Below are 57,671 nucleotides of genomic sequence, written 5' to 3'. Positions count from 1 at the left end.
TGCGCAATATCTACTAAAGCCTTCACACGATTCTTTATAGTTTTTCCATATAAATTAGCCACACCATATTCAGTAACCACATAATGTACATGAGCTCTTGTGGTTACCACTCCAGCGCCAGTTTTTAACGAAGCTACAATTCTACTGATTCCTTTTTTAGTGACAGATGGTAAGGCTATGATCGCTTTACCTCCTTGACTTAGAGAGGCTCCTCTAATAAAGTCCATTTGTCCACCAACACCAGAATACATACTAGACCCTATTGAATCTGCACACACCTGACCAGTTAAATCGACTTCAATTGCAGAATTTATAGCTACCATTTTTGGATTTTGCTTAATATAAGCGGCATTGTTAGTATAGTTTGATGCACGCATTTCCACAAAAGGATTGTCATCCACATAATCATACAAACGTTTAGATCCCATTAGAAAAGTAGTGAGTGCACGTCCGCGATTAATCTTTTTATAATTCCCATTAATCACATCACTTAAAATTAAATCAATAACACCATCTGAAAACATTTCTGTATGCAAACCCAAATCCTTATGATTGGTCAATTTTGCTAAAACAGCATTTGGAATAGAACCAATCCCCATTTGCAACGTACTGCGATCTTCAATTAATTCAGCGACATACCGACCGATTTTATTTTCAATAGCATTAGGCTCTGCCATATGGTGCGTAGGGAGCGCTTCATCAGATTCTACAAAGTAATCGATTTCAGAATTATGAATAATGCCTGCACCATGCGTTCTTGGCATTTGTGGATTTACCTGAGCAATTACAATCTTCGCATTGTCAATAGCCGCCAAAGTTGCCTCAATAGAAACTCCTAATGAGCAATAGCCATGCTTGTCTGGCACAGAAACATGAATTAACACCACATCTAAATTAACGATACCTTGTTGAAATAGCCTTGGCACTTCACTCAAAAATACAGGTGTGTAAGAGCCGTTTCCTGCTTTTAAGGTATGTCTTACATTATTTCCAATAAAGAAGGAATTCACATGAAAACTATCTCTTAAATCCGGATTAGCATACGGAGCTTCACCTTCGGTATGGAGCTGACATATTTCTACATTTCGTAATTCTTCATGTCTTGCCGACAATGCTTTTATAAGCGTTTGTGGTGCAGCTGCAGCTGCTTGAATATAGATACGATCATTAGATTTTACAACTTTTAAGGCTTCTTCTGCGGTGACGGTTCTGTACATGGTTGATTCACATTTAGATTACAAATTTATAACAGATACTTAGCTTAGAAACTGTTATTTATCATGTTTTCAAGAATTATTAAATTATTATTTATACCTATCTTTGACGCTCAACAATTTTAAGACATGATTATAGTAAAAACGGCAGAAGAAATTGAGTTAATGCGTCAAAGTGCGCTTATTGTATCCAAAACTTTAGGCATGCTCGCTAAGGAAATAAAAGAAGGTGTTACCACCAATCATTTAGATGCCATTGCCGAAGAATTTATTAGAGATCATGGTGCGTTGCCTGGCTTTAAAGGACTTTACGATTGTCCGTCTACCTTATTATGTAGTGTTAACGAAGCTGTTGTCCATGGTTTACCTACTGATATTCCATTAAAAGATGGTGATATTGTTTCTGTAGATTGTGGCTCTTTTATGAATGGCTTTTATGGCGATCATGCCTATACTTTTGAAATAGGTAACGTTGCTGAAGAAACTAAGAAATTAATTAGAATTACCAAAGCATCTCTTTATGTTGGTATTGCTGAATTAAAACGTGGTAATCGTGTTGGTGACGTTGGTTTTGCGATTCAGCAATTTTGTGAAGCCGAAGGTTATGGTGTGGTGAGAGAATTGGTTGGTCATGGATTAGGCAGAAAAATGCATGAAGATCCTGAAATGCCCAACTACGGAAAACGCGGTCGCGGCAAAAAGTTTATTGAAGGTATGGTGGTTGCTATTGAACCTATGATCAATTTAGGAACACATAAAGTAAAACAACTAAGCGATGGTTGGACCATTGTAACCCAAGACGGCAAACCAAGTGTACATTTTGAGCATGATATTGCTATTGTAGATGGGAAGCCTGAGATACTTTCTACTTTTGGGTATGTGCATGAGGCTCTTGGGATTCTTTCTGATGAGGAAGATGCTTATAGACAGAAGCCTTTGGTGTTGTAATTTTTTTTTGACACGAATTACACGAATTTTCACTAATCGGAGTGATGAAAAATTACTTAGATTTGAATAAGGAGTTTAAAACTATCTAAATCAAATAGTTCGATAAAAATTTAATGATTTTGTTCGTTTCTTTAACAAATAAATCGAAAGAATTAATGACTCAAAATTTAATTTATAAAGAGGAAGCTTATAAAATAATTGGAATATGTATGGAAGTACATAACCAATTAGGAAAAGGGTTTAATGAAGTTGTATACGCAGATGCCTTAGAAATTGAATTTATTGATAACGATATAAAGTATTCCAGAGAGACAAAATTCGCTATTAGCTATAAAGGAAATATTTTACCGCATAAATACAAAGCAGATTTTATTGTTGAGGATAAAATTGTACTAGAAATTAAGGCGATTGATTGCTTAGTTTCAGCACATCTTAAACAAACATTAAATTATTTAGCCGTTTCAAAATTAAAATTAGGACTTCTCATTAACTTTGGAGAAGATAGTTTAAAATATAAAAGAATCGTTCTTTAGCGATTTGTGAAAATTCGTGTAATTCGTGTCAAAAAAACTCTTTAAATTAATCCTAAACACCATCCCAAGACCTCTACTCATAAGGCTAAGCTACCTAGCACGTCCTATTTTAACATTCGTCTTAAAAGGAAATACCTATACAGACCCAATAGATGGCAAGCGGTTTAAAACCTTTTTACCTTATGGTTACGGCAAACAACGACCAAATGTGCTTTCACCCTCTACATTAAGCCTTGAGCGTCATCGCTTATTATGGCTATATCTTAAAAACGAAACTGATTTTTTTACAAGAGATCCTGAATCAAGTTCAGCACTTCGGGTACTTCATTTTGCGCCAGAGCAATGTTTTTTAAAACGCTTTAGAAAACTTAAAAATATCGATTATACTACGACAGATCTGCTCTCGCCTATTGCAGATGTTAAAGCAGATATTTGCGATCTTCCTTTTGACGATAATAGCTATGATGTGATTTTATGCAATCATGTTTTAGAACATATACCTGACGACACTAAAGCGATGCAAGAATTATACAGAGTTATGAAACCTGGTAGTTATGGTGTTTTTCAAATTCCACAAGATTTAAATCGTGCTGAAACGTTTGAAGATGATTCAATCACTGATAAAGCTGAACGTGCTAAAATTTTCGGACAATACGATCATGTTCGTATTTATGGTCGTGATTATTTTGATAAGCTGCGTTCTATTGGTTTTAGGGTTGAAGAAGTAGATTATACGGCTCAACTTTCAGAAGATGCTATTGATAAATACAGACTGGCTAAAGGGGAAATTATTCCTGTAGTCTATAAATAAAAATAGCTTTTAACACCCATAACCAATGACACAACAAATTATAATTATTACTGCTGCTTTATTTGGAATGCTATCCGTAATATTTGGTGCTTTTGGCGCACATGCTTTAAAGAAAATATTGTCTAAAGACCAACTACATAGTTTTGAAGTTGGTGTAAAATATCAGATGTATCACGCTATTGTTTTACTCGTTTTAGGCTTTAACTCTGATTTCGTTAGCACTGCCACTTATTGGTGTTTTACTATTGGGATTATACTATTTTCGTTTAGTATTTACGGATTGGTACTCTCTGACGCTAAGGGTAGAAAGTTGGGATTTTTAGGCCCTGTTACTCCACTTGGAGGATTGCTTTTGGTGGTAGGTTGGTTATTATTACTCTTACAGAATCTTTAATTAGACACTGTAGTTAAATGCGGTTGCTAGTTTCATAAAACTATCATTTCGTAGCTTCATCAACAAAATGTTTTTGATTTAACAATGCCGCATCGCCAAGCACCAAAAAATCTTTACCATTTCTATTTTGAATTATAGCGTAAGTACCATCCGTGTTTTTCACAAATCTTGAAGCACCATTATAAATCCCATTTTCGTTTACATTAGTTTCGCGTCTTAAACCTTCTTCATCTGCCCAAAAACGTTTTCCATCCTCAATTAATTCAAAATTACCATTATAAAAACCGCCTAAAAAATTATACGTATTAACATCCCAAACCCTTCCGTTTGCTGTATTTAAGTATCCAAACCGTTGCGAATCTAAATCATAAAGCTCATAAATTTGAGCTCCGAGATGACTTCCTAATGTAAGCCAAGTTTTATTAATGCGTACTTGCTCATCTTTATATTTTTCGATAATGTCGTTTTTCTTCAATGTTTTTAAAAATTCTTTTAGATCTTCAATATCTGAAAATAATTTTTCTTCTATATTGTAAACAAAAGCTTTGCTTGTAGTATTTGGGTAGGTCACTATTAGACCATTTGCTCTAGGTAACATCACTTTACCATAATTTGTTGCATTTGAATCTAAAATAGACACCTGTGGAAGTAATCTCCCTTTTCTATTGACACAATTGTAGACAAAAATTTTTGTTGGATTCGTTTCTTTATCTAAAAAAAGTATGTAGCCATCGTAAGTAATAACATATTTATATGCTTGTGGTTGTTCTACAATATTACCGACATCATCTATGATACCCAACTGCCCATTCTTAGAAAAAACCGCTAAATTGTATTTGTTAAACTGATAAATACTATCAGCAACAACAGCAAATGCCTTAGACTTATCTAACCATAATGTATTTAAAGAATCTAAACGTTGAGCAGCTCTATCCTCAGCCTGACGTTTTAATTCTAAAGCCTTTTGTTCCGCGATGTAAGATTCAATTTCTTCTTGTATATCAACAAATGTGGCCAACATCGTTTGGTAATCCTCGGATGATTTATCTTCTTCCAATTCAAAATAAGATCTAGCATAAGAGCGTGCTTCAAAATATTTTTGATGCTCAAAGTGAAGGAGTGTTCCTAATTTGGCGACACGACTATTAGGTACACTATCCATATACTTTAAAGCCTTATTAAAAATATCTAAGGCCTTGTCAATTTCTAAATCGTAGAAATGCTTTTCTGAACGCTCTATATATACACCTGCAATTTCACTGTTAGTTTGACTTGACATTAGTACAGGAAGACTAACAATAAAACATAGGATTACAAATTTTAGTTTCATGCGTAAACTTTTAATATTTTGACACTTTTGTAAGCGTTAAAAATTATTGAAAATAAAAGAAACATCGAAAGTTTATCGACACTATACTCAATATTAGGGCTATTCTGTAAAATTTTGCTATTCGTAATTACTTTTTTATTCAGGAAAACCATTCAAACTCAACGTTTGTAATGTATTATCATCATCCTCATAAATGAAATACACCTTTAACTCTGGTCGTCTTTCTACGAATTCCGATACTTTTTTAATTCCCATGGCTTGAAATGCAGTGGCATAAGCATCTGCAGTCATACAATCCTCTGCGATGACGGAAACACTTAGAATGTTTGTTTTAGTTGGATAACCTGTTTTGGTATCTATAATGTGTGCGTAACGATTGCCATTCTCGTCAATTTTAAATTTTCTATAAGTACCAGAGGTGGCCATGCTTTGATCTTTTAAATCGATTACTTTGGAATAGGAGTCAGGTCCTTCAAAGTTTGGATCAAAAATACCAACGGTCCAAGCTGATTTTTTTTCAATATTTATGCCTTTGGTACGCATTTCACCACCAATTTCTACTAAATAATCAGTTACATTTTTTTGTTCTAAAAATTGGGCAATCGCATCGACACCATAACCTTTAGCGATGGCATTGAAATCTAAAAACGACTGATTACTTTTAATAACCCTATTCTTCTGTAAACCCATTCTGTTAAAACCAACAGATTTCATTAAACTATCAATTGCTGTGCTATCTATATTTGTAATTTTACCTTCTGGACCAAAATCCCAAGCGTTTACAACGGCACCTATGGTTGGGTCAAAAGCGCCTTGTGTACTTCTATAAATGGTTTTTGCACTATTAAATACACGAAGAAAATGGGCATCCACAGCCACATCTTCACCTCTATTTAATCTTGAAATTATAGAATTTGGAATGTAGGTTGACATAGAGTTATTCACCACATTAAAAAGACTATCAAATTGCTGCTGATAATTAGTTTCTTCTGTAGAAGCAAATTGAATATTGTAGGCTGTTCCAAAAACAGGACCCGATGTTTTAATGATTTTTAGCTCTTTTTCGCAAGATACTAGTAAGACAATGCATAATAAGTAAAGTATGTGTTTCATATATTTTTTATTAGCTTCAATTTTCCTCATGCCTACATTTTCATTCACAAATAAAGCGATTAAAACTATCGAAGCAAAAATTGTTTTTTTCCGAATATCAATTTAAATTCATTTCAATGACTTGGATGCCATTGTATTCTATAAGGTACTCTTCGTTTAAATGAATAGGTAAGCCTTCACCTTTAGGATTTCCTATTCCTACTCCTGCGTACAATACTTTCGCATCTTTATCGTAAGCATGCTTTTTGAAGGTTTCCATCCAAACGATATCATAGTTATTTGGATTCTCAGGAAGTATCACAGCTCTTACTACCACAAAAAAGTATTGACTGTTTTTATCGATACACACAAATTGCGGATGTCGTTTTAACTTACTATTAATGGCGATAAATTCAAAACCTCGCGCTTCGAGATCCTTACCAACATGGTTCATGGCAAGATTATGAATTTGTTGAGGTGTTAGTTTTTTACTCATACTGCAAAGATACAAACTTGCTTAGAAATGGTAATAAAAATTGCTTCAAAGAAAAATGAATGATGACATTTTAAAAAAACTTCGATATAGACATAACAACACGTTAAACATTCCTTTTTTATGAAACCTTGCCATCTTTTAAAAATTAGTTTACTGTTTATTTGTTTTAATTCTTGCAGTAAAAATTCTACCTCTGATCCTAATAATCTTAGAAATTTCAATTCAGAATTATGTTTAAATATTTCTGGACCCACGGCTGCCTATTGGGATAATGCACACGGTTTACCTTTACCATTAACAAGCATACCAACCTTGTCTAATCCTGGGCAACAATTTATCCACAGTCAATATCCTGCATTAGGTTTTATTATGCCTCAAGGTTATAGTGCATCTGAAGCTCAGACAGGATTAGGAGTTAATGTTTTTAGAAATGACAACCAAGTGGTTTGGCGTTACGTTCCTGGACTCACGGCATTTAACCAAATAAATATATTAGACATCGTTGCAGCGGAAGTCAACCAATTATTTGCGTTTTACGGACATACAGGAAACTTCACTGTGGATTGCGAGCAAAATACAACTCAACCATTAGGCAATTTTATTAGTAGTACAAGTACACGTTTAATACGCTTTGGGAATTTCACTGCTTTAGTCGCTATTAATTCATTTTTTGATACTTCTTTAGGTTCAACATTTGCTTCAGTTTCTGTGGCGTCTGGGCCTACAGCAGAATATGACAATTTAGTTATGAACGATTTTTTACCAATTCATTGGCAACTTTTAATTATTGACAATAGTGTAAGAGATTCAGATTTAGATGGAACTCCTGATAACCAAGACAATTTTCCTTTTGATCCAAACAGACAATAATTTATTAAAAACAAACTTCTAATATTATGAAATATTCACTCACACTATCAGTTATATTCATCTTTAGCATCTTTTTTACATCTTGCCAAAATCAACCACACGCAAATAATTCTGTTCAATTTTATAATAATGTTTCAGAATTTAAAGGCGCAATTAACGCAAACACAACTAGCAGAACATCTGCAATTCCCGCAAAATCTATTCAATTTAAAACCTTTAGAGATGACCAACTTAATATGGATATGTTTCAGATGCCAGTGCCATCAGATTGGAAAATGACTCCAAAAAGCCCAAATGCTCAAACACAAATGACTGGTAATAATGGGTTTAAGTTTTTTGGCGAGCAAGGTGCAATGTACACTTACTCAAGCGATCCGTTTATAAACCAAACCGCTGCACAAACTGGTAATGCAGTTTTGCCTGTAAAAACACCAGAGCAAGTCATTAAGGAAATGATTGCTCCAACTTTTAAACAAGATGGTGTAGAATTAGTTAAAATGTATAAAGTACCAGAGTTGATTGCTTATGATAAAAATTACGAACAGTTTAAATTTAAATCTGGCTATGAACAAAGTAAAACAATTGATGTTGTTGCTTCAGAATGGAAGAGTAATACAGGAACATCTTCTTTGATTCTAGTGCACTATTCTGCGGCTTATGATAACCAACAACAAGTAGCTTGGGGATTTTATTTACAAGGTATAGACGTAGATACCAAACACTTTGAGCAAACAAAAAAGGATTTTATCTATGCCCAAGCTAACAAAAAATACAATCCACAATATTTGCATTATTTTTATATGAAGGATGCAAACTTTGCCCGACAAAGTGGCAAATTACATCAACAGAGAATGGCGAATTTACGTGCTGAAGGACAGGCTATTATTGAACGCGGAAAACAATATAGCGCTTCGGTGGACCGAAATCATCAGAAATTTATGGATGCACATCTCGAAAGAACTACAGTAACTAGCAATTCTGGACAATCTTATAAAGTCGATGCTGGTAGCAATTATTACTGGATGAATAATGATGGTCAATATATTTCTAGTAACGACCCAAATTATGACCCTAATAAGGATCCAAATTATAACAATAGAGACTGGAATAGTACAACAATTAATAACTAATAACCCAGTTAGCAATTTGAAAATAAACTTCTATGACTATGAATGCTTAAGAATAGTAAAGATTTGTAACAGTAGGAGCACCAGATTATATTTAGTCAAAATTCAGGAATTATAAATCAAGTTTATAACAGTATTAGATAGCCTAAAAACAAATTAAAATGAAAACATTAAAACTATTATTAACAGTTTTGATTCTTGCAAATGGATTAATGATTTTTTCACAATAATCTAATCAGAAGATAGAAATGACTTTAGATGCTATTGGCAATGCTAAAATCAATATTTCAATGACTATGAATGCGGCACAATGGAACGAATGGAACACCAATTATGATAATAATCCTTCAACATTAAAGCGCGATAAAGAACGTGGTATGCAGCATTCATTTTAGATGATTTTAAACTCGATAAAGATGATATGAATAGGTCTTTTAACTTAAGTTTTAACGCTTATGGTGTTTGCAAAATAGATAAACGTGGCAAATGGATTATAGAAACAGATGAAAAGGATGCGCAAGTTACAGCGCTTACAGATCATAAATATATGCTTGTAAGTAGTCCGCCAGAATTTGGCGATAACCTACAACAAACTCATATAATTAATTTTCCAGAGGAAGCCAATACTATTAAAATTGATAAAGACGCATTTGGAAAATCTGTGTTTGAATTTAAGATGAATAATCCATCATCTGGTTTTAATTTAATGCGTTGGTCTGGATTGCTCTTTATTATTGTTGGAACAGGTTGGGCTGGAAAAAACATGATTAAAAAAACTTAAAAATTTCAATTTCAGCAATTATAATATGTAATTAATCGCTCATCGTTTGATAAATCATACGTTTCTCTTATATTTAGTGCTCAATGCAAGAGAAAAGTTCTATCCTAACTAAAAATCAAGGCTTTATAGAAGCTATACAGAACAATAATACGCAAGTATTAAAAAATCTGTACACCTCTAATTACCCAAAAATTGAAATACTGGTTTTAAAAAATAATGGTTCTAAAGACCAAGCAAAAGACATCTATCAAGATGCCTTTTTAGCCGTTTGGCAAAACATTAAGCAAAACAAATTTGTACCAAGAAGTGAGTCGTCCATAAACGGATACCTCTACACTATTGCTAAAAACAAATGGATGGATGTTCTAAGGTCTCAAGGCTATAAAAAAACAATCGTTGCTTCTCAATTAAGCCATTTTGAAATAAAAGATGAAGAAAACAATGGAATGGATGATGACATTTTAAAAGACAAACGATTAGAAGACGTAATGCAAGCCTTTAAAAATTTGGGTGATGCATGCAAAAGCTTACTGCGTAAGTTTTATTTTGAAAAGAAATCAATTAATTTAATTGCCAAAGAATTAGCATTAGATTCGGCTTCTACACGAAATAAAAAATACCGATGTATGCAAAAATTAAAAGAAATAGCCCTAAAAACTGATTAATAACAATGGACTTAAGTGATATATCACAAGACGAATTTGAAAAAATTGAGGCCTATCTCAATAGCAAACTAGAGCCTAAACATTTGTTAGAGTTTGAGGCTAAACTAAAAAATGATGCTGACTTTAAAATTAAAGTAGAAGACATTAAAACTGTTTTATCTGGTATTGAAACGCAAGCACTAAAAGAGCAGTTAAATGTTTTTCATAATGATTTAGAAATAGAACACAGAACACAACCAATTACTGATACCGTTAAAGTCCGTTCTTTAAATTGGAAACGCCTTTTAATTGCAGCAGCTTTAGTGATTGCTGCAGGTAGTTTTTGGTTTTTAAACGGAAACTCTAATGAGCGCCTGTATGCAAAATACTTTACACCAGATCCTGGTTTACCTACAACCATGAGTACCAACAATAACTACGACTTTTATGAAGCTATGGTTAATTACAAACAAGGCGATTACAAAACGGCGATTTCTAAGTGGGAAACATTACAAAAGTCAAAACCAAATAATGATACATTAAATTACTTTATTGGTGTCGCTTATCTTGCAAATAAGAAAGAAGGAGATGCTATTTCCTTTTTAGAAAAGTCTATTAAAAATTCTAATTTCCCTTTAGCTAATGACGCCTATTACTATTTAGGTTTAGCGTATTTAAAAGAAGGAAATATAGAAAAAGCGAAAGCTAATTTACAAAATTCAACTATCGATAACAGTAAAGTCCTCCTATCTAAACTGAACGATTAACTTTCTCACTAACCAATTGATTATGAAACGATTTAATAATTGTATTAGGATAACTATGCTGTTTTTTGTTCTATTGAGCTCTCAACATAGAGCTCATTCTCAGAATGACCAAACTTCTCATTTCAAAAGGATTAATACACTCATTGATCAAGACTCTATAACACAAGCTGAGTTGATACTAGCTAAGCAGATAAAAACTTATAAAACAGAAAAGCAATACGATTCTTTAGTTAAATATTTAGCCATAACTAGTAGCTTAAAACTAGCAAACAATGACCTAAATAAAGCCGTTAAAAGAACAGAAGATTTAGTTGAGTTTATAAAAAAATCGAATCATCCAAAAACAACAAAAAATGCTTTGATAGAATTAGCAAATTTATATGCAACAGCTAGATTATTTGAAAAAAATTATAAATTAAACCAAGAAGCATTAAGTTATGCAAACAGAATACTTCCTTTAGCTCAAAAGGACATTGCACAAATAGAATACAATTTAGGAACCTGTGCAATTAATTTGAGTGATTTAGAACTCGCTAAAAAACATTTATACAAATCAAAAAGTATACTTGAGGCCAACCCAAATATTGAAGCTGAACAATTTTACCTTACTTATAATTCTATTGGACGAATCAAAGCGAGTTTGTTAGAACTAGACAGTTCAAACTATTACTACAACAAATCACTTAAAGCTCTGCAAAAAATGGAAGATTCTCCAATGAATGCATATTACAGAGCAGCCATTGTAAAACAAAACATAGGTCTAAATTCATTTAATTCTGGAAAAATTGAAGAATCTATAACCATCATGAAAAATGCAATCACCGATTATCAAAGCTATGTAAACGTTGCAGAAAATGAATCTAAAAAAACAAGAGCTGCACGATTTCGTTTAGGAACTATAGATAATCTAGCAGGTTTTTATTCAGGTATTGGAGATAACAAAAGTGCTATTGAAGTCGCTACTTACTCCTATGATCAAAAGCGTAAAACCATGAGTAACGAAGATCCAAACGTTATTTTATCAGCCCTAATTTTAGGACACATACATCTTGTTGCCAAAAATTATGAGGAAGCTGGCTACTATATAGATTTAGGGTTAAAATCAATAGAAAATACGCCTTATTATCAAGATTACGCCTTACTATTAAGAGCTTCTATCTACGAAAGCGTAAACGATTTTAAAAATGCAGAGAAAATCTACAAGAAAAGTGAAGCACTTTACAGGGAAAAAGATAAAAATAATTACTCCTTTAATTTTTTAGAAGCTATTGTAAAAATGTCACAATTTTATGCTCAAAATGGCATGAATGAAAAAGCGATACAATTAGCTGAGGAAAGTTATTATCATACAAAACAAGCTACTTTTAAAAATTTAATAAGCAAATTTAAACATACAGAAAACTTAGCGCTTGTTCATTATAAATCAAAAAACTATACTGAAGCACTAAAATACAGTAATGAAGCACTGTCATTTAATTTAAAAATGAATAATGCTTTAGACTCTATTCAAAATGAAATGAACAAACCTAGAGCCTTGCACATCAATGCAAAATCTAGATACCAGTTAAGTACAACTAAAAACGTAGATTCTCTTCAATTCCTATTAAAGCAAATTAAAAAAGGAATAAAAATCTTAGAACAAAGAAAAACTGTAGTAAATGCATCAGAAGATATCTCTGCGCTTATCGAGGACAACAATGATTTATTCAACATAGCAAAGCAACTCTGTTTAGATTTATACGAATTAACCAACGATGAAACCTATCTCAATGATATACTTTCCATGCATGAGTCTGGCATATATAATCGTATTCGTTCTCATTTAAACATACGCAATAACATCGCTTTTTCAGATATTCCTAGCAACATTATTGAAAGAGAAAAAGAATTAAAAACATCTTTGTATGCAGCATTAAACAAGTCAAATGATATTAACACCTTTTTTAATGCACAAGAACTTTGGAAGTCTTTTAAAGATTCCTTAAAACAGAGTTATCCAAAATATTACAAAATGCGTTATGCTACAATTGAAGAACCTTTAACTGATTTACAAAACAATATTCCTAACAACACAACATTAGTTCGATATCTGTTTATTGAAGAAAATCTTTACGCTTTTATTGCCGGTAAAAAAGAAAAAAAATTATTTAAACTAGAGTCTAAAAACTTAAAGAATAACATCAATGCGCTTGGGAAAAATCAATATGATATTACAAAAATGAGCGAGCTATATCATAAGTTATACAAAGCATTATGGCAAGATTTTGAAAGTGACATAAAAACAAAAAATATCATTATTTTCCCAGACGGTGAATTGTTCAATTTAAGTTTTGAAATCTTAACACCTACCAAAATAAATACATTCAAAGGCCTTGCCAAAAATAGCTTATTGGCTAAATACAATATTTCTTATAATTATAGTTTGCTATTACTCGATGAAAGCAAAAAAACGATTGATTATAGTAACGATTTTATAGCCTTCGCCCCAGAGTTTAATAGCGAAATGAAAGCAAACTATATGGTTACAATTACAGATTCTATAAACATCGATAGAACATATTTAAAACTACTACCACAACCATTTACAGCGGACTTAGCTAAGGAATATTCAAAATTATTTAAAGGAACCTCTTTTTTAAACGAAAAGGCATCTAAGCAAATATTTACAGAACGAGCCAAAGAGCATAAAATAATTCATATTGGCACACATGCAGAATCTAATAATGTATCACCAGAATTATCGCGACTTATATTTGCTAAAAACGTTTCAGATGAAGACAATTCACTTTATACTTACGAAATATACAATCAGAATCTATCCTCAAATCTTGCCATTTTAACAGCCTGCGAGACTGGGAAACCAACGCATCAGTCAGGTGAAGGGATGATTTCTCTAGCACATGCTTTTAATTATGCTGGTAGTGAAAGCATACTAACAAGCTTATGGAAAATTGATGAGCAGTCTAGTGCCAAAATAATAGAACATTTTTACAGGTATCTTAAAGAAGGATTACCAAAAAATGAAGCTTTACAAAAAGCAAAATTGGACTATATATCCAATGCTAAAGGCAGAACCATAGCACCTCAATATTGGGCAGGTTTAGTACTTATTGGCGATACTAATGCTATTCACTTAAAAACGAGTTCTCATATGGTGATCTGGTTAGCAATTGCATTAGTACTATTAATTATAGTCGTTATAGTCTTAAGAAAAAAACGTAAAAAATATAATTTACCCTAAAAACATGATGACATAATTGTTTTTGCGCGATGTATTGTTAAATAACCAATAAAACAAAACACATGAAACATTATGCCTATCTATTTGTATTATCATTTTTCTTAGTAAATTGTTCTTCGGAAGATGATGGTAATAACCCAAATGAAACTATACCTGGACCATTTTCAGTCACTATTCTCGAAACCAGAATGGATGGTGCTAATATTGAATGGACAGAAGCTATAGATATTGATGACGACCCAATTACGTATTCTATTTATTTAAATGACCAACTTATTTCTACAGGAGGCACTACCCTGTCTTATAATTTTACAGGATTAGAACCTGAAACGAGCTATGATGGATATATAATTGCAGATGATGGTAGAGGCGGCACATCTGAAGCTGGTTTCTTTTTTGTAACGGAACCAGAAGTAACTATTGAAACAATAAATGCAGTTTATTGGCTTCATGACAGTTATCCTGAGGGTAATGGTACAAGAATGGAATGGCGTATGGGTTTTTTAATACCATTTGAAGAAAATGCGACCTTATATCAATTACAAATTGATGAAATCGTTTATGCTGGCTATTCATATTCTCAAAACAAGGAATCTACTTGGACCAATGAATCTCAGCCTTCCTTTACCTATTTTGATGAAGAAGCAAATGGTTATAGAGTTTGGGAATTACCTGGCGGTATAAACACTACACATCCAGACTATGATATATTCTTAAACGATTTAATGAATGTATCAGGTACCGCACAACTTACAATTACTTTTGGTAGCGATTAGATGATAAGCAATTAAGTTTCTCTTTGTTGAATTAGTCTTTTAGCAAAGAGAAACTTATTTAAAACGCACAAACTTAGCACTACTAAACGTATAATTAGAAACAGGAATTGTAGCATCATCTTCTAAATGATACCAAGGAGAAATATCTGAATCTTCGAGATTTTTCACTAAATGCACACTTTGAGCTGGAGTATTTCCCTGAAACAATAAAAACAGTTTTTCACCATTGTCATTTACAACTTCATCCGCCAACATTACAATATGACCTGGCGAACCTCCTTTAATCAACATATCGCCTATTTTTAAATCTTCGGCTTTAATCGCGTCTAATTCATTATAAAGTGATAACGTTCCTGAATACATATAAATAAGATTCAGGTATTTATAGAAATTTTCTTTAGACCCATTTGCCAAAGCTGTTTTATGAAACGACACTTTATTACCATTAATTTTAGGTCGGTAGCCTTCAGCATATTTAGTCCAAGAGCAATAATGTCCAGAGGTGAATTTAAAACCTATTTCATCCTTTCTGTTAGTATCCCAAAGGTATTCGCTCCTAATTCTAATTAAGGCATCTGCACATTGTTGTAAGCCGTTTTTTGGAACAGGAATATCTAAAATACCGATATGACCTCCTTGCCAAAAATATTCAGAATCATCGTAATTAATAATTTTACTTCCAAAGGGTTTAAGCTTATATCGTCTAATATAATTTTCAAAACTTCCTTTAGGATAATCAACTCTTTTATAACCTACTGGAATGTTAACTCGAGATTCTATCGTTAAACTATCCTTATTAATTAAATTTGGAGTTTCAATTATGGCCGTAACAGTGTCAACCGCTTTTTTAACTGGTTGCAATTGAAATGCTAATAAGCCTAACGCTAATAATAAAAATACGATCAGTAGTCCCTTCTTCATAAGTATTAAAACGGCAAATATTTAAAGTTCGTATTTAATATCTATTTTTACCTAACATGAAAAATAATTCACTAACCAAACGCATCGGCTTAATATTAGCACCTGCGCTATTTATTATACTTAAAATACTACCAATTGAACTGATATCAGTAAAAGCAGATGCAGTAATAGCTATCGCATTATGGATGATTATTTGGTGGATTACTGAAGCGGTATCCATTTCTGTTACTGCATTATTACCTTTACTATTATTTCCTCTTTTTAAAATAATGCCTATTGCCGATGTTGGCGCCAATTATGGTAGTCCTATTATATTTCTGTTTTTCGGTGGGTTTGTGTTGGCTTTAGCCTTAGAAAAAGTTAATCTTCATAAACGGATTGCATTAACCATAATTAACTGGACAGGCACTTCACCAAACAAAGTTATTCTTGGATTTATGATTGCCACAGGATTTATGAGTATGTGGATTAGCAATACAGCAAGTACAGTTGTAATGTTGCCCATTGCCATATCAGTTATCAATCTATTAATTAATGATACGGATGGATTCAGTAAACAAGATCAAAATTTTGCATTAAGCGTAATGCTAGGTATTGCCTTTGCTGCAAACGCTGGAGGTATTGCCACAGTGATTGGAACTCCACCTAATTCTGTACTTATTGGTTTATTAGAAAATGAATATAATACTGAGATATCTTTTTTAAAATGGATGTTAGTAGGTCTTCCTTTTTCAACAACTCTAATTGCCATAATTTATTTTGTATTGATAAAACTATTCCCAAATAAAGGTATTGCATTTAAGGCTTCAAAAGATGTCATAAGCAACGAATTACATAAACTCGGCAACATGTCTGGCAAAGAAAAGCAAGTACTTTATACATTTACCATTATAGTTTCTCTTTGGATTTTTAGAACAGTCATAAATTCTTTAGTTCCGAGTTTAGGCTTATCAGACACAATGATTAGTATTTTCGGAGCCATAGCATTATTTGCAATTCCTTATAATTTAAAGAAGGGAGATTTTATATTAGAATGGAAAGACACGCAAAAATTAGCTTGGGGAATCTTAATTTTATTTGGCGGCGGTTTGGCACTTGCTAAAGGCATGTCTTCTTCTGGTATTGTAGATGTAGTTGCCAACGGAATATCAAACGCTAAGATTAGTATAATACTTACAGCATCACTACTAATTCTACTTATGTTATTTATGACAGAACTGATGAGTAATGTGGCTCTAACAGCGGTATTAATTCCAGTAGTTGCAGGAATTGCGATTGGACTCGAAATTCCTATTCTATATTTACTAATACCAGTAACTATGGCCAGTAGCTGTGCTTTTATGCTCCCAATGGCCACTCCACCTAATGCCATAGTTTTTGCCAGTGGATTTGTTAAAGTGCATCAAATGGCTCGCATTGGTATTATATTAAATCTAATTTCTGTAGCATTGCTCATACTTCTATTTCAATTTTTTATTCCACTGATCTTCTAAATCAAATAATTTTCAATGAAACTCCCTCAAAAACTAGACTGTACTTATTTGTATTTGGTTCTATTACTTTTATTGGTTACATGTAAAAATAAACACATTTTACCAGATCCTTTAGAAGCAGGTTGGAATGGAGAAGCCGTTTGCGAAGTTATTGAGGACAACGAAAACCTGCGTGTTCTAAAATGTACTTTTGCCCCAAACGTTGGACACGAAAAACATTACCACAATCCGCATTTTGGTTATACACTGGCTGGAGGTAAATTCAGAATTACAGATACCACTGGTACACGAGAGGTTGATGTGCCAACAGGTTATAGTTTTAGTAAAGATGAAGTCACCTCTCATGAGGTTTTGAATATTGGAAAAACAACTGCTGTCTTTTTGATTATGGAATACAAGAAATAAAAAATAGTTAACTCTAAAATTATCTTTTAAACTTTCATTCCTTTTTTGTATCTTTTATCTTGAAAAAGAAAACAGATTCATTATGACGACTTCCACACGTTTCGATAGTGCTATTGATAAGCTCTACGCAGCCTTTCATAGCAACACCTTAAATCCTGAAGACTGCAAGCAATGTGCCGTTGGTAATATTGTAGATAACCAAGATGCATGAAAACACCTTACAGATCAACACGGTTCTGTAACGTTGAATTATTTAGGATTGCTTCACCAAAATCTAGGTAAACGCTTTAACGGTTATACACCAATTGAACTATTAAAAATTGAACATGCTTTTTTAAAAGGCTGTGGTTATAAATTTACGTCTAGCCATCGTTTGCATCGACCGCATGTTATTGATTCTAACATCTTATTTAATGGCCTGTGTGAGGTAGTTTCACAACTCTGTTCTATAGATGGGATTGCTAATGTTATGGATTGTTCAGTTTTGTTTGAGTTTGAAAACAGTAAAAATGATTTAGAATTCGCTTAATAAAATACCTGATGTAAATTGAAAAAGCCAATACTCTATAAAGTATTGGCTTTTTCTATATTTAGCGACTCTCTTTAAAAGATTCCTGCTTTCGCAGAACTGTTAGCCACCGAAATCATCAAAACGAATATGCTCATCTGGAATTCCGAAATCCTCACCCATTTTCTGAACCGCTTGGTTCATTAATGGTGGTCCGCAAAAGTATAATTCTATATCCTCTGGTGCTTCATGATGACTTAAGTAATTATCGATAACACAGTTGTGAATAAACCCAACAAAACCATCTCCTTCTTCGTCATTAATATCTTTTTTAACTTTCCAGTTGTCACTTTCTAATGGCTCAGAAAGCGCTAAATAAAACTTAAAGTTTGGAAAATCTTTTTCTAAATCTCTAAAATAATGGATGTAGAATAATTCAGCTTTAGAACGTCCTCCATACCAATAAGTTACTTTACGACCCGTCTTTAAGGTTCTAAATAATTCGTATAAATGTGAACGCATTGGCGCCATACCAGCACCACCACCGACGTATAACATTTCACTTTCAGACTCGTTAATAAAGAATTCACCATAAGGACCAGAAATAGTTACTTTATCACCTACTTTTTGATTAAATATGTAAGATGATGCAATACCAGGATTGACGTCCATCCAGCCACCTTTGGCGCGATCAAACGGAGGCGTAGCTATACGCACGTTAAGCATAATCTCACGTCCTTCAGCAGGATATGAGGCCATTGAATACGCTCTTTCAATCGTTTCAGTATTCTTCATTATTAAAGGCCAAAGACTGAACTTATCCCAATCGGCTTTAAATTTATCTGGTTCACCAGGATGATCCGTTGGATGCGCAGACACGTCCATATCCGCATATTTTATTTCACATTCAGGAATTTCAATTTGAATATACCCACCTGCTTTATAATTCATATCCTCAGGAATCTCTACTACAAATTCCTTAATAAAGGTTGCAACATTATAGTTTGAAACTACAGTGGCTTCCCATTTCTTAATTCCAAATACTTCTTCAGGAATAGTAATTTCCATATCCTGCTTCACTTTTACCTGACAAGATAAACGTGCTCCATGAGCCAATTCTTTTCTTGAAAAGTGTGGAGTCTCTGTTGGTAAAGCTTCGCCTCCACCAGATAAAACGTGACACTCACATTGTATGCAAGTTCCACCTCCACCACAAGCAGAAGGTAAAAATATTTTATTACCACCTAATGTAGCCAATAATGTACTACCAGAAGCGACTTCTATTTCACGTTCACCGTTAATGGTAATCTTTACAGGTCCTGATGGCGATAATTTTTGTTTTACAAATAATAACAAACTTACCAGCACCAACGTTATTAATAAAAACGCTGCGACTGTTGCTATTACTGTTCCTGTTGTTCCAGCTGCTAAAATCATATTTACGCTATTTTTTAGTGTTATCTGCTAATTTCTTAGCTTCTTTTTCAGTTTCAACTTGTTCAATTTGTACTGTTGGTTCCGTTGCAGGCTTCTCTTCTTCGTCACCACCTGTTAACATGCCACCAAAGCTTAAGAATCCAATTCCCATTAAACCAGTAATAATAAATGTAATTCCTAAACCTCTTAAAGGTGCAGGCACATTACTATATCTAATTTTTTCACGAATAGCTGCTATGGCTAAAATTGCTAAAAACCATCCAATACCAGAAGATATACCATAATTAAGAGCTAAACCTAAAGTTTCAATCTCACGAGATTGCATAAATAATGAACCACCTAAGATGGCACAGTTCACAGCAATTAACGGTAGAAAAATACCTAAAGAATTGTATAATGATGGTGAAAACTTCTCAACTATAATTTCTACCAATTGTACCATGGTTGCAATCGTTGCAATGAACATAATAAATGATAAGAAACCTAAATCGTAATCGGCATACTCAGAACCTAACCAAGATAATGCGCCTGGTTGTAATAAATACTGATCTAATAACCAGTTTAAAGGTACTGTAATGGCCAGTACAAAAATTACGGCTGCTCCGAGACCAACGGCTGTGGCTACCTTTTTAGATACGGCTAAGTACGAACACATACCTAAGAAAACGGCAAATACCATGTTATCGATAAAGATGGCTTTGAATGCTAATTCTAAATGCTCCATTGTTTTTATTTTTTTTCATCCTGAACTTGTTTCAGGATCTTATTATTTTTTGTTTTTATGAAAAGAATTACTAAAACGCGATCAGAACAATATCAGAAATTAATCCTCTATTAAATCTTTATTTCTGCTACGTTGCACCCAAATGATTAAACCTACAATAATTAAGGCCATTGGTGGCATTAACATAAAACCATTGTTTTCGTAGCCTGTAGAAAATAATCCTGTTTTTTCAATAGGATCACCTAAAACAGGAATTCCCATTAATGTACCAGCACCTAATAACTCTCTAAATACACCAACAATAATCAAAATTACAGCATAACCCATGGCGTTACCAATACCATCTAAAAATGATCTGTACGGACCGTTAGCTAAAGCGAAAGCTTCAAAACGTCCCATGATGATACAGTTGGTTATAATTAATCCGATAAATACCGAAAGTGTTTTACTTAATTCAAACGCATAAGCCTTTAATACTTGATCTACCACAATAACAAGCGATGCTACAACAATCAATTGTACAATAATTCTAATTTTTGATGGTATTAAGTTTCGTAATAATGACACCACGACGTTTCCAACTCCCATTACAAATAATACAGCCACACTCATTACTAGAGATGCTTTTAAATCTGCAGTAATTGCTAAAGCCGAACAGATACCTAAAACCTGAATGGTTATTGGGTTATTATCCGCTAACGGGTCTGTAATTAACTTAGCGTCTTTTTTTGATAGAAGTCCCATACTAATTTAAGTTTGTGTTTATATTCTGAAAAAATGGCATGTATAATTTCAAATCTTTTTTAATCATTGTAGAAATACCATCACCTGTAATTGTTGCGCCTGCTAAAGCATCAACCGCATGATCTTCTTTTCGCTCATTCTTAGGATCATTATTTCCTTTAGCCACTTTGATACCTTTAAAGACACCAGCTTCAGTTAATAAACGTTCACCGTAAAAATCATCCATGAAATAACGTTGTTTGATATTAGAACCTAAACCAGGTGTTTCACCAGCATGATCAAAAAATGTGCCTTTCACCACCATATTTTCATCTAAAGCTACAAAACCCCAAATGGCATCCCAAAGTCCTTTACCTCTTATTGGTGCTATATAAACTGTTTTATCGTCTTGCTTACCAAGAAATAATGGTAAAAATCTTGACTTGCCTTCTTTCGCTCTCGTTTGTTGTTTTTTTACATCAATTAAATAAGGCTCAATACCCATACCCTCTTCTTTAGAGTCCATGAATTCTTGACGCGTCATTTTTCTAATAATTTCCCCATCCTTTGATTCTAGAACTAATTGTTCAGAAACATTAGCAGAAAACTTATCGGCAACTTCTTTTGTAGATACAAAGGCAATATCACCTGCACCTTCGTTTTCATTTATTCCTAAAGCATACAGAATGTTCTGTTGCTTCTCCATACGCTCGTTTTCTTTAATTTGAGGCTTCAAAGAAGACGCTGTAAATGCCAATAAAGAACCTACAACCAATACCATAGCTACTGCAAAGAGTATTGTGTACGAGTTTTTATCTGTGTTAATTGCCATAATTATGCTGTTTTAACTTTTAAACGTTTCATTCTACGTTTCACATTACCTTGAATCACATAGTGATCTATGGTTGGTGCGAAAACGTTCATCAATAATATTGCTAAGAATACACCTTCTGGATAGGCTGGATTAAAGACACGAATCATGATAGAAATAAATCCGATTAAGAATCCATAAATCCATTTCCCTTTATTGGTTTGCGATGCTGTAACTGGATCTGTTGCCATGTAAACCGCACCAAATAATATACTACCAATAATTAAATGCTGCCAAAATGGTACACTCATTAATCCGTAGAATTTACTTGAATCAGATATCCATCCGGCTTCCACGACACCATTAAAAATTAATCCCATGGCTAAAGCACCTACTAAAGTTGACGCTATAATTCTCCAACTTCCTATTTTGGTAAATATCAAGAACAAGGCGCCAATTATGATTAAAAATTTAGAGGTTTCACCAACGGATCCTGGAATAATTCCCCAAAACATATCTGATAGCGAATATAAATCTGCTACTCTTGCGCCATATGTAGTAACAACATCAGAGGCACCATTGGCTCCTGCAATAGTTAAATCTTGACCTGCTTTTGCATAATAGCCAAGTATTGTTTCTCCAGAAATAGCATCTGGTGTACCTGCCATTTCAGTAGCTCCATGCACCCAAACTTTATCACCAGACATCCAAGTCGGGTAAGCAAAGAATAAGAACGCACGAATGGTTAATGCTGGATTAAGAATATTCATTCCTGTTCCACCAAAAACTTCTTTACCGATAACAACACCAAAAATAACCGCTACAGACAACATCCATAATGGAATATCAACGGGTACAATTAATGGTACTAACATCCCTGTTACTAAATAACCTTCTTCTACTTCGTGTCCTTTAATGATGGCGAAAACAAATTCTACTGCTAAACCAACTCCATACGACACAGCGACAAGCGGTAAAACCGTCCATGCGCCAATGATAAAGTTATCTAAGGTCCAAAACGACGCTCCTAAAAATCCGTTAGCAGATTCTATTAAACCTTGAGCTAAGTAATGCTGATAACCTGCATTAAATATTCCGAAAAGCAGACAAGGGACTAAAGCGATAATTACCGTATTCATAGTACGCTTTAAATCATCCGCTGCCTTTATATGAGTTCCATTATGCGTGGTCTCATTTGGCATGTACAAAAATGTAAAAAGGGCATTAAAACCTGGCAACCACTTTTTATCTTTGTTTTTTTCCTTAAAATTGTGTAAACTACTTTTTAAACCCATTATCCTATTTCTTTTAACATTAAGTCTAAACCTTCTCTTATAATTTTTTGATGTGGCTGTTTAGAGACACATACAAATTCTGTTAAAGCAAAATCTTCTGGAGCCACCTCATACATTCCTAAGGCTTCCATTTCATCCAAATCTTGATACATACATGCTTTCAATATTTGAAGCGGAAAAATATCGAGTGGAAATACTTGTTCATAGTTTCCTGTAAGCACAAAAGCACGATGTTCACCGTTTGTATTTGTATTTAAGGCAAACTTTTTCTTAGGTGTCAACCATGAAAATGTCAAGGCTCTTGATGTTGAAACTTTATCAAAAACAGGCTTATTCCATCCAAAAAACTCATAATCGTCACCTTCTGGTATGACGGTAATGACATTGCTGTAATAATCTAAATTACCATCTGGAGCCACTTGCTTTCCAGACAATACATTTCCAGAGATAATACGATCGTTTCCGTTTTGCTCAACACCATTATCGTAAATCATAGTTGAGACTTCAGAACCGATTTTAGTCTTAAAGTATCTCGGTTTTTTAACAGATGATCCTGCAAATGCAACAACACGCTCAGCATTAAACTTTCCTGTTAATAATAATTCACCCATAATCACGAGATCCTGTGCATTAACCGTCCAAACCACTTCGCCTTTATTGATAGGGTTCACTTTATTGATTAACGTACCCACATTACCTGATGGATGCGGTCCAGACACCTTATGTGTTGTAGTGTGTTCTAAATTTGCGAGTGGCGAATTAGAAGTACCAACTGAAATATGAACACCACCATCAGTCAATTTTGATAATGCCGTTACAGCAGCTTGCAATTCAGCCTCCTTACCTGCTAAGGTATAATCCAAGTCTGCTGCCAATGGCGCGCTGGCATAACCAGATATAAAAATAGCCTTTGGAGTTCTATCAGCCTTTGCAACAACGTCGTAAGGACGTTGCTTAATAAATGCCCAGCAACCCGAAGCTAATAAATGTGCTTTAATTTTTTCTGCGTCCGACGTCAAATCAAACGTGCCATGGTCAACATAAGATTGCTCTTTATCTGCTGTAATTTTAATACCATCTATTCGACGTCTTGGTCCACGCTCTACTTCAGTAATTTCACCTGAAACTGGTGAAACAAACTTCATAGCTTCGTTATCCTTATTGTAGAACAAAGTCTCTCCCGCTTTTACGCGAGTGCCTTCTTTTGCTACTAATTTAGGAATAATACTATGGAAATCTTCAGGTCTTATGGAATAGAAATTACTTACAATAGCATTTTCTGTAGCTTTCTCGGCTTCACCGACCAACTTAATATCCAAACCCTTTTTTATTCTAATGTCTTTTGACATATTTCTTAAAGATTAGTTATCTAAAAATCCGTGCAAATTTACGAATTAATGCGTAAATAATTTTCATAATAAAACATCTTTTTTATTTATAGTGATTATAAATAATTCATATGTGAAAACGGCACGGATTTTGGTTATCTTTACGACACGTACAAAATCAACAATGAAACAATCAATTTTAAGTCTTTTATTCTCTTTTATATTTTCAACCGTTTTATTTTCACAAGTCGCTACAGAAGTGAATCCGCCTGGATTTATAAAAACCATCACCTTTAAAAGTAATACAACTCAAGGGCAATTACCTGTGCTAAAACTTGGTGAACCATTGGTTTTAGAATTTGATGCTTTAAACGGTAATGAAGAAGACTTTTACTACGTTATTGAACATTTTAATTTCGATTGGACTCCATCTCCCCTAGTAAAAGCGGAATACCTTAAAGGCTTAGACAATCAAAGGATCATGACCTATGAAAACTCTTTTAATACTTACGAAATCTATTCGCACTATGATTTAACAATACCTAACATGCAAACTAGAGGTCTTCTTAAAACAGGAAATTACATGATTTCTATTTATGATGACTATGATGAATTGATGTTTAGTAGAAAGTTTATGATTTATGAAAGTCTAGCTAGTGTTGGAGCAAGTGTGAAGCGTTCTAGAGATGTAAAAGTCATTGCCGAAAAACAATCTGTAGATTTGGTAATTTCTACAAGTGGAATGAATCTTAACAATCCGTTAGAAACGATAAAAACCGTGATAATTCAGAATAATAACCTAAACACGGCAATTTCAGATTTAAAACCACAATATACTTTAGGAAATGAATTGATTTACAGATACGATACCGAATCTGCATTTTGGGGAGGCAATGAATATTTGTTTTTTGAAAACAAAGATGTTAGAGCTGCAAATATTGGTGTACAATTTATTGAATTAAAAGATATTTATCATAATTATTTGTTTACTAATATTTCTCGAAAAAATAGACCATATACGTTTAATCCTGATATTAATGGAAACTTTTTGGTGACCGTTATAGATCGTCCTGATGTCGATGTGGAGGCTGATTATGTTATGGTTCATTTTTCGCTATTGCACGAAGAACTCAAAGACAAAGACATTCATATCTATGGAAATTTTAATGCCTTTACAATTGAACCGTTAACACAAATGTTATATAATTCAGAAAGTAAAAAATACGAATGCCTTCTGGAATTAAAACAAGGATTTTACAATTACAAATACGTCGCGGTAGATAAAGAAACAGGCGAATTAGACGAAGGTGCTATTAGTGGCAACTTTTGGGAAACCGAAAACAACTATAAAGTCCTAGTTTATTACAGAGATCTTGGTGCGCGTTATGATCGTTTGATCGGTTTTGGAGAAACTACCTCTGTAAATATTTCTAACTAACCCTGTAATACTTTAATTATTCTAAAAACTAATCACCTATTAGCATAGTTTCTTTTAGGTTCCAATCTCACCGTTTAATGCCGTATTTCATCCGCTAAGACGTTTTAGTATGTTTTCTTATACACAACAACTTTTTAAAATCATTATGTTTACAAAACATATCTAGCAAACTAAAACAGGTTCTTTTGATTGATGTAACTACTAGAAACCTGTAAATTTGATTATTTTGTTAAAAATTGTAACCACTTAACCGAATTATAGCACTTGATTGAAAAATTATGCTATTTTAGCATATAACAAATCTCATTTAAATGGTACAACAAGTTACAAGCGGTATTAAAATCTCCGTCGAAACCAATTTTGAAGGCACATTTTATAAAAATTATAAAGTGCATTTTGCATTCGGTTATAAAGTAACTATTGAAAACCAAAGTAAGGATTCTGTACAGTTAAATTCTAGACATTGGAAAATCCTTGACGCTTTAAATAATGAAGAAATCATTGAAGGTGAAGGTGTTATTGGTAAAAAACCTGTTTTAAAACCAGGAGAATCTCACACGTATAATTCAGGTTGTCTTTTAACCTCGCCGTTTGGTGCGATGCAAGGCCACTACAATATGGTTAACTTTACAAAAGCCAATAAATTTAAAGTTTATATTCCTTCTTTTAAACTGAGTGCTCCTTTTGCATTAAATTAAGTTGTATTTATCCTAGGCTTACTTCATCTATTCATCTTAAATATTGTTTTGTAAAAAAAACAACTGTTGTAAGAATGCAATAATCTTTAAGTCAATATACCATTGATAAGTTTCAGACACTGCAAGCTTTCAATCAACTAATTTGCTATAAATATCATACCTTTGCATTTTAAAAATTCAAACTAAAAAATTAAATATATTATGGGAAAAGGATTCTTTAATGTACCTGTAGCAGTTAACGAACCTGTTATGTCTTACGCACCTGGTTCAGCAGAACGCAAAGCTGTTGCCGAAGCTTACAAATCAATGTTTAACTCTAAGGTTGAAGTCCCTTTATACATAAATGGTGAATACGTTAAAACGGGAAATACCAGAAGTATGTCTCCTCCACACGATCATCAGCATATTGTTGGTGAATATCATCTTGCTGAAAAAAAACACGTAGAAGATGCCATTTCTACTTCATTACAAGCACGCAAAGCATGGTCACAAATGCCATGGGAACAACGTGCAGGTATTTTCTTAAAAGCTGCAGAATTAATAGCTGGTCCGTATAGAGCTAAGATTAATGCAGCCACGATGATTGCACAATCTAAAACCATACATCAAGCTGAAATTGATGCGTCATGTGAGTTTATCGATTTTTTAAGATTCAATGTTCAGTTTATGACGGACATTTACATGGAACAACCAGAAAGTACAAGTGATGCATGGAACCGAGTAGAATACAGACCTCTTGAAGGATTTACCTATGCAGTCACTCCTTTTAACTTTACCGCTATTGCTGGAAATTTACCAGCTTGTATGGCTCTAATGGGTAATGTAGTAGTTTGGAAGCCAAGTGATAGCCAAGTGTTTTCTGCAAAAGTAATTATGGATGTCTTTGAAGAAGCAGGTGTACCAGCTGGCGTTATTAATGTTGTTTTTGGTGATCCTGAAATGATTACAGATACGGTTTTAGCTAGTCCTGATTTTTCTGGTTTACATTTTACGGGTTCAACACATATCTTTAAAGAATTATGGAAACAAATAGGTAACAATATTCATAATTACAAAACCTATCCAAAAATTGTAGGAGAAACAGGTGGGAAAGATTTTATCGTCGCACATAAAACAGCCGACGCAAAGCAAGTTGCTACAGCGATTGCTCGTGGTGCTTTTGAGTTTCAAGGTCAAAAATGTAGCGCTGCTTCTAGAGCCTATATTCCTAAAGGCATCTGGACAGACGTAAAAAATTATCTCATCGAAGACATCAAATCTTTTAAAATGGGATCTCCTGAAGATATGAGTAATTTTATTACGGCAGTAATACACGAAGGGTCGTTTGATAAATTAGCCACATATATTGATGGCGCAAAAGCCGATAGTGATGCCGAAATTATTGCAGGTGGTAACTATGATAAATCTAAAGGTTACTTTATTGAGCCTACGGTTATCGTAACAACCAACCCAAAATACACCACAATGGCTACTGAGCTGTTTGGCCCAGTAATGACCATTTATGTGTATGAAGACGATGCGTTTTCAGAAACTTTAAAATTGGTTGATGAAACAAGTGATTACGCCCTCACTGGAGCTATTATTTCTAAAGACAGATATGCTGTTGAAGAAGCAACAAAAGCACTACAAAATTGTGCTGGAAACTTCTATATTAACGACAAACCAACTGGTGCTGTTGTAGGGCAACAACCTTTTGGTGGAGCTAGAGGTTCTGGAACCAATGACAAAGCTGGTAGTGCGCAAAACTTGTTACGTTGGGTATCTCCAAGACTAATTAAAGAGACTTTTGTAACTCCTACAGATTACAGATATCCTTTTTTAGGATAAGTTTTAGCCTTAGTTTAAAAACTAAAATCCTTAAGAGTCATTTACTTTTAAGGATTTTTTTTGTTGAAGTTCAGCCATATGACTAAAATTGAAGAACATCGTAAACTTTGTATCTTTAGACATCAAAAACCAAAATAACATGAAAACCTATTACACTTTCATTTTACTGTCTACAACGCTTCTTCTTAATGCTCAAAACAGCATTACCTCGTCTATTGTGCCAGATTTAAGCGCATATGGTGCATCCGAAAATCATTCAGGAGAGGGTGAATATGAAATTTTTCTTAGCAGTGATAATATTTTAGATAAACCTATTATCGTTGTCGATGGTTTTGACCCAGGAGACACACGAGATATAACTGCATTGTACAATTCTTTAGACTTTACAGGAACGTCGGGAACCGAAAATTTAGCTGATTTGGTAAGAGCTGAAGGTTTTGATGTGGTGATTCTAAATTTCCCAACTTATCTTAGAACTGCCGATAATGAAACAATAGATGGAGGAGCTGATTTTATGGAACGTAATGCTATGGTTTTAGTTGAGTTAATCAATCTTATTAATACAGATAAAGCTGGGAACAACGGAGAGCCAAATGTTATTATTGGTCCGAGTATGGGTGGTATCATTTCGCGCTATGCATTAAATTATATGGAAGGAAATTCTTTAGATGCAGATACACGCCTTTACATATCATTTGATTCACCGCACCATGGAGCTAATGTACCTATAGGTCTTCAGCATCAGTTAAACTTTTTAGCCTTTAACGACACAAATCCTGTTGCAGAGGTACAACCGTTAATAAATGGCTTGTTAAAATCACCAGCAGCCAGACAGTTATTAACAGACCATTTAGAAGCACATTTATCTGGTGAAGACTTAGTTACGTATAACCCAGCTTTAACATTACCAATTGCGCATCCCTTTAGAACCATATTTAACACTAATATAAATTCGTTTACAGCCTCCGGCTTTCCTGAAACCGTGAGGAATGTTGCAATAATTAATGGCAGTGGTGTTAACAATTCCTATTTTGCTATGGGAAATTCCGGACCAACAGTAACCAATGATTATTCTGTAATAAGCACAACGCTCAGTGTACCAGTTGGTATATTCACGTCTAACATTATTATTGATGTTAACTTTACTCCTGCTGCCGGAATTACAAATACCGTGAGTAGTATTTCTATTCAATTATTTGGTGCGGAACTCGATGGTTCAGAAGCACAAAGTGAAGCATATGCTTACTCAGATGGCATAGATGCCGCTTCTGGAGGCCTATTTGATTTAGGCGGACTTACCAATGGTATTGGTGCTGCAGGAGGTGTCGGTGCTGATTTTGTAAATGCACTTACTATTGATAAATTCAATTTTATCCCTTCCATAAGTGCGTTGGCTCTAGAATTTACAAATGATGAGATTGACTGGCACAGTACTATCGATTTGTCAACGTCACCATTTGCAAACAGCTACTTACCGACAGAAAACGAACCTCATGTGCAGCTAACTCAAGGCAATGTCAACTTTGCTTTAGATGAAATATTGAATCCGCCGTTGAGCCTCTCAGATGAAAACAGATTCGCTTTTCAACTTGAAAAAAATCCAATAAGAGATGAGTTGGTCGTGCTATCTAACAGCAATAGTAATACTGATATTAGCATTATTGATTTAACAGGAAAAACGGTTTTTAAATCTCGCATAACTTTAGGTAACAGAACTACAATCCCTTTAAATTTAGACAGTGGGTTCTATATATTGAATTTACACGGTGAAAATAATGCTAGGTTTACAACGAAGTTTGTTGTGAATAAATAAATACTTCTGTTCTTACTGCATAAATAAATTAGGCATAAAAAAACCTGAACAATCTCTAAAATGTTCAGGTTTTTTTATCTCTTAGTACTCGCATATGTTATTCATAAGGTTTGTCCTCATTAACAGCTGCATGTTGCGAATTTTTTGCTGTATTATCAGCATCCACGACCATTGCTGCAATATTAAGATTATCTATAACATAATTTGAAGGCACGGTCATCGTAAATGACGCAACATACTCCGTTAAAGCAGGTGTTGACGGAATAGCGTCGCCTAGCACTGTAGACAGTGAATTTCTTAACGTTTCATTATGTTCAAAATCTGGAATAGGATTTCCAGTATTAAAATAAGGACTTGTGGTATCTTGATTATAATAATTTACTTGATCGCTAAGAATACCATCTTCAAGCAAATAAACTACCAATTTATCACCCTCTACAGAACCTTCTTCATAGACCACATTCACCTGAACTTTTAATTCATTGCCTATTAATTCAGAATTAATAGCTAAAGCTAAATTGGTATCTAAACCAGCAATACTGGTAATAGCACCATTTGGATGCGGATTTGGCCAATTGATATTTCTATTGATTCTAGCGGCAGGAAAACCTTGGACATCAAAGGCATCTTTTAATAATTGAACTTGATCAAAATGCATAGGATCAGGAAAACTGTTCGCTGTTTCATGTATGGCTACAACCGTAATAAAATCGGTTTCATCCTTAAGAGAATATAAGGCTGCCGAAACTCTTGGGCAAAAACCACACCAGGTTCCTGTATAATCTTCAACTACAATTTTTTGCTTCGGAATTATAACACGAAACGACGCTGTACTAGTGGTCACTTCAATACCATTTTGTGTATATACGCCATATACTTCAAATTCGCCAATGGTATCCGAAGAAAACGTAGCCCCATCAATAGCAGCACCATTCACAAAGAATGTTGTAATATCAGTAAGATCCTCACCGCCTTCACTTAAAACTCTAAAGGGTATCTCTTGATTGACTAGAGATGCTTTTCTTACGAGCTTATCGGTATCAATTTCGGAAGCAGGAGTTGTTAATGGTACATTCTCTTCTGTCTCGCTACAAGCAAAATTTACTAAAATAATAACTAGTAAGCATAGCTTTGGCAGGTTTTTTGAAATCATAGTCATTGTATTGTTTTTTGCTAATTTAATTAATTTTTACAACATCGATACATTTGAAAATAATTTAACTAATATTGTGAAACAAATTTTAAAATTTAATTATGAAAAACCTCATTTTAATTTTGTGCCTAGGCGTATTTAGCCTAACATCTTTTGCTCAAAACGACCTTCCTAATGTCAATTTAACGACTATTGATGGTAAAGGTGTGGAATTGGAAGATATGACTAACAAGGATGGTGTAACCATTATATCACTTTGGGCTACATGGTGCGTACCTTGCCTCAAAGAGCTAGACGCAATTAACGATCTATACGATGAATGGCAAGAAGAAACAGATGTAAAATTATTGGCTATTTCTGTAGATGATAGCAGAACCGTTAAGCGTGTAAAATCTATGGTCAATGGCAAAGATTGGGACTATACGATACTTTTAGATACCAACAGCGATTTAAAACGTGCTTTGAGTGCTTCTAGTATTCCACTTACTATTTTGGTAAAAGACAATAAAATTGTTTACGAACATTCTGGTTACAGTCCTGGAGCTGAATTAGAATTATACAAAAAGATACAAGAATTATCTAAATAAAAGATTTAGAAACATCAATAAATTTCACTTCCTATACCTATTTTAGAATTATCAAATTATGCGTTTTACAAAAACTAATAGAAAAACGGATAACAATCGATTTCTAATTTAAAAACCAACCCTCAACCCATTGCGCTAACAACCACAGTATCATGAAAAAATCAGTTCTTCTAGCTACGCTATTCTTAAATCTATATGTTATAAATGCTCAAGAAACTGGCTACTTTTACGGAGGATTAGAATCTAACTCGCAATGGTACCAAACCGATGAAGGTATTAATTTTTTAGCACCAGAAGATCAGTTTAGAGCTAATAACTATCTGTTGTTAAATTATAACTTAGGTAAATTTACCGCTGGAATGCAGTTTGAATCTTATCTCCCATCTGCACTTTTAGGTTATGATCCTATTTTTGATAACCAAAATGGAGTTGCTACGTATTATGTGAATTATAAAGATGACAATTTAGACGTTACAGGTGGTTATTTTTATGAACAATTTGGTAGTGGATTAATTTTACGATCTTGGGAAGACCGTCAACTCGGACTTAATAATGCGATAAAAGGGTTAAACGTAAAATTTAATGCCACAGAAGATTTAACAATCAAAGGCGTTTTTGGAAGACAACGTGTAGGCTTTATTGAATCTGAAGGAGTCATCCAAGCCATTGATGCAGATTTAAGTTTAAGTGGAGCCTTAGATATTGAAACGGTAGATATACAAATGGGTCTAAGTTATGTAGGTAGAAACCAAGACACTAATGGTGTTGAAGCGATACCAAGCAATGTTGGAGCTTATGGAGGTCGATTAGATGTTGTCGTTGCTAATTTTTATGCTGGTGTAGAAGCTATTATAAAAGACCCAGACGTTATTGCTAATGAAGGAGTCATTGCTTCTAACAAACTGTACGATGGCACAGCTCTGCAAGTGAACGCTGGCTACGCTCAAAAAGGCCTAGGAATAAATGCTACTTTTAGACGACTAGAAAATTATAGTTTTTTCTCGGACCGTTTAGCAGAAGGCAATGTGTTTAACCAACAAGTTATAAATTTTGTCCCAGGACTTACCAAACAACAAGATTACTTGTTAACCAACATTTATGTTTACAATCCACAACCACGATTAGTTATAGAATCTTTTGATCAGCGTGCTGGTGAAGTTGGGACCCAATTCGATTTGTTTTATTCCTTTAAAAAAGGGTCATTACTTGGTGGAAAATACGGAACAAAATTAGCCACTAATTTTTCTTATTGGGGCGGATTGGATGCTGAATATAATCTTGAAAACCGTTGGTATAAAGCTAAATTTATTGGTCAAGGCCGCCAACTTTTTAGAGATGCCAATTTGGAAGTTAAAAAACGTATTTCGAAAGATTGGAGTACGGTATTCACCTATCAAAATGTACTTATAGACAAAGGTATTGTTGAAGGTGGTCCTTTAGGTGAAACCTCAATTCTTGCCAATATTGGTGTTATTGAAGCCACAAAACGATTTAACGACGGTAAAGCTGCGCGTTTTGTGATACAACATTTATGGAGTGAAGACGACCGTAAAAATTGGGCTGCTGCTGTTGTAGAATACAACTTTTCTACAAGCTTGGCCATTTACGCAGCCGATAATTGGAATTACGAAGGGGTTGGCCAAATTCATTACTACAGTGTTGGAGGAAGCTACACTAAAGGCAATACGCGATTTGCGATTAACTACGGCAGACAACGTGGTGGTTTAATTTGTATTGGAGGTGTTTGTAGGTTTGTACCTGAAAATACGGGACTAAGCGCTAACCTAACCGTTGCTTTTTAATTTTTTTTCTTTTAAAAAAATGTGTATTTTTATATAAATTTATTTTACGCTATAATCTCAATCTAATATTTTCATTCTTATGACTAAAAAATTACTTTTAATAGGCTTAATCTTAAGTTCTTTTTTCTGCCAAGCACAATTTGACGTTATTTATCAAAGAAACAATTCGGTAGTTCCTGATGGTCAGAGTTATACGTTTTCTACTGCAAGTTGTGACTATAGTGAGCCATGTGCATTCAAATTTGGAGTGACAAACACATCTGCGAATGACATTTATGTGAAAATTTTTGTAGATGAGCTTGTTAATAATGATGGTTCAAGTTTTCAACTTTGTTTTGCTGAAGTATGCTTAAACAGCATCGTGTTAGATGAAGGATATCCTAGTTCAGCAGTTCTGATAGCGCCTGGCACTACTAACGTATTTGGAAATAGTTTCTGGAATTTATATCCCGCTGGTATACAAACAGCAATGAGCTGGACATTTAGGTTTCAAGCTTTCGACACAGGAACTGCAGACAATGAAATAGGAACTCCGATTAGTATGACCTACAATTATCAACCAACGCTAAGTATAGAAGATGCTGAAATTTCAAATTTAGAAGTATTTCCTACTGTAGTTGAAAATGAAATTAATATTTCCGCTGACGAAAACATCTCTGCGATATTTTATGATATTACAGGAAAGAAAATCAAGGAAATAAACCTCATATCTGGTAATCATGTTGTAAATATTTCGGATTTAACGTCTCAAATCTATTTTGTTAGTTTTAAAAACGAGCTTGGTTTAGAAACGGTAAAGAAAATTATAAAGAAATAAACATTGCATTTTATTTATGAAGAAAAGAGACTGTCTGATTTAGATAGTCTCTTTTTTATGTCCTAAATTTTACGGATTCTGATGTTTTAAAATTACTTCTTTTAAATTTTAAAGAATAAATACTTTAAGCCAATCCAAATTCTATTATTCCTCCATTTAACTGCAGACTCATTTCGGCCATAAAAATCAAATTCCGAAACATGTAAAACGGTCAATAACGCTGACTTTACTTGAAATTAGTCCTCCAACTCAATTTATAGAATCCAATTTAACAACACCATTAATTACGATAGTTATATTTTGTGTTTTTTTTTATATATTTAACACATAATTAATCCTATAAAAAACTAATCTTTTTTTAGTAAAATCCATTTTTATGATGAAAAAATTACTTACCCTCTTAATCTTTGCAGTAATTACCTCCTTACAAGCTCAGGTTCAAAAAACACCAATGATTGAGCACTTTACTCAAGCCTCTTGTGGTCCATGTGCTTCTCAAAACCCAATATTACAAAACACACTTAATACTTTTGGTGAAGCAAACTATGTACGTATTTCTCACCAAACCTCTTGGCCAGGTGTTGACCCTATGAATGCTGTGTTTCCTGCTGGTCCTGAAGCTCGAAGAGCTTATTATAGCATTACAGGTGTACCAGACACTAGTTTAAATGGTGGTGCAACAAATTCACCTAATACCGTAGTAACCAGCGCAACACTTGCTGCTGCAGCTGCTCAAACAACACCATACAGCATCACAGCAACTCAATCTTGGGCAAATCCGAGTGAAGTTACTGTTAATATCGATGTAGAAAACGTTACAGGAACAGCAATATCTAGTGCAGATAAAATCTATGTAACTATGGTTGAAAAAGAAGTCGTCTATCCAAGTGCGCCAGGATCTAATGGAGAAACAAGTTTTGAATATGTAATGCGTCAAATGTACGATGCTAATACTGGTGCTGAAAATGCTACTACAGGTGCTAACTTAGCCGCTATACCTGCCAATACTACAACTAGTTTTAGCTTTACCCTTACAGATATACCTTCGTATGTGAGAGATAAAAGAGAAGTGAGTTTTGCCATATATATCCAAAACAATGCCACAAGAGTGATGCACCAAGCAGCAAAAACGCAGGCTTCAGATGTAATTCCTGGGGCGTTATCCGTTAATGCAGTTTCTACATCTACGGCAGGTAGTGGCTATTGTGATTATGACATCACACCAGGTATTACATTTACAAATAACGACGCTAATTCTACAGTAACAGAGGTTGTAGCTGAATACCAAATCAATAATGACGCACCTGTGCAACAAACATTTACAGGAAGTTTAAGTAATGGACAATCTACAACGATAACTTTCCCTTTGGCAACACTAGGTTCTGGGTCAAATGTAGTTTCAACTGAAATTGTATCGGTAAATGGTAGTCAAAGTTGGATAAGTCCTGCAGAGGTAACAATACCAAGTCTTACTATTCAAAAGTTAAATACCACTAGTATGGAAGCGCCATTTGTGGAAGATTTTGAAAGTGCTTTTTTTCCGGCAGGTGCTGCTATTACTCGCGATATTGACACGGCTATTTTTGATGTAGACGATTCCATTACACCACTTCAGTGTACCATAGTAGATGGACCAGCAAACAATTTAGGGGCTGTTGGTGGTTTTGGTGCTTCTAACCGTAGTATCATATTTCAATTTTGGGCTATCCAAAGTGGTGAAATGAATTTAATTTTTCAGAAAGCTGATTTAGGTACAAGTTCTACACTTACTTTTGACCACGCTTACCGTCAGTATGTCAATGAAAATGACAGATTAGAAATCTTAGTATCTACAGATTGTGGAGTTACTTGGACAGGTGTTTTTAATGAAGCTGGTAGTACATTAGCTACTTTAACTGCATCACAGACTCAATACTTTCCTTCTGGTGCTACTGGATGGGTTAGTAATTCTATTGACTTATCTGCTTATGACGATTTGGATGACGTAGTTATACGCTTTAAAGCAACTTCTGGTTATGGTAATAATTTGTTCATTGATAATATTAGCATGAACACAACATTATCATTAGAAGATGTATCGATATCAAATGCGGTTACATTGCATCCTAATCCTTCCTCAGATTTTATTCAAGTTTCTGGATTAAAAACATCTGAAACTTATTCAATTTACAATGTTTTAGGATCTAAAGTAAGCCAAGGAGTTATTACGAATAATCAAAACATTGATATTACGGCATTAACTAATGGTGTTTATTTCTTTAAATTTAATAACGGAAACACAATTAAATTTATTAAAGAGTAGTGAATTAAGACTATTTAATTTATAACAAAACCGTCTCAATATTTTATTGAGACGGTTTTTTATTTCGTAGATATTGACTTTACTTAATATAACGATTCAGGCGTGATGTTGTCCATATAAACATTTAACTTATTTATGTATTTTACAGCAAACCCTTGTTCTAAATTTTCTTCTGCGAAGAACACCACATTATCTTCAGCTCCCATCATCGTTATAGACATCTTATTTTTTTGCTTATTCAAAATGATGTAAGACACACGCTTGTCATAAGTATCGCGACTTGTAATATAGACAATACCAGACTCTAACTTATTATTTTTAAATAAGGCTTTGTGCTGTTCTATTCCATTTTCGTCATAACGAATCACTTCACCATTAATATAGTAGGTACCTAACGTATAGGTTAATCGTTTTTTATCCGAATCTTTATGATAGGCTATAGTTTGTGTTTCTTTACCATCTTTGTATTGAGACACGCGTTTGCCATTATCATCATATGCTACACGTTCTATAATGTTACCATCCTTATAGGTTTCTTGCGTTGGCTTTTTGTTGTAACCCGCTGAAATGGTCTTAATACCATCGTAAGGCAGGTTATCTTTATAGATTAAAGTGGCTATTTGTTTTCCTTCCTTATCGTAATATGCCGTTTTTCCGTTTAATTTATCATTTTTATAAGTTTCGGTAGACTCTAATACACCGTTATATTTATGTTTTTTAACAATACCTTCTTTTTTATCGTTGACATATTGCCCTTCTTCTAGGATGGTTTCTTGATTATAATCGAATTTTCTATAAACACCTTCTCGCTTTCCGTCTTTAATCGTAAATAGCATTCTAGTTATACCATCATAAACACTTCCTTCCCAGGGTTTTCCATCTTTATAAGTAGCTTCTGCGAAAACATCACCATTTTTTTTATAGTATTTTGAACAACACGCGATATCGATTTCTTCAACTAAAATAGCATTTACATCGCCATATCTCTGATAAGTGCCATAATCGAAACGTTTGAGTTTTGTCATATTTCCATTCATCTCCTGTTGCATAAGACGAATGATATTAGATTCACTAAAGAATTCATAGAGCGTTCCTTCTTTTTTAAGATAGTCATAGCTACCCATAAGTTCCTCTTTATCATTATAGAATTTACCAGACTTTTTATCGTAACCTTTATATTCAATATCACTTTGTTTAGAGCCATTGCTGTAATAAGTTACCTCTCGCGCTCTCGTATAACTGTTATCTTCAAAATATTCGGTACGCTTAAACTCAACATTTTCCGTTTCGCTCATATTTTTCACTCTAAATACGGTACGTTGTTTAACATAACCATTCTCATAAGTATCTATGCTTGCAATATCTGAGTCATAACCAACATAAAAGCGCTGACCAGCTATAGGCTTGGCATATTTATTTTGATAATCTATTTCTAAGGTTCCTAAAATTTGGCCTTCTTTATCAAAATACGTTTCAGATTCTTGGGTCTTCTCACTGAATACCAATTTTGTCTTAGGATAATAAGCCGTTTCTTTTACAAGTTCGCCTTCTTTGTAGATGGCCATTTTATCTCCTATAATTTCAGTACCTGTAAATGGATAGTAGTCTTTATAGACCATACGTGCAAATTCTTGTCCATTTTCATCATAACTTATTTGAAGTTCCTTTTTATTATCACTGTAATGCGTTATAGTCTTTAAGCTTCCATCACTATGACGTAACTCATCTTTTTGTAATTGACCATCTTGGTAAGTTTTTACAGATCTAATTAAATTTCTCTCATCAGGTTTGTAACTATAAGAAAAAAGATATTCGGTGCCATTTACAGGCTTTAAATACTCATTATTTATAACATAAGTTACACTTCCTAGTTCCTCACCATTCTTTGTATAAAATGTCTTTTTCAATTCGGGTTCCAGTTCAAATTTAGTTCTTAATTGCCCATTTGAATAGTAAACTGTTTCACCTAAAAGACGCTCAAAAGGATAGTACTTTATTTGCATTACACGCATAGGCTCGTAATAATAAAAAACCTCTTCACCTTTTGTATAGCCATTATCTAAAGTTTTTAACTCACCAATGAGCTCGCCGTTTTCTCCATAATATTTTGATAAAAAGCGACCTCCACTTACTTTTCTATAATTTTCATACCGAATACCTTCTAAATCCTTATCATAAATAATATCTACAATCGTGTCGTTTTTAATTTCGGTATAGTAGTTATTTCGTCTTTGATTTCTATTTTGAGCACCATCCACAAAAAAGCCATCTTTATAAATAGCAATCAGTTTCTTTTTGTTTAGAAACGTCAAAAACTTTCCATCGAGTCTATTGTTTTTATATTCTCCTTGCTGCAATAACTTGCCATCTTCCAAGTACCAACTTACAAGACCTTCCCAATTAGGCTTATCGTTAGTATGAGACAAGCCCGTCATTTGTAATTGACCAGAAGCATAATAATCTTCAATTCGGTACAAATTACCTTCCTGTTTTACTGGTGGACGAAAAAACGCTGCACTGTCTTTTATAGTTTCTTTCCAATCACTATTATAATATATGGTGTCTTGTTGTCCTTGAAGATTTAGAACAAACAAAATACAAGCCGCAAATAATAGAACGTATTTTTTGTTTGAATATTTTTCAGATAAAATCATAATGAATACTGTTTTAAATTATAATTATTAAAATTAAAAGATGCTTTTTAAAGCGTTGTTATACTATCAGAATCACATCTTTTTCCGAATGTAAATTTCAAACAAATGAAAACTAAAAATCACCCTGTTTTCAGTGTTTTTGGTTATACGGAAAAGCACTAAAAAAAGATATAAAACTAATTAAGGTTTAAATTTTAGAGGTAAGTGAATTACTTTTTTAGTCTCAAAAAATGGTTCTTCAAAATAATCGGATAATAAAAAGGCCTTGACGGATGTATAAGGTTTCAATTCTTCAGTTAAATCACCCCCTTTTAAATATAGAATACCGTTTTTCAGGTCATTCTTCTGCGTTTTTGCTGTTTTCCCTTTTACCCAAGAAGTAAACTCTGGCATAGTAGTGACTGCGCGACTCACAATAAAATCGAAAGTGCCGTTTATAGCTTCTACACGGCTATGTGTTGTTTTTATATTGTTAAGTTCTGTAGCCTCACAAACCGCATTAATAACTTTTAACTTTTTATTTATACTGTCCACCAAGTGAAATTGACACTCTGGAAACATAATAGCCAAAGGGACACCAGGAAACCCACCGCCTGTGCCTACATCTAAAATAGACGTTCCAGGTGTGAAGTTGATAACTTTAGCAATCCCTAAAGAATGTAGAACATGCTTCAGATAGAGCTCATCGATGTCTTTACGAGAAATGACATTTATCTTACCATTCCAATCCTTATACAAGGCTTCTAAAGCTTCAAATTGTTGGATTTGCAGCTCTGTTAAATTGGGAAAATACTTAAGAATAAGGTTCATTTTTGATAATTTCAACAAAAATACTTAATTTTAATCTGTATAATTTAACGTTCATCGAAATGGTTGCTTTTTAATTATTAACTATCTTTGCTTCGTTATATAGAATTATTCATTCTTTACGTTATAACATAAACTATTAGCATACATGTCAGAACAAACCGTATCTTTCTCACGCACAGACTCTGCGAAATTCTTTAGAACCCTTAACAAACGTGTTAACAACTATTTTAAAGAAAATAATCTTAAAAAAACTGGTAACTGGAAGCTTTATATAAAAGCCATTGTGATGTTTACCTTACTACTTGGTCCATTAATCTTATTATTAACTGTTGATTTGCCAGCTTGGTTGCGGGTAATATCTATGGTGGTGATTGGTGTTGGCATGGCAGGAGTTGGTATGAATGTGATGCACGATGCTAACCATGGTTCTTTTTCGAGTAAATCATGGGTAAATAAGCTGATGGGAAGTAGTATTCATATTTTGGCTGGCAACGATTACAATTGGAAAGTGCAGCACAATGTATTACACCATACCTACACAAACATACAAGGCCATGATGAAGATATTGATGCTGGCCGTATTATTCGCTTCTCCAAGCACTCTAAATGGTTAAAAATTCATCAATACCAAAAGTATTATGCTTTTTTACTTTATGGTTTATTAACTGTAAACTGGGCGATAACAACAGATTTTAAACAAACTTATCAATATCTTAAAAGAAAATTGTCTTATGGAGATTTTCCAAATCCTGTAACACAATGGACGAAATTAATTATAGGTAAAATATTGTACTATTCTATTTGGGTCGTATTACCGTTAGTTTTGGGCTATGCGTGGTGGCAAGTTTTACTTGGCTTTTTTATTATGCATTATACAGCAGGCATGATTTTAAGTGTCGTTTTTCAATTAGCACACGTTATGCCAAATACGGATATGCCACTACCTGATGAAAACGGTACTATGAAAAATACATGGGCCATTCACCAATTATTTACAACCTCTAATTTTTCTCCAAAAAGTTGGATTGTAGAATTTTACACAGGTGGCTTAAACAGGCAGGTTGAACACCATTTATTTTCTCATATTAGTCATGTGCACTACAAGCACATCGCAAAAATAGTAAGAGAAACTGCGCATGAATTTAGTTTACCTTACAACGAATACAAAACCATGTGGACAGCTATTGGTGAGCATTACCAGCAACTCAAGGAACTTGGCAAAAAACCAAGCATGGCTTAATCACATACAGAGATTTCAATAACTAACTATTTACAATGAACCAACTTTCGGATAGAATTAATAATCTATCGACATCAGCTACACTTGCCATGGCGGCAAAAGCGAGAGAATTACGAGCAGAAGGAAAAGATATTATTGGATTAAGCTTGGGAGAACCCGACTTTAATACTCCAGATTTCATTAAAGATGCTGCTATAGAAGCTATTAATCAAAATTACAATAGCTACACTCCAGTAGATGGTTATGTAGAATTGAAACAAGCGATCATTCAGAAATTTAAACGCGACAATAACCTCCACTACACGTTACCACAAATTGTTGTGTCTACAGGCGCAAAACAGTCTTTAGCTAATATCGCTGCTGTAATGCTTAACGCAGGTGATGAAGTTATTTTACCTTGTCCGTATTGGGTGAGTTATAGTGATATTGTAAAGTTAAGCGACGGAGTTCCTGTGGAAGTTGAAACCTCTATAGAAAACGATTTTAAAATGACCGCAGCGCAACTTGAAGGGGCCATTACACCAAAAACGAAAATGATTTGGTACAGTTCTCCTTGTAACCCAAGTGGTTCTGTTTACAGCGAAAAAGAATTGAGAGCTTTAGCTGATGTTTTACAAAAACATCCCAACATTTATGTGATTTCAGATGAAATTTACGAGCATATTAACTTTAAAGGCGACCACTGTAGTATAGCGCAATTTGAAGATATGTACGATAGAACAGTAACCGTCAATGGTGTCTCTAAAGCTTTTGCCATGACAGGCTGGAGAATTGGTTACATTGGCGCGCCAGATTGGATTGCTAGAGCTTGTAATAAAATGCAAGGGCAAATTACTAGTGGAGCTAATTGTATTGCACAACGTGCTGTAATTACTGCTTTAGAAGCAGATCCATCAAGTATTACCTACATGGTGGATGAATTTAAAGAAAGACGCAAACTTATTTTGAATCTCCTCAGCGAGATAGAAGGTTTTAAAACGAATGAACCAGAAGGTGCGTTTTACGTATTTCCAAATGTGTCGGCTTACTTCGGAAAAACAATCAAGGGTAAAACGATACATAATGCATCAGATTTCTCACTATTTTTATTAGAAGAAGCTTTGGTAGCTACTGTTACAGGTGAAGCTTTTGGTAATCCGGATTGTATTCGTATTTCTTATGCAGCGTCGCAAGATGATATAAAAGAAGCGGTAAGGCGCATAAAAGGGGCTTTGAGTTAGTATTCCCTCAATCCCTTTTTTATCTTTATAATAATTATTAGACCTCACAGGTTTTAAAAACCTGCGAGGTATTTACTTTTATAAAAAAACATCAAAACCAAACTGATGCTTATAACTGCTGATATACAGATTGTTTTTATGGTAAGTCGTTGATTTTCCTTTTCTAATTTCTGTCTAATGACTTTCAATTGACTTGGTGTCGCTTTCGGAACATCGCAAGTTGTGTTTTTACTTTTAGCATAGCCACCAAGTGTCTTTCTAAATCTTCTAGATTTATCAAGCCTTATACTTTTATTACTTTTTAAACTACTAATCATTGCTTCTCCTAATGGCATACACTCTTATCTTTAATCATTAAAACCATAAACTTTCTCTAATTCCGTTTGCCAAATAAACTAAAACGCAAATTAGAGCTAAGCATCCAAAAACGGTGTAAACGATTAGCTTAAACATTCTAGCTTTTCGTTCTTCTTTTAGTCGTTTACGGATGTTTTTTAATTGTTTAGTTGTCGCTTTAGGTAAATTATATTCCGTTTTTTTATCTGAATTATAACCACCTAGTCGATTCTTAAACTTATCGCGCTTCGGCAATAAGCCTCTGTTGTAAGTAATAACATTCATTGAGTTCGATGGCATAATTCCTAGATTTTAATTTAAAACAAGGGATACGAGATAATGCGTAACATATTTTAGTATGCCACAGACGTTATAAAAGGCACAAATACATGTGCCAGTTGAAAGATCAGGTAAATAGTATTTTGCGCTATTTTAGAATAAAGCGACTAAAGCGATAAGAAATACAGACAGTTTTAAAATAGCTGCAGTATGGTCTACTCTATTCAATTGAAACGCTTTTAAGCGTTGTCTCATACCAAATACGGATGTATTTGTAGGCTTACTAAAGTTTTGCTTAACAAGTGCTTTATAATTAGAGTTTAATAAGCCTTGCTTGGTAAAATGAATTCCCTTAATGGATTCTGATACAATTTCTAAAGAGGTGTTTACTGTTAATTCCATGGTTGATAAATTTTGTTTGGTTACATGAATATGACGCAGAACCATAACAAATGTTACAACATGTACCTCAACACGTTACAAAAATGAGATATTAAAAACCGTGGAACTATTAGTGAGAATATAGGCTGGCTATATTTTAAAAAATCTTTAAAAAAAGTTGAATATTTATCGATTCCTCCAAAAGAAAGGCGTCAACAATATCAGAACCGTAAACAATTCTAATCGTCCAATAAGCATTAAAAAAGAAGCCCACCATTTTCCTAAAGGTGGTAATGCAGAGTAATTATTTACAGGACGAAAATCACCTAAAGCTGGTCCAACATTTCCTAAACTAGACGCTGAAAGTCCTATAGCAGACGTAAAATCCATCTGAAACATAGAAAACACCAAAGCACCAATAATAAACGATAACATATATAGAATAAAAAAGCCTAAAACATTAAATACAATATCTTTTGAAACCGATTTTCCATTGTAACGCACAGGCAAAATCGCGTTAGGATGCAATGCACGCTTAAATTCTATAAAACTATTCTTAATTAAAATTAATTGACGTACCACTTTTACTCCACCCGAAGTACTACCAGCAGAACCACCTAAAAACATTAATCCGAAAAAGAAAACCGTTAAAAAGGGAGTCCAAAGGGTGTAATCTGCAGTCACAAAACCTGTAGTAGTGACTATGGCTAATACCTGAAACAAAGCATGTCTTATGGCACTTTCACCTTCACCCAAAACCATAGGATGATCTATTGTGGATTGCGAAATATCCGCTCTGAAGTAGATTAAAACGGACGCAATTGCTGTAAATATGACAATGAATTTAAAATAGAGTCGAAATTCTTCATCCTTTAAAATTTTAGAAACTTTCCCTTTAAACAAATAGTAACTCAACACAAAGTTAGTACCTGCTAAAAACATAAAGAATATAATGATGTATTGAATGGCAGGATTAGAATTCCAATGTGCAACACTGGCATTTTTAGTTGAAAATCCTCCTGTAGATACGGTACTTAAGGCGTGGTTAATCGCATCAAAAAAGGACATTCCAGCGACTTGTAATAAAATGGTTTCCGCAGCTGTATACCCTACATATATCAACCATAATCGTTTGGCTGTGTCTGTGATTCTTGGATGTAATTTATCTCCTCCTGGTCCGGGAGCTTCAGCAGCAAATAATTGCATACCACCGACCCCTAACAATGGTAAAATAGCTATGGCAAGTACAATGATTCCCATACCACCAATCCAATGGGTGGTACTTCTCCAAAATAATACTCCTTCAGGTATAATTTCAATATCGTTTAAAATACTGGCTCCTGTAGTGGTATAACCAGACATGGTTTCAAAAAAAGCATCGGTAAATGACGGAATCGCTTCTGTTGCCACATAAGGCAACGTACCAGAAAGTGACATCACAATCCAACCAAAAGCAACCACAATATACCCTTCGCGTTTATTCATTTCTTTGCGATGGTCCTTAGTCCTAAACATTGCTAAGATTCCTATGAGCAATGTTGCAATTCCGGCTAAAAATAATTGAAGCGTTACTCCATCTTTATAAATAAGACTGACTAAAGTTGCAATGAGCATAAAGCCACCATTGAACAAGAGTAATAGTCCAAAAAAGTGAAAGATGATTTTATAATTGAGCTTTATACGAGACATAATATAACCTTATGAGAAAAATGCTTCAACTTCTGAAATAGAACGCGGCAAACAACAGACGACCACACGATCTCCTGCTTCAATTTTAAAACTTCCGAGCGGAATTAAACCTTTTCCATCTCTAATGACTCCACCAAAAATAGCAGAACGTGGAAATTTCAATTCTTTAATCATCTTATTGGTAATTTTAGAATTTGGTTTTACCACGAATTCTAAAAGTTCCGCATTCATGTTGGTTAACTTGGTCATGGCGACCACTTCCCCTTTTCTAATATATCTAAAAATGTTATTCGCTGCTAATAGCTTTTTATTAATCAAGGTATCAATACCAATGGATTGCGATAATTGATAATAATCCATATTTTCAACTAGAGCAATAGTTTTCTTAACTCCCTTAGATTTTGCCAAAAGACAAGACATAATATTGGTTTCAGAATTTCCGGTAACCGCAATAAAGGCGTCCATATCTGAAATATTTTCTTCATCTAATATTTCTACATTTCTACCGTCTCCACAAATGACTAGAGCATTTGGTAAATCTTCAGCTAAATCTTCAGCAACACTTTTTTTACTTTCAACCAGTTTTACATTAAACTTACTAGCACAAAGATCTTTTGCAGTTTTATAACCGATTTGGCTACCACCAAGAATCATCACATCTTTAATATCTACTTTTACTTTTCCTGATAACTCAAAAAGCTCATCGTCACCACCTTTAGAAGTCATAAAAACAACTTTATCACCTTCTTTAAAAATGGTATCACCTCTCGGAATAATGGTGTATTGCGTCCCTAACCTTTGAATAGCAATGGGAATAAAGTGTAATTCTGAAAATAATTCTGCAGCTTGTTTTACAGTTTTATCTACAAAGGTTGCGGTTCTTGATAAACGTAAACCCAACATGGTTAATGCACCTTCCTCAAACTCATAAGTTTCGTTAAAGCCGTATTGATTTAATAGTAATTCAATCTCTGATGCTGCTAAAGATTCTGGCGAGATTAATTCATCAATTCCGAATTTGGAAAATCCTACCGTTTCCTTGTGTTCAATAAATTCTGTGTTCGAAATACGTGCAATGGTACGTTTGGCACCTAATTGTTTCGCCAAAACACATGCCGTAATATTTGTAGTTTCGGAGGAGGTTACTGCTATAAACAGTGCTGCCGTATCAATACGCGCATCTCTCAACACAGCTATAGACGTGGCATCGCCTTTTATAGTTCTTATATCTAAGTGCTCACCTGCATAGCCTAAGCTATCCTTTTTTGTATCAATTAAAGTGATTTCTTGAGACTCGTAAGACAAGAGCTTTGCTAAATGAAATCCGACTTCACCTGCACCTGCAATAATTATTTTCATGTGTATTTTTTCACTGTTTTTTTAAGATCATTCCGATCACTATCAGGACTGTTTAATTGTCATCATTCTATTTAAATCATAAGATTTTAAATAGGCTCGTTTCATTATATCCTGTTCGAAATAAACATGCAAATATACTTATTAGTTGATAAGTGCCTATAATTTGAAGTTATAAGTTGAAGAATGCTTGATGTATTAGAAGTTTCGTGTTCAAAGTTCATTATATGTAATACGTTCAAGTAGACACTCATAACTTTAAGCACTTAGCAAGTGTCCAAACTTTAAGTACTTATAAACTTTAGACACTTGCTAACTTCTTAGTATATTTACCAAAAATTTCTATGGCTGAAAAAGTAAACCCATATAAAGATAGTGACCAATCTAAAAAGGTTCAGGTGACGCAGATGTTCGATACGATTTCTAAGGAATACGACGGATTAAATCGTGTCATTTCTTTTGGTATTGATATAAAGTGGAGAAATAAGGTCGTAGAAATGGTTGCAAAAACCAATCCTGAAAACATTTTAGATATTGCCACAGGAACTGGTGATTTAGCAATTAGCCTAACCGCTACAAGTGCTAAAGACATTATTGGTTTAGATATTAGTGATGGCATGTTAGAGGTTGGTCGTAAAAAAATCAGTTCTAAAAAATTAGATGGTATCATTTCAATGGTTATTGGTGATTCTGAAGATTTACCGTTTGAAGATGATACATTCGATGCCATTACAGTTGCTTTTGGTGTGCGTAATTTTGAACATTTAGAAAAGGGATTAGCTGAAATTCTAAGAGTCTTAAAACCGAATGGTATTTTTGTGATTTTAGAAACCTCTGTGCCAACGAATCCAATTTATAAAGCAGGTTACAAAGTGCATACAAAAGTGGTTTTGCCTATTATTGGTAAACTATTTTCTAAAGATAGAGTGGCTTACAGTTATTTAAGTGAATCGGCTTCTGTTTTTCCTTATGGTGAAGCATTGAACAATATTTTAAGAAAAATTGGGTTTATTAATGTGAAAGATCTGCCACAAACCATGGGAGTAGCAACCATCTACTCAGCATCTAAAGCATAGTATGAAGAAATTAGTATATGTTATCGGGTTTTTGTTAACGTTTCAAAACGTTTCCGCCCAACTTTTCACTAAAGAAAAGGTCACGAACGCTGTAGACAATATAGATAAAAAACCAGTGACTTGGGGCTATTTTATTGGATTTAACCAATATGATTTTAATTTTGATTATAATCAAAACTTAGATGACATTCTAGTTGAAACAACCGCTGGATTCCATTTAGGTCTCATCGGAGATCTTCGTATTAACGATTACTTAAATTTAAGATTAGAACCTGGTGTTTTCTTTACCACTAGAAATTTACAATACAACGAAAGTTATTTTAGCGGTATCGATTTTAATAACTCAGACCTCTTAAGAGAGGTAAAATCTACTTACGTACATGTGCCACTTTTATTAAAAGTTTCAACAAAACGAATTAATAATTTTAAGCCATTTATCGTTGGAGGTTTTTCTGCTGCTTTAAATTTATCGAGCAACGCGGATAATCCTAATGATAATAGTGCCAATGAATTTAGAATGACGAGAACGACCTATTTCTACGAACTTGGTTTTGGTATTGATTTGTACCTACTCTATTTTAAATTTACACCGTCTATACGTGGCATTTTTGCCATGAATAATGAACTTATTCCTGATGCGGATCCAAATAGCCCTTGGACAGGCAACGTTGCTAAGATGCAAACACGAGGCGTTTTTATCAATTTTACATTTCAATAGTACGTCTCATAAACTCACTTAACACTATTGCAGTGGCATTAGCTACATTTAAGCTTTCTGTAGCTTTTGAGGTTCCAAATTGTGGAATGGTGATTTTTCTAGTCACCATGGTTTCAATAGCTTCAGAAATACCGTTAGCTTCATTGCCTAATACAATAATACCTTCTTGTGGCAAGTCTGTGGTATAGATGTTTTCTCCAGACAAAAATGTTCCGAACACTTCAGTCTTAGACGCTTCTATATACGTTATGAGATCTAAATACTGCACATTAACGCGTGTTAAAGAACCCATTGTTGCTTGAACCACTTTAGAGTTATAGCAATCAACGGTATTTACACTACACACCAAATTTTTAATATTATACCAATCGCACAATCTAATGATGGTACCTAAATTACCTGGATCCCTTACATCGTCTAAAGCCACAACCAAGCCATTTTGTTGCGTTAACTTTGGCTCTGGAATTTCAAAAACAGCTAAAGCAGTATTCGGATTTTTTAGTGACGATATTTTATTTAATTCGGTCTCAGAAATTTCATTAATTAGGTGCTTAGGCGCTTCAAAAACAGATTTAGTAGTCCATAAATTATTCAATTTATAATCTGACTTTAAAAATTCTGTAATGCCTTTAATGCCTTCAACAATAAACAAACCTTCTTCTTGTCTATTCTTTTTTTGACCTAAACTTTTAATTAACTTTATTTGATTCTTTGATAACATTAAAATGTCTTTACATTTGTTAGACCTAAATACAAAGTAAACCTTTTTTGTTTAAATAAGGTTTCTAATTTAGAAGTGGTATTATTTTTGTTTCACTAACACATCATACAAATAAAAACCCTCGTTTGAGTTCGCAACATTTTACATCACCATCATTGATTAACTTCAAAATGCACTACCGTTGCATCTTGCTAGTTGTTGGTGCTTTGATGTTAAGTTCTTGTAATGTTGTAAAACGTGTAAAAACCAATGAACACCTTATTACGAGCAATACCATTTTAGAAGACAGTACCAAAATTACAAATGAGCGTATTAATAACATCATTTTACAACGCACCAATTCCGGAATGCGAAAAATTTTAAGTTTTCCACTAAAACTTCACATCTATAACCTTGCGAGGCCAAATATAGATTCCATATTGTATGCTGATGTGTTAAATGATACTTCTAAAGTAAGACGACGTACCAAATTACTATCTAAAAAACAGTTTAATAAGCTGATAGAATCGCGACGTGATTTTAACGCATGGCTTAAACGTACTGGAGAGGCTCCTGTGATTTACGATGGTGAAAAAACGATAAAAACGGCGAATAATTTAAGAAAGTACTATTACAGTAAAGGCTGGTTTAACAATGAAATTACATTTAATGTTGAAAAAGATAGTACTAAAAAAGCGCAGGTAACGTATCATGTCAAAAAAAATAAACCTTATGTTTTAGATTCTTTAAAACCTTTTATTAGCAGTACTGCCATTGATTCACTCTACAGTCAATTTAGTGAAAATACTCTATTAAAAAAAGGCGAACAATACGACGAACAGCGTTATGAAAATGAACGCGAACGTATCAACAAATACCTCAGAAATAGAGGTTTTTATCACTTTGGACAAGATTATATTCGTTTTGAAATGGATACAATTAACACCAACCATAAAGTACATACGGATTTAATTATAGCCAACCGAACGATTAGAGGTGATGACTCCACCACAACAGCACCTTTTAAAATTTATAAAATAAAAGACGTCAATATTTTTACGGATGATAATTACAGTAACAGAAACCAACCGATTATTGATACCACCATCTATAAAAACGTTAATCTGTACAGTAAAGAAAAATTAAGGTTTAGACCAAAGGCGTTAACCGATGCTGTTTTTTTAACACAAGGAGATACTTACAGTGATTTAGCTAGAAGCCGAACCCAGCGTTACCTCAACGATTTGCAAATGTTTAGATACCCAAACGTAGATTTTGTTGAAAACGAGGCAGACAGCACCTTAACGGCTAATATTTTTTTAGAACCTAAAAAGAAATACGGTTTAAGTTTTGATCCTGAAATTAATACCAGTAACATACAAACCATTGGCTTTTCATTTAGCTCTGGTTTAAAAATTAGAAATATTTTTAGAGGTGCCGAAACCTTAGATATTTCTGGAGTTGCAGCAATTGGTGCTTCTAGAAATCCTAGTGCTAATGAAACAAGTTTTTTTGATATTAACGAATTTGGTGCCAATATTCGTTTAACCATACCAAGACTGTTTAGTCCTTTTAATACGGATAAAATTATCCCTAAATACATGTCGCCAAGCACCATCATCAACTTATCGGCAACAAGTCAACAAAACATAGGTCTCGATAAACAGGCCATTTCTAGTATCTATAGTTACAATTGGTTTCCGTCTTCAACCGTAACAAATACTTTAGAATTATTTAATGTCAACTTTGTAAAAAATCTAAATACCAGTAATTATTTTGGTGTCTATACCAGTTCTTTTGCCAGTTTAAATACCATTGCACGAAACATCAATTATATAGATGATGATGAAATTCTATTTGATGGCAGCATTCCAAATAGTTTTGCACCAGCAGATGTATTTATTAATGATGTTTTAACAGGAAATGAAACCTTGAGTGCTGCCGATTTTCAAGCCGTAAATAATATCGAAGAACGTAGAGAACGACTCACCGAAAATAACCTTATTTTTTCTACCAGTTTCGATTATAAAAAAGACAAACGAAAAAGCACTTTCGATAATGACTTTTCAGTTTTTAAATGGCGTGTAGAATTGGCTGGTAATTTACTTGCAAATGTTTCTAGTCTTATCGGATCAGAGAAAAATGATAATAATTACGAAATTTTTGGTGTTGCCTTTTCGCAATATATAAAGACCGAAATAGATTATATAAAATATATTGATCTTGGTAAAAAGAATGTCTTCGCGTTTAGAAGTTACGCAGGTATTGCTATTCCTTATGGTAACTCTAATAACATTCCGTTTGCAGAAAGTTTTTTCGCAGGAGGACCAAATGACAACAGAGCATGGACTGCCTTTAACTTAGGTCCAGGAAGTTCTAAAACTACCAACGAATTTAATGAAGCTAACTTTAAACTTCATTTAAGTGCAGAACAGCGTTTTAGCTTATTTGGAGCCTTTCAAGGAGCTGTTTTTGTCGATGCTGGTAACATTTGGAATGTATTAGATAATGTTGAAGATGAAGCTGCCACACTAAACGATTTTAGATCTTTACAAGATATTGCAGTAGGCTCTGGTTTCGGAATTCGGTATGATTTTGATTTTTTTGTTCTTCGTTTTGATGTTGGTTTTAAAACCTACGATCCATCGCAAGATATCAGTAATCGTTGGTTTAGAGACTATAATTTCAGAAATGCCGTATATAATATCGGTATTAATTATCCTTTTTAAAACCGGTCCTATTCTTTTTTTCAGCAACGTCTCTTATTTTGTCATTTCGGCATAATTTTAATAATGAGCCAAAATCGAAACCAATCGCCATTGTGCTAACAGGCTAAAAACGATAACGTTTTCGATATTATATAACTGTATAGTCTCAATAAATAATCAAAAATTCCGTATTTTTGAGACTTAAATTTTCAATACTAATAAATTATGAGTCATAATATTAAACCTGGAGTTGCTACAGGAAAAGAAGTTCAAAATATTTTTAATTACGCTAAAGAAAAAGGCTTTGCCTTGCCTGCTGTAAACGTTATTGGGTCTAACACTATCAATGGTGTTTTAGAAACTGCAAAAGCATTAAATGCTCCAGTTATTATTCAGTTTTCAAATGGTGGAGCGCAATTTAATGCTGGTAAAGGTTTAAGTAACGAAGGCCAAAAAGCCGCCATTGCTGGTTCTATTGCTGGTGCAAAACACGTTCACCAAATGGCAGAAGCTTATGGAGTACCTGTAATTTTGCATACAGACCACTGCGCTAAAAAATTATTACCTTGGATTGACGGTTTATTAGACGCAAGTGAGCAACATTTTAAAGAAACAGGAAAGTCGCTTTACAGTTCTCATATGATTGATTTATCTGAAGAGCCTCTTGAAGAAAACATAGCAATCTGTAAAACATATCTTGAGCGTATGAGCAAAATGGGTATGACTTTAGAAATTGAATTAGGAATTACAGGTGGTGAAGAAGATGGTGTAGATAATAGTGATGTTGATGATTCTAAATTATACACACAGCCTGAAGAAGTAGCTTATGCTTATGAAGAATTAAGTAAAGTAAGCGATCAGTTTACCATTGCAGCTGCTTTCGGAAACGTGCATGGTGTTTACAGACCTGGAAACGTAAAATTGACACCGAAAATCTTAAAGAATTCGCAAGAACACATTACTAAAAAGTATGGTGTAGAGCATAATCATATCGATTTTGTTTTTCATGGTGGATCTGGTTCTACAGTTGAAGAAATTAGAGAAGGTATAAGCTATGGTGTTATAAAAATGAATATTGATACCGACATGCAATATGCTTTTTTAAGTGGTGTTAGAGATTATGTACTCGACAAAAAAGACTACTTACAAACGCAAATCGGTAATCCTGATGGTAACGATATTCCTAACAAAAAGTATTACGATCCACGTGTTTGGTTGCGTAAAGGTGAAGATGCTTTTGTTGATAGATTGAAAAAAGCTTTTGAGGATCTCAATAACGTAGACACTTTATAAGTTTATTTTAAATAAATTGTATTGACCCATTAGAACTTGTTATCAGAGTTTTAATGGGTTTTTATTTGGGTCTAAAAACATGAATATTGAGATACTTTTCTCTATTTTTGAGTTATATTCAATAAAATAGTAAGTTTGTACGCAATACGTAAGTAATAAACAACACACTAAAAATAGATTTAAGATTGTAGTGATCTAAAATCATAAACCTGTCCTTAACATCAACCAACCCTTATTAAATGAGATGTAAAAGGATTAAAATCGTAACCTAAATATGGCTTGGTTTAAAAGAAAAGATAAAGGTATTCATACCTCAACCGAAGAAAAAAAAGACACACCTAAAGGACTTTGGTATAAATCTCCTACAGGAAAGATTATAGACACTAAAGAACTTGAGCAGAATTTTTATGTGAGTCCAGAAGACGGCTACCATGTAAGAATAGGAAGTAATGAATATTTTCAAATTTTATTTGACGATAATAAATACAAAGAATTAGATGCCAATTTAACATCTAAAGATCCGCTTAAATTTGAAGACACCAAAAAATACCCAGATCGCTTAAAAGCCGCACAAAAAAAGACCAATCTTAAGGACGCAGTGCGCACCGCAGTTGGTAAATCTAACGGAAACGATTTAGTTATAGCCTGTATGGATTTTAGCTTTATTGGTGGCTCTATGGGAAGTGTTGTTGGTGAAAAAATTGCTAGAGCAGCAGATTATGCGCTTAAGAAAAAAACACCTTTAATGATTATTAGTAAATCTGGTGGTGCACGTATGATGGAAGCCGCTTTATCTTTAATGCAATTAGCTAAAACTTCTGTAAAACTCGCACAGTTGGCAGATGCAGGTATTCCTTATATTTCTTTATGTACAGATCCCACAACAGGCGGAACAACAGCTTCTTTTGCTATGTTAGGAGATATTAATATTGCAGAACCTGGTGCTTTAATCGGTTTTGCAGGTCCTAGGATTGTGAGAGACACCACAGGAAAGGAATTGCCAGAAGGGTTTCAGACTTCAGAATTTTTGTTAGAACACGGCTTTTTAGATTTCATTACACATCGTAAAGATTTAAAGACGAAGGTGAATTTATATATCGATTTGATTAAGAATCAGCCGATAAGAGCTTAAATTGAAATATAAAAAAGAGGTTTAAATAGCCTCTTTTTTTTGTGCTTTCATTTAAAATGAATATATTTCGCCCTTAACCTTGTTAACCTTTTGAATTATAACAAACTAAAGGTTAAACTAAAAAACCCAAAACGATGAAAATTACAAAACAAATTAGCCTTTTATTATTAGTAATGATTACGGCCTTTGCCTGCGAAGATCTTGATGAATTAACAGAATTTGATATCAATGGAGATCTTTCTACCAGTTTCAGTGTTGCTGTTACCGAAGATTCTGAAGGCATGCCAGCAGAATTCTCAGAAAATTCAACGATTGATTTAGCCTCTAATGTTGACATTCAATCTAGTATTGATTTAATACAAGGCGTTACAGTCAATGATTTAACCTATGAAATTGATAACTTTGAAGGAGCACCAAATGCAACTTTAACCGAAGGTACATTTACTTTTGGCAGTACAACGATTTCAATAACAGATGTTAATCTTGAAGAATCTGATGACAACAATACCGTGTACACTATTGAAGATGCTGCTGCTTTAAATGCTATTGCCAGTGCATTAGCCAATGAAAGCTCTATTACAGCTTCTGTAAACGGAACCGTAAGTGGTACACCTGTATCTTTTGATATTCTATTAGAATTAGATGTTACAACCACAGTTGATGTGTTATAAGAACACTTTCAAATATTAAACCTAACAATGAGCCTTTCGCAATTACTGAAAGGCTCATTTTTTTGCTCTAGTATTTAGTTGATGACTAGCATTTTTAAAATACACAGAAAACTCAGTACCGACATCTACTTCGCTCGAAACTTCTATTTTTCCGCCTAAAGATTCAATATGGTTTTTAGTGATAAAAAGGCCAATACCAATGGCATCTTCGTTATAATGAAAGGTTTTATACATCTGAAAAAGTGCTTCACCAAACTTATCTAAATCAATCCCAAGACCATTATCTCTAATGCTTAAGACCACATAATCGTTTTCAATTTTAGAAGATAATTCTATAATAGGCTTTCTTTTTTCGGACTTATATTTAATAGCATTGGTTAAAAAATTAAGAATAATACTATCGAGATAAGCTGGCACACCTTTAATGCAAATGTCTTCGTCAACTTCGTTATAAATTGTGGCTTCTGCATTCTGTGCTAAAGCGATAATATTATAAGTCGCTTTTTCTACAAAATCATATAAATTGAGACTTTGCATTTTAGCATCTTCAATTTCTTTAATTTTAGCCACCTCAGTTAAATGCGATACCGTTTCTTGAAGATTTTCAATAGCTTTTTTTAAAAGTTGATAATTCTCATTTTTATTTAAATTAGAAAAATCACTTTCTAAAAATTCGGTAAGGGTAGACAAATTACCAGAGTGCGACCGTAAATTATGCGTTACTATATTAGCAAACGATTGCAGTCGTTCGTTTTGCTCTTTGGCTACGCTAAGCATGTCTTTAAGTTTATACTGATTTTTTTGACGTTTGGTAATGTCAGAAAATTGCCAAATCATATGTGGTCTTCCCTCTTTAAAGTAGACTAAAGACACATAAATTAGCATCCAAATAATAGATCCATCTTTATGAAAATAGCGTTGTTTAACACGATATTTATCAATCTTACCAGAAATGAGTTTTTCAAACTTTCCGTCGTGAGCCGCTAAATCTTGGGCATAAATAATATTACTAATGTCCATATTAAAAAGTTCCCATCTAGTGAAACCAAAAATATCGCAAACACTTTCATTGACCTTTAACCAATTGCCATCTAAACTGACAATAGCAATGCCGTTATACGTATTATTAAACACGCGCTCTAAAACATCGTATGCGTTAGAGAAATTCCGAAGTTGATTTGACACTTTCATTCATTCAATTTAAAGGGATTAATTATTGAAAGCGGTCAGTTAGTAAAAGGAATGCATGGCATAAAATGAGGTAAACACTCACTTATTATAGGATTAAGTTACAAAATAAATATCAAATCACAAAAAAATAGTATATTTGCCGCTTGAAAGAAAAACTTTCATAGTACATAACAATCATTTACAATAATATTAGAATGTATTTAGATCCAAAAGAAAAAGAAGCCATCTTTAAGAAACACGGTAAAGATGCAAAAGACACAGGTTCTGCAGAAGGGCAAATTGCTTTGTTTACTTACAGAATTAATTACTTAACTGAACACCTTAAAAGAAATCGTAAAGATTATAATACGGAACGTTCATTAGTGAAATTAGTAGGTAAGAGAAGAAGCTTACTAGATTACCTAACTAAGAAAGATGTCTTAAGATATCGTGCTATAGTAAAAGAATTAGGATTAAGAAAATAATCTCAATAAAAAGACCACGCCTAACAGCGTGGTTTTTTTGGTATAAAAACAACTCGGTTTTGGACGAGTATAAAAACCAAAGTTGAAGAATAAGCATGAGATCCTGAAACAAGTTCAGGACTAGCAGTTTTTCATTGGTCACACAACAACTACACACAACAACACAACGACCATTGTTTAACATTTTTTGCTGAGCATTTCGACTACGCTCAATGACCGGCAAAAAAAAGAATTAAAAAAATTTATGATTCCAAAAGTATTTAGAGAGGTCATTGACCTTGGTGATGGTAGAGAAATTTCTATCGAAACCGGAAAATTAGCAAAACAAGCGCATGGTAGCGTTGTGGTGCAATCAGGAAAATGTATGTTATTATGTACAGTTGTTTCCAATTACGAACAAAAAGACCTTGGTTTTCTACCATTAACAGTAGATTACAGAGAAAAATTTGCTGCTGCAGGTCGCTATCCAGGTGGTTTCTTTAAAAGAGAAGCAAGACCTAGTGATGGCGAAGTATTAACAATGCGATTAGTAGACAGAGTATTACGTCCATTATTCCCAAAAGATTACCATTCTGAAACTCAAGTGATGATACAGTTAATGTCTCATGACCCAGAAGTTATGCCAGATGCAATGGCAGGATTAGCGG

The 57,671-nt window shown here is 33.8% G+C and carries 54 protein-coding genes and 1 pseudogene (1 of these 55 running past the window's edge); 34 read left to right on the top strand and 21 right to left on the bottom strand.

The window, feature by feature from the left end; genetic code table 11:
• A protein-coding gene (locus tag AB8B52_RS07390; RefSeq protein ID WP_406026715.1) for an acetyl-CoA hydrolase/transferase family protein crosses the window boundary here: on the bottom strand, positions 1 to 1,217 show its 5' portion. Its footprint begins 49 nt before the window's first position; 1,217 of the gene's 1,266 nt are visible here — the first part of the coding sequence; its start codon is at positions 1,215 to 1,217; its stop codon lies off the left edge, out of view.
• A gap of 126 nt (positions 1,218 to 1,343) precedes the next feature.
• Here AB8B52_RS07390 and map point away from each other — a divergent pair, with 126 nt between their 5' ends.
• From map to AB8B52_RS07370, 4 genes are all read left to right on the top strand, one after another.
• Entirely contained in the window at positions 1,344 to 2,162 is an 819-nt protein-coding gene (map, locus tag AB8B52_RS07385) for a type I methionyl aminopeptidase (protein ID WP_406026713.1), read from the top strand.
• A 155-nt stretch (positions 2,163 to 2,317) separates the two neighbouring features.
• A complete protein-coding gene (locus AB8B52_RS07380; RefSeq protein ID WP_406026711.1) occupies positions 2,318 to 2,695 on the top strand; it encodes a GxxExxY protein in 378 nt (125 codons plus the stop codon).
• Positions 2,696 to 2,720: 25 nt separating this feature from the next.
• Complete coding sequence (locus tag AB8B52_RS07375; RefSeq protein ID WP_406026710.1) at positions 2,721 to 3,506, top strand: class I SAM-dependent methyltransferase; 786 nt, start codon at positions 2,721 to 2,723, stop codon at positions 3,504 to 3,506.
• 25 nt (positions 3,507 to 3,531) lie between these two features.
• Entirely contained in the window at positions 3,532 to 3,900 is a 369-nt protein-coding gene (locus tag AB8B52_RS07370) for a DUF423 domain-containing protein (protein WP_406026708.1), read from the top strand.
• Positions 3,901 to 3,943: 43 nt separating this feature from the next.
• Here AB8B52_RS07370 and AB8B52_RS07365 read toward each other — a convergent pair whose 3' ends face one another.
• The 3 genes from AB8B52_RS07365 to AB8B52_RS07355 all read right to left on the bottom strand — a co-directional run bounded on the left by AB8B52_RS07365 (position 3,944) and on the right by AB8B52_RS07355 (position 6,818).
• Entirely contained in the window at positions 3,944 to 5,230 is a 1,287-nt protein-coding gene (locus AB8B52_RS07365) for a hypothetical protein (RefSeq protein WP_406026706.1), read from the bottom strand.
• A 135-nt stretch (positions 5,231 to 5,365) separates the two neighbouring features.
• On the bottom strand, positions 5,366 to 6,343 hold the full coding sequence (locus tag AB8B52_RS07360; protein ID WP_406026704.1) for an FAD:protein FMN transferase: 978 nt from the start codon (positions 6,341 to 6,343) through the stop codon (positions 5,366 to 5,368).
• 97 nt (positions 6,344 to 6,440) lie between these two features.
• Positions 6,441 to 6,818 carry a Na(+)-translocating NADH-quinone reductase subunit F gene (locus AB8B52_RS07355; protein WP_406026702.1) on the bottom strand — a complete coding sequence of 126 codons (378 nt, stop codon included), beginning with the start codon at positions 6,816 to 6,818 and terminating at the stop codon, positions 6,441 to 6,443.
• Positions 6,819 to 6,938: 120 nt separating this feature from the next.
• On the opposite strand from AB8B52_RS07355, the gene AB8B52_RS07350 reads away from it, so the two are divergent.
• The 8 genes from AB8B52_RS07350 (at position 6,939) to AB8B52_RS07315 (ending at position 15,024) form a co-directional block, all read left to right on the top strand.
• Positions 6,939 to 7,688, top strand: coding sequence for a hypothetical protein (locus AB8B52_RS07350; RefSeq protein WP_406026700.1), 750 nt, complete (start codon positions 6,939 to 6,941; stop codon positions 7,686 to 7,688).
• A 26-nt stretch (positions 7,689 to 7,714) separates the two neighbouring features.
• A complete protein-coding gene (locus tag AB8B52_RS07345) occupies positions 7,715 to 8,818 on the top strand; it encodes a hypothetical protein (protein ID WP_406026698.1) in 1,104 nt (367 codons plus the stop codon).
• Between the two features lie 245 nt (positions 8,819 to 9,063).
• Positions 9,064 to 9,210 (top strand): hypothetical protein, encoded by a 147-nt coding sequence (locus AB8B52_RS07340; protein ID WP_406026696.1) that lies wholly within the window; start codon positions 9,064 to 9,066, stop codon positions 9,208 to 9,210.
• A 26-nt stretch (positions 9,211 to 9,236) separates the two neighbouring features.
• Positions 9,237 to 9,596, top strand: coding sequence for a hypothetical protein (locus AB8B52_RS07335; RefSeq protein WP_406026694.1), 360 nt, complete (start codon positions 9,237 to 9,239; stop codon positions 9,594 to 9,596).
• Between the two features lie 83 nt (positions 9,597 to 9,679).
• Entirely contained in the window at positions 9,680 to 10,261 is a 582-nt protein-coding gene (locus tag AB8B52_RS07330; RefSeq protein WP_406026693.1) for an RNA polymerase sigma factor, read from the top strand.
• A gap of 5 nt (positions 10,262 to 10,266) precedes the next feature.
• Positions 10,267 to 11,007, top strand: coding sequence for a tetratricopeptide repeat protein (locus AB8B52_RS07325; RefSeq protein WP_406026691.1), 741 nt, complete (start codon positions 10,267 to 10,269; stop codon positions 11,005 to 11,007).
• Between the two features lie 172 nt (positions 11,008 to 11,179).
• Positions 11,180 to 14,248: a CHAT domain-containing protein gene (locus AB8B52_RS07320; protein WP_406026689.1), complete on the top strand. Its 3,069-nt coding sequence runs from the start codon at positions 11,180 to 11,182 to the stop codon at positions 14,246 to 14,248.
• 62 nt (positions 14,249 to 14,310) lie between these two features.
• The gene (locus AB8B52_RS07315; RefSeq protein ID WP_406026688.1) at positions 14,311 to 15,024 is read left to right on the top strand and encodes a hypothetical protein; all 714 of its coding nucleotides are present in this window, start codon (positions 14,311 to 14,313) and stop codon (positions 15,022 to 15,024) included.
• Between the two features lie 54 nt (positions 15,025 to 15,078).
• Here AB8B52_RS07315 and AB8B52_RS07310 read toward each other — a convergent pair whose 3' ends face one another.
• Complete coding sequence (locus tag AB8B52_RS07310; protein WP_406026686.1) at positions 15,079 to 15,945, bottom strand: DUF4846 domain-containing protein; 867 nt, start codon at positions 15,943 to 15,945, stop codon at positions 15,079 to 15,081.
• Between the two features lie 56 nt (positions 15,946 to 16,001).
• On the opposite strand from AB8B52_RS07310, the gene AB8B52_RS07305 reads away from it, so the two are divergent.
• The 4 genes from AB8B52_RS07305 (at position 16,002) to AB8B52_RS07290 (ending at position 18,372) form a co-directional block, all read left to right on the top strand.
• Complete coding sequence (locus tag AB8B52_RS07305; RefSeq protein WP_406026684.1) at positions 16,002 to 17,438, top strand: SLC13 family permease; 1,437 nt, start codon at positions 16,002 to 16,004, stop codon at positions 17,436 to 17,438.
• A gap of 15 nt (positions 17,439 to 17,453) precedes the next feature.
• Positions 17,454 to 17,843 carry a cupin domain-containing protein gene (locus AB8B52_RS07300; RefSeq protein WP_406026682.1) on the top strand — a complete coding sequence of 130 codons (390 nt, stop codon included), beginning with the start codon at positions 17,454 to 17,456 and terminating at the stop codon, positions 17,841 to 17,843.
• 82 nt (positions 17,844 to 17,925) lie between these two features.
• Entirely contained in the window at positions 17,926 to 18,054 is a 129-nt protein-coding gene (locus AB8B52_RS07295; protein WP_406026680.1) for a hypothetical protein, read from the top strand.
• A gap of 33 nt (positions 18,055 to 18,087) precedes the next feature.
• Entirely contained in the window at positions 18,088 to 18,372 is a 285-nt protein-coding gene (locus tag AB8B52_RS07290; RefSeq protein WP_406026678.1) for a hypothetical protein, read from the top strand.
• Between the two features lie 102 nt (positions 18,373 to 18,474).
• Here the strand turns inward: AB8B52_RS07290 and nqrF are convergent, their stop codons facing one another.
• The 6 genes from nqrF to AB8B52_RS07260 form a co-directional block, all read right to left on the bottom strand.
• Positions 18,475 to 19,788, bottom strand: a complete 1,314-nt coding sequence (nqrF, locus tag AB8B52_RS07285; RefSeq protein ID WP_406026676.1) for an NADH:ubiquinone reductase (Na(+)-transporting) subunit F — start codon at positions 19,786 to 19,788, stop codon at positions 18,475 to 18,477.
• A gap of 7 nt (positions 19,789 to 19,795) precedes the next feature.
• Positions 19,796 to 20,512 carry an NADH:ubiquinone reductase (Na(+)-transporting) subunit E gene (gene nqrE / locus AB8B52_RS07280; protein WP_406026674.1) on the bottom strand — a complete coding sequence of 239 codons (717 nt, stop codon included), beginning with the start codon at positions 20,510 to 20,512 and terminating at the stop codon, positions 19,796 to 19,798.
• Positions 20,513 to 20,611: 99 nt separating this feature from the next.
• A complete protein-coding gene (locus tag AB8B52_RS07275) occupies positions 20,612 to 21,256 on the bottom strand; it encodes an NADH:ubiquinone reductase (Na(+)-transporting) subunit D (RefSeq protein ID WP_406026672.1) in 645 nt (214 codons plus the stop codon).
• Position 21,257: 1 nt separating this feature from the next.
• A complete protein-coding gene (locus AB8B52_RS07270; RefSeq protein WP_406026670.1) occupies positions 21,258 to 22,067 on the bottom strand; it encodes a Na(+)-translocating NADH-quinone reductase subunit C in 810 nt (269 codons plus the stop codon).
• Between the two features lie 2 nt (positions 22,068 to 22,069).
• Positions 22,070 to 23,341 carry an NADH:ubiquinone reductase (Na(+)-transporting) subunit B gene (locus AB8B52_RS07265; RefSeq protein ID WP_406026668.1) on the bottom strand — a complete coding sequence of 424 codons (1,272 nt, stop codon included), beginning with the start codon at positions 23,339 to 23,341 and terminating at the stop codon, positions 22,070 to 22,072.
• Positions 23,341 to 24,690 carry a Na(+)-translocating NADH-quinone reductase subunit A gene (locus AB8B52_RS07260; protein ID WP_406026667.1) on the bottom strand — a complete coding sequence of 450 codons (1,350 nt, stop codon included), beginning with the start codon at positions 24,688 to 24,690 and terminating at the stop codon, positions 23,341 to 23,343. Before AB8B52_RS07260 ends, AB8B52_RS07265 begins: the two co-directional genes overlap by 1 nt.
• Positions 24,691 to 24,853: 163 nt before the next feature.
• Between AB8B52_RS07260 and AB8B52_RS07255 the strand changes: the two genes are divergently transcribed.
• From AB8B52_RS07255 to AB8B52_RS07240, 4 genes are all read left to right on the top strand, one after another.
• Positions 24,854 to 26,107 (top strand): DUF5103 domain-containing protein, encoded by a 1,254-nt coding sequence (locus AB8B52_RS07255; RefSeq protein WP_406026665.1) that lies wholly within the window; start codon positions 24,854 to 24,856, stop codon positions 26,105 to 26,107.
• Positions 26,108 to 26,418: 311 nt separating this feature from the next.
• Positions 26,419 to 26,805, top strand: coding sequence for a Co2+/Mg2+ efflux protein ApaG (apaG, locus tag AB8B52_RS07250; protein ID WP_178987497.1), 387 nt, complete (start codon positions 26,419 to 26,421; stop codon positions 26,803 to 26,805).
• A gap of 201 nt (positions 26,806 to 27,006) precedes the next feature.
• Positions 27,007 to 28,632 (top strand): L-glutamate gamma-semialdehyde dehydrogenase, encoded by a 1,626-nt coding sequence (gene pruA / locus AB8B52_RS07245; RefSeq protein ID WP_406026663.1) that lies wholly within the window; start codon positions 27,007 to 27,009, stop codon positions 28,630 to 28,632.
• A gap of 139 nt (positions 28,633 to 28,771) precedes the next feature.
• Positions 28,772 to 30,445, top strand: a complete 1,674-nt coding sequence (locus AB8B52_RS07240; protein WP_406026661.1) for a T9SS type A sorting domain-containing protein — start codon at positions 28,772 to 28,774, stop codon at positions 30,443 to 30,445.
• Between the two features lie 97 nt (positions 30,446 to 30,542).
• Here the strand turns inward: AB8B52_RS07240 and AB8B52_RS07235 are convergent, their stop codons facing one another.
• Positions 30,543 to 31,598 carry an Omp28-related outer membrane protein gene (locus AB8B52_RS07235; RefSeq protein WP_406026659.1) on the bottom strand — a complete coding sequence of 352 codons (1,056 nt, stop codon included), beginning with the start codon at positions 31,596 to 31,598 and terminating at the stop codon, positions 30,543 to 30,545.
• A gap of 101 nt (positions 31,599 to 31,699) precedes the next feature.
• Between AB8B52_RS07235 and AB8B52_RS07230 the strand changes: the two genes are divergently transcribed.
• From AB8B52_RS07230 to AB8B52_RS07215, 4 genes are all read left to right on the top strand, one after another.
• Positions 31,700 to 32,185, top strand: coding sequence for a TlpA family protein disulfide reductase (locus AB8B52_RS07230; RefSeq protein ID WP_406026657.1), 486 nt, complete (start codon positions 31,700 to 31,702; stop codon positions 32,183 to 32,185).
• A gap of 152 nt (positions 32,186 to 32,337) precedes the next feature.
• On the top strand, positions 32,338 to 33,987 hold the full coding sequence (locus AB8B52_RS07225) for a DUF6029 family protein (protein WP_406026655.1): 1,650 nt from the start codon (positions 32,338 to 32,340) through the stop codon (positions 33,985 to 33,987).
• Positions 33,988 to 34,066: 79 nt separating this feature from the next.
• Positions 34,067 to 34,804 (top strand): T9SS type A sorting domain-containing protein, encoded by a 738-nt coding sequence (locus AB8B52_RS07220; protein WP_406026653.1) that lies wholly within the window; start codon positions 34,067 to 34,069, stop codon positions 34,802 to 34,804.
• Positions 34,805 to 35,180: 376 nt separating this feature from the next.
• Positions 35,181 to 37,106: a T9SS type A sorting domain-containing protein gene (locus AB8B52_RS07215; protein ID WP_406026651.1), complete on the top strand. Its 1,926-nt coding sequence runs from the start codon at positions 35,181 to 35,183 to the stop codon at positions 37,104 to 37,106.
• 83 nt (positions 37,107 to 37,189) lie between these two features.
• Here the strand turns inward: AB8B52_RS07215 and AB8B52_RS07210 are convergent, their stop codons facing one another.
• Together AB8B52_RS07210 and rsmG are read right to left on the bottom strand one after the other, a co-directional pair.
• Positions 37,190 to 39,760 carry a toxin-antitoxin system YwqK family antitoxin gene (locus AB8B52_RS07210; RefSeq protein ID WP_406026649.1) on the bottom strand — a complete coding sequence of 857 codons (2,571 nt, stop codon included), beginning with the start codon at positions 39,758 to 39,760 and terminating at the stop codon, positions 37,190 to 37,192.
• A gap of 180 nt (positions 39,761 to 39,940) precedes the next feature.
• Positions 39,941 to 40,570, bottom strand: a complete 630-nt coding sequence (gene rsmG, locus AB8B52_RS07205; protein WP_406026647.1) for a 16S rRNA (guanine(527)-N(7))-methyltransferase RsmG — start codon at positions 40,568 to 40,570, stop codon at positions 39,941 to 39,943.
• Positions 40,571 to 40,715: 145 nt separating this feature from the next.
• On the opposite strand from rsmG, the gene AB8B52_RS07200 reads away from it, so the two are divergent.
• Entirely contained in the window at positions 40,716 to 41,810 is a 1,095-nt protein-coding gene (locus AB8B52_RS07200; protein WP_406026645.1) for a fatty acid desaturase family protein, read from the top strand.
• A gap of 35 nt (positions 41,811 to 41,845) precedes the next feature.
• Positions 41,846 to 43,030 (top strand): pyridoxal phosphate-dependent aminotransferase, encoded by a 1,185-nt coding sequence (locus AB8B52_RS07195; RefSeq protein ID WP_406026643.1) that lies wholly within the window; start codon positions 41,846 to 41,848, stop codon positions 43,028 to 43,030.
• 53 nt (positions 43,031 to 43,083) lie between these two features.
• On the opposite strand, the gene AB8B52_RS07190 is transcribed toward AB8B52_RS07195, so the two are convergent.
• The 5 genes from AB8B52_RS07190 to trkA all read right to left on the bottom strand — a co-directional run bounded on the left by AB8B52_RS07190 (position 43,084) and on the right by trkA (position 47,074).
• The gene (locus tag AB8B52_RS07190) at positions 43,084 to 43,365 is read right to left on the bottom strand and encodes a hypothetical protein (protein ID WP_406026641.1); all 282 of its coding nucleotides are present in this window, start codon (positions 43,363 to 43,365) and stop codon (positions 43,084 to 43,086) included.
• Positions 43,366 to 43,384: 19 nt separating this feature from the next.
• Complete coding sequence (locus AB8B52_RS07185) at positions 43,385 to 43,666, bottom strand: hypothetical protein (protein WP_406026639.1); 282 nt, start codon at positions 43,664 to 43,666, stop codon at positions 43,385 to 43,387.
• 132 nt (positions 43,667 to 43,798) lie between these two features.
• Complete coding sequence (locus tag AB8B52_RS07180; RefSeq protein ID WP_406026637.1) at positions 43,799 to 44,047, bottom strand: hypothetical protein; 249 nt, start codon at positions 44,045 to 44,047, stop codon at positions 43,799 to 43,801.
• A 165-nt stretch (positions 44,048 to 44,212) separates the two neighbouring features.
• Positions 44,213 to 45,715 (bottom strand): TrkH family potassium uptake protein, encoded by a 1,503-nt coding sequence (locus AB8B52_RS07175; protein WP_406026635.1) that lies wholly within the window; start codon positions 45,713 to 45,715, stop codon positions 44,213 to 44,215.
• A gap of 9 nt (positions 45,716 to 45,724) precedes the next feature.
• Entirely contained in the window at positions 45,725 to 47,074 is a 1,350-nt protein-coding gene (gene trkA / locus AB8B52_RS07170) for a Trk system potassium transporter TrkA (RefSeq protein ID WP_406026633.1), read from the bottom strand.
• Positions 47,075 to 47,415: 341 nt separating this feature from the next.
• Between trkA and ubiE the strand changes: the two genes are divergently transcribed.
• Both ubiE and AB8B52_RS07160 read left to right on the top strand, forming a co-directional pair.
• Positions 47,416 to 48,147, top strand: a complete 732-nt coding sequence (gene ubiE / locus AB8B52_RS07165; RefSeq protein WP_406026631.1) for a bifunctional demethylmenaquinone methyltransferase/2-methoxy-6-polyprenyl-1,4-benzoquinol methylase UbiE — start codon at positions 47,416 to 47,418, stop codon at positions 48,145 to 48,147.
• A gap of 1 nt (position 48,148) precedes the next feature.
• Positions 48,149 to 48,865 (top strand): porin family protein, encoded by a 717-nt coding sequence (locus tag AB8B52_RS07160; RefSeq protein ID WP_406026629.1) that lies wholly within the window; start codon positions 48,149 to 48,151, stop codon positions 48,863 to 48,865.
• Here AB8B52_RS07160 and AB8B52_RS07155 read toward each other — a convergent pair.
• Positions 48,852 to 49,586: a TrmH family RNA methyltransferase gene (locus AB8B52_RS07155; protein ID WP_406026627.1), complete on the bottom strand. Its 735-nt coding sequence runs from the start codon at positions 49,584 to 49,586 to the stop codon at positions 48,852 to 48,854. The genes AB8B52_RS07160 and AB8B52_RS07155 overlap by 14 nt on opposite strands.
• Before the next feature lie 125 nt (positions 49,587 to 49,711).
• Here AB8B52_RS07155 and AB8B52_RS07150 point away from each other — a divergent pair, with 125 nt between their 5' ends.
• The 4 genes from AB8B52_RS07150 to AB8B52_RS07135 all read left to right on the top strand — a co-directional run bounded on the left by AB8B52_RS07150 (position 49,712) and on the right by AB8B52_RS07135 (position 55,369).
• Positions 49,712 to 52,294, top strand: a complete 2,583-nt coding sequence (locus AB8B52_RS07150) for a BamA/TamA family outer membrane protein (RefSeq protein WP_406026625.1) — start codon at positions 49,712 to 49,714, stop codon at positions 52,292 to 52,294.
• A gap of 204 nt (positions 52,295 to 52,498) precedes the next feature.
• Positions 52,499 to 53,566 carry a class II fructose-bisphosphate aldolase gene (gene fbaA, locus AB8B52_RS07145; RefSeq protein WP_406026623.1) on the top strand — a complete coding sequence of 356 codons (1,068 nt, stop codon included), beginning with the start codon at positions 52,499 to 52,501 and terminating at the stop codon, positions 53,564 to 53,566.
• Positions 53,567 to 53,840: 274 nt separating this feature from the next.
• On the top strand, positions 53,841 to 54,698 hold the full coding sequence (gene accD, locus AB8B52_RS07140) for an acetyl-CoA carboxylase, carboxyltransferase subunit beta (protein ID WP_406026621.1): 858 nt from the start codon (positions 53,841 to 53,843) through the stop codon (positions 54,696 to 54,698).
• A 134-nt stretch (positions 54,699 to 54,832) separates the two neighbouring features.
• Positions 54,833 to 55,369, top strand: coding sequence for a hypothetical protein (locus AB8B52_RS07135; protein ID WP_406026619.1), 537 nt, complete (start codon positions 54,833 to 54,835; stop codon positions 55,367 to 55,369).
• Positions 55,370 to 55,423: 54 nt separating this feature from the next.
• Here the strand turns inward: AB8B52_RS07135 and AB8B52_RS07130 are convergent, their stop codons facing one another.
• Positions 55,424 to 56,560 carry a PAS domain S-box protein gene (locus tag AB8B52_RS07130; RefSeq protein ID WP_406026617.1) on the bottom strand — a complete coding sequence of 379 codons (1,137 nt, stop codon included), beginning with the start codon at positions 56,558 to 56,560 and terminating at the stop codon, positions 55,424 to 55,426.
• A 194-nt stretch (positions 56,561 to 56,754) separates the two neighbouring features.
• Here AB8B52_RS07130 and rpsO point away from each other — a divergent pair, with 194 nt between their 5' ends.
• Together rpsO and AB8B52_RS07120 are read left to right on the top strand one after the other, a co-directional pair.
• Entirely contained in the window at positions 56,755 to 57,024 is a 270-nt protein-coding gene (gene rpsO / locus AB8B52_RS07125) for a 30S ribosomal protein S15 (protein ID WP_406026615.1), read from the top strand.
• 244 nt (positions 57,025 to 57,268) lie between these two features.
• Positions 57,269 to 57,671, top strand: a pseudogene (locus tag AB8B52_RS07120) (polyribonucleotide nucleotidyltransferase); the annotation flags it as partial.

The sequence above is a fragment of the Winogradskyella sp. genome (genome assembly GCF_045105575.1).
Classification (GTDB): domain Bacteria; phylum Bacteroidota; class Bacteroidia; order Flavobacteriales; family Flavobacteriaceae; genus Winogradskyella.
This window is presented reverse-complemented; position numbering and strand designations above follow the sequence as displayed.

Excerpts from the sequence above, each read along its gene's own strand:
- map (WP_406026713.1), top strand. The coding sequence starts at position 1,344 with ATGATTATAGTAAAAACGGCAGAAGAAATTGAGTTAATGCGTCAAAGT.
- AB8B52_RS07380 (WP_406026711.1), top strand. The coding sequence starts at position 2,318 with ATGACTCAAAATTTAATTTATAAAGAGGAAGCTTATAAAATAATTGGA.
- AB8B52_RS07370 (WP_406026708.1), top strand. The coding sequence starts at position 3,532 with ATGACACAACAAATTATAATTATTACTGCTGCTTTATTTGGAATGCTA.
- AB8B52_RS07365 (WP_406026706.1), bottom strand. The coding sequence starts at position 5,230 with ATGAAACTAAAATTTGTAATCCTATGTTTTATTGTTAGTCTTCCTGTA.
- AB8B52_RS07360 (WP_406026704.1), bottom strand. The coding sequence starts at position 6,343 with ATGAAACACATACTTTACTTATTATGCATTGTCTTACTAGTATCTTGC.
- AB8B52_RS07355 (WP_406026702.1), bottom strand. The coding sequence starts at position 6,818 with ATGAGTAAAAAACTAACACCTCAACAAATTCATAATCTTGCCATGAAC.
- AB8B52_RS07350 (WP_406026700.1), top strand. The coding sequence starts at position 6,939 with ATGAAACCTTGCCATCTTTTAAAAATTAGTTTACTGTTTATTTGTTTT.
- AB8B52_RS07345 (WP_406026698.1), top strand. The coding sequence starts at position 7,715 with ATGAAATATTCACTCACACTATCAGTTATATTCATCTTTAGCATCTTT.
- AB8B52_RS07340 (WP_406026696.1), top strand. The coding sequence starts at position 9,064 with ATGACTTTAGATGCTATTGGCAATGCTAAAATCAATATTTCAATGACT.
- AB8B52_RS07335 (WP_406026694.1), top strand. The coding sequence starts at position 9,237 with ATGAATAGGTCTTTTAACTTAAGTTTTAACGCTTATGGTGTTTGCAAA.
- AB8B52_RS07330 (WP_406026693.1), top strand. The coding sequence starts at position 9,680 with ATGCAAGAGAAAAGTTCTATCCTAACTAAAAATCAAGGCTTTATAGAA.
- AB8B52_RS07325 (WP_406026691.1), top strand. The coding sequence starts at position 10,267 with ATGGACTTAAGTGATATATCACAAGACGAATTTGAAAAAATTGAGGCC.
- AB8B52_RS07315 (WP_406026688.1), top strand. The coding sequence starts at position 14,311 with ATGAAACATTATGCCTATCTATTTGTATTATCATTTTTCTTAGTAAAT.
- AB8B52_RS07310 (WP_406026686.1), bottom strand. The coding sequence starts at position 15,945 with ATGAAGAAGGGACTACTGATCGTATTTTTATTATTAGCGTTAGGCTTA.
- AB8B52_RS07305 (WP_406026684.1), top strand. The coding sequence starts at position 16,002 with ATGAAAAATAATTCACTAACCAAACGCATCGGCTTAATATTAGCACCT.
- AB8B52_RS07300 (WP_406026682.1), top strand. The coding sequence starts at position 17,454 with ATGAAACTCCCTCAAAAACTAGACTGTACTTATTTGTATTTGGTTCTA.
- AB8B52_RS07295 (WP_406026680.1), top strand. The coding sequence starts at position 17,926 with ATGACGACTTCCACACGTTTCGATAGTGCTATTGATAAGCTCTACGCA.
- nqrF (WP_406026676.1), bottom strand. The coding sequence starts at position 19,788 with ATGATTTTAGCAGCTGGAACAACAGGAACAGTAATAGCAACAGTCGCA.
- nqrE (WP_406026674.1), bottom strand. The coding sequence starts at position 20,512 with ATGGAGCATTTAGAATTAGCATTCAAAGCCATCTTTATCGATAACATG.
- AB8B52_RS07275 (WP_406026672.1), bottom strand. The coding sequence starts at position 21,256 with ATGGGACTTCTATCAAAAAAAGACGCTAAGTTAATTACAGACCCGTTA.
- AB8B52_RS07270 (WP_406026670.1), bottom strand. The coding sequence starts at position 22,067 with ATGGCAATTAACACAGATAAAAACTCGTACACAATACTCTTTGCAGTA.
- AB8B52_RS07265 (WP_406026668.1), bottom strand. The coding sequence starts at position 23,341 with ATGGGTTTAAAAAGTAGTTTACACAATTTTAAGGAAAAAAACAAAGAT.
- AB8B52_RS07260 (WP_406026667.1), bottom strand. The coding sequence starts at position 24,690 with ATGTCAAAAGACATTAGAATAAAAAAGGGTTTGGATATTAAGTTGGTC.
- AB8B52_RS07255 (WP_406026665.1), top strand. The coding sequence starts at position 24,854 with ATGAAACAATCAATTTTAAGTCTTTTATTCTCTTTTATATTTTCAACC.
- apaG (WP_178987497.1), top strand. The coding sequence starts at position 26,419 with ATGGTACAACAAGTTACAAGCGGTATTAAAATCTCCGTCGAAACCAAT.
- pruA (WP_406026663.1), top strand. The coding sequence starts at position 27,007 with ATGGGAAAAGGATTCTTTAATGTACCTGTAGCAGTTAACGAACCTGTT.
- AB8B52_RS07240 (WP_406026661.1), top strand. The coding sequence starts at position 28,772 with ATGAAAACCTATTACACTTTCATTTTACTGTCTACAACGCTTCTTCTT.
- AB8B52_RS07235 (WP_406026659.1), bottom strand. The coding sequence starts at position 31,598 with ATGATTTCAAAAAACCTGCCAAAGCTATGCTTACTAGTTATTATTTTA.
- AB8B52_RS07230 (WP_406026657.1), top strand. The coding sequence starts at position 31,700 with ATGAAAAACCTCATTTTAATTTTGTGCCTAGGCGTATTTAGCCTAACA.
- AB8B52_RS07225 (WP_406026655.1), top strand. The coding sequence starts at position 32,338 with ATGAAAAAATCAGTTCTTCTAGCTACGCTATTCTTAAATCTATATGTT.
- AB8B52_RS07220 (WP_406026653.1), top strand. The coding sequence starts at position 34,067 with ATGACTAAAAAATTACTTTTAATAGGCTTAATCTTAAGTTCTTTTTTC.
- AB8B52_RS07215 (WP_406026651.1), top strand. The coding sequence starts at position 35,181 with ATGATGAAAAAATTACTTACCCTCTTAATCTTTGCAGTAATTACCTCC.
- AB8B52_RS07210 (WP_406026649.1), bottom strand. The coding sequence starts at position 39,760 with ATGATTTTATCTGAAAAATATTCAAACAAAAAATACGTTCTATTATTT.
- rsmG (WP_406026647.1), bottom strand. The coding sequence starts at position 40,570 with ATGAACCTTATTCTTAAGTATTTTCCCAATTTAACAGAGCTGCAAATC.
- AB8B52_RS07200 (WP_406026645.1), top strand. The coding sequence starts at position 40,716 with ATGTCAGAACAAACCGTATCTTTCTCACGCACAGACTCTGCGAAATTC.
- AB8B52_RS07195 (WP_406026643.1), top strand. The coding sequence starts at position 41,846 with ATGAACCAACTTTCGGATAGAATTAATAATCTATCGACATCAGCTACA.
- AB8B52_RS07190 (WP_406026641.1), bottom strand. The coding sequence starts at position 43,365 with ATGCCATTAGGAGAAGCAATGATTAGTAGTTTAAAAAGTAATAAAAGT.
- AB8B52_RS07185 (WP_406026639.1), bottom strand. The coding sequence starts at position 43,666 with ATGCCATCGAACTCAATGAATGTTATTACTTACAACAGAGGCTTATTG.
- AB8B52_RS07180 (WP_406026637.1), bottom strand. The coding sequence starts at position 44,047 with ATGGAATTAACAGTAAACACCTCTTTAGAAATTGTATCAGAATCCATT.
- AB8B52_RS07175 (WP_406026635.1), bottom strand. The coding sequence starts at position 45,715 with ATGTCTCGTATAAAGCTCAATTATAAAATCATCTTTCACTTTTTTGGA.
- trkA (WP_406026633.1), bottom strand. The coding sequence starts at position 47,074 with ATGAAAATAATTATTGCAGGTGCAGGTGAAGTCGGATTTCATTTAGCA.
- ubiE (WP_406026631.1), top strand. The coding sequence starts at position 47,416 with ATGGCTGAAAAAGTAAACCCATATAAAGATAGTGACCAATCTAAAAAG.
- AB8B52_RS07160 (WP_406026629.1), top strand. The coding sequence starts at position 48,149 with ATGAAGAAATTAGTATATGTTATCGGGTTTTTGTTAACGTTTCAAAAC.
- AB8B52_RS07155 (WP_406026627.1), bottom strand. The coding sequence starts at position 49,586 with ATGTTATCAAAGAATCAAATAAAGTTAATTAAAAGTTTAGGTCAAAAA.
- fbaA (WP_406026623.1), top strand. The coding sequence starts at position 52,499 with ATGAGTCATAATATTAAACCTGGAGTTGCTACAGGAAAAGAAGTTCAA.
- accD (WP_406026621.1), top strand. The coding sequence starts at position 53,841 with ATGGCTTGGTTTAAAAGAAAAGATAAAGGTATTCATACCTCAACCGAA.
- AB8B52_RS07135 (WP_406026619.1), top strand. The coding sequence starts at position 54,833 with ATGAAAATTACAAAACAAATTAGCCTTTTATTATTAGTAATGATTACG.
- AB8B52_RS07130 (WP_406026617.1), bottom strand. The coding sequence starts at position 56,560 with ATGAAAGTGTCAAATCAACTTCGGAATTTCTCTAACGCATACGATGTT.
- rpsO (WP_406026615.1), top strand. The coding sequence starts at position 56,755 with ATGTATTTAGATCCAAAAGAAAAAGAAGCCATCTTTAAGAAACACGGT.